Source organism: Bradyrhizobium sp. CER78 (assembly GCF_029846235.1).
GTDB lineage: Bacteria > Pseudomonadota > Alphaproteobacteria > Rhizobiales > Xanthobacteraceae > Bradyrhizobium.
The window spans coordinates 57,510-115,180 of the sequence record NZ_JARVWP010000023.1 but is presented as its reverse complement, the minus strand read 5'-3'; the positions used below and the strand labels follow the sequence as shown (position 1 = coordinate 115,180).

The window sequence follows — 57,671 nt, the reverse complement described above, 5'->3', positions numbered from 1 at the left end:
CGAGAGTGGATCACCTCCGTCGACCACAAACGCATCGGCGTCATGTATATCATTCTGGCACTGGTCATGCTGCTGCGCGGTTTCGCGGACGGAATCATGATGCGCACGCAGCAGGCGGTCGCGGCCGGCGGTGCGCAAGGGTTCCTGCCGCCTGAGCATTTCGACCAGATCTTCTCGGCGCATGGCACGATCATGATCTTCTTCGTGGCCATGCCGCTTGTGATCGGATTGATGAACTTTGCCGTCCCGCTGCAACTCGGCGTCCGCGATGTAGCATTTCCCACCATGAACTCGATCAGCTTCTGGCTCACCGCGTCCGGTGTTCTCCTCACCAACGTGTCGCTCGCTATAGGCGAATTCGCGAAGACCGGCTGGTTCGCCTATCCGCCGCTTAGCGAGCTGCAATTCTCTCCCGGAGTCGGCGTCGACTACTATCTCTGGTCGTTGCAAATCTCCGGCATTGGCACTTTGTTGAGCGGCGTCAATTTCGTCACCACGATCCTGAAGATGCGGGCTCCCGGCATGAGTTACATGCGCATGCCGGTTTTCTGCTGGACGGCGCTCGCCTCGAACCTGCTGATTGTGGCGGCGTTCCCGGTGCTGACAGCACTTTTCGCAATGCTTCTTCTCGATCGCTACCTTGGCTTTCACTTCTTCACCGTGGATGCCGGCGGCAACGCGATGATGTATGTGAATCTGTTCTGGGTCTGGGGCCATCCCGAAGTCTACATCCTGGTCCTGCCTGCATTTGGCATCTTTTCCGAAGTGACCGCCACCTTTTCGGGAAAATCGCTGTTCGGCTATCGCTCGATGATACTCGCGACCATGACGATCTGCGTGCTCTCCTACACGGTCTGGCTCCATCATTTCTTCACGATGGGCGCCAGCGCGAGCGTCAACGCTTTCTTCGGCATCACAAGCATGATTATCGGGGTGCCGACGGGCGTCAAAGTCTTCAATTGGCTGTTCACGATGTACGGTGGTCGCGTCCGGTTCACGGTGCCGGTGTTGTGGACGATCGGCTTCATGGTGTCGTTCGTGTTCGGCGGCCTGACGGGCGTTCTGCTCGCATTGCCGGCGGTCGACTGGCAGGTACACAATAGTGTCTTCCTGGTTGCCCATTTCCATCACGTCATTATCCCTGGCGTCCTGTTCGGGTGTATGGCCGGCTACAATTACTGGTTTCCCAAGGCATTCGGCTTCAAGCTGGATGAGCGCTGGGGCAAGGCGGCCTTCTGGTGCTGGTTCATCGGCTTCCACCTCGCTTTCATGCCGCTCTACGTGACGGGGCTGATGGGCATGCCCCGCCGTCTGCAACACTATGATGTCCTCTCATGGCAGCCTTGGTTGCTGGTCGCCGAGTCAGGCGCACTCGTCATCCTGCTTGGAATCATCTTCCAGATCGTTCAGCTCGTAGTGTCCGTTCGACACCGCGAAGAGCTCCGTGATGCGACGGGCGATCCGTGGAATGGTCGGACCTTAGAATGGGCGACCGCATCGCCGCCGCCCGCCTGGAACTTTGCGGTGCTGCCCCACGTGGACGGGCTCGATGCCTTCTGGACAAAAAAGCAGCGCGTACTCGCGAACCAGGAGCCGGCCGCGAGACCGCGCGCGTACCAGTCGATCGAAGTGCCCAAAAACAGCCCTGTCGGTTTCGTGACCGCGTTCTTCGCAGTGGTCGGCGGCTTCGCCCTGATCTGGCACATCTGGTGGATGGCAGGCTTCGGAGTTCTCGGCGCGGCCGTGACGTTGCTTGCCTTCATGTTCCGCACGAAAGACGAGGTCGAGATTCCCGCAGATAAGGTCGGCCTGTTCGATCGCGCGCACTCGGTGGAGGTTTCGCTATGAATGTCGCAGTTGAGATGGATGCGGTCCGCCATGGCGAACTGCTTGATATCAGCGAGGCGGGTCCCGCACCCAAGCGGATTATCGCTGGCTTCGGGTTCTGGATCTTTCTGCTGAGTGACATCGTGATGTTCTCGGCGCTGTTTGCGAGCTATGCCGTGCTCGCAAAGGCGAGCGCGGGCGGCCTGACCGGTGCTCAGCTGTTCGACCAGCGCAACGTCGCGATGGAGACCGCCCTTCTCCTGCTCTCCAGCTACAGCTGTGGAATGATGTCCTTGGCCATCAACTCGCAGCGATATCTCGCGACCTTCCTTGGCGCCGTTGTGACGTTCCTCCTGGGGGCGGCATTTCTCAAACTCGAGCTTCGCGAGTTCCAGGGCATGATTGCGTTGGGAGCGACGCCGGAACGGAGCGCCTTTCTGTCAGCGTTCTTCACGCTGGTCGGAAGTCACGGGCTGCACGTGACGGTCGGACTGGCATGGCTGGTTCTCATGATGGTTCAGCTGTCGCTGAGAGGTTTTCAGGACGCCGTGGTACGCCGCCTGCACTGCTTCTCCCTGTTCTGGCACGCACTCGACATCATCTGGGTTCTTATTTTCACCGTTGTCTATCTGATGGGAGTCCTTCCATGACCACCGAAACACATTGGGATGTTGCACCGGGAGAGCGGCCTGCAATCCCGGCCTCGGAGCGGAAAGCATCTTCCGGCCTTCTTGTGTACACGCTCGGCTTGCTGCTGGCCGTGATCCTGACAATCACATCCTTTTGGGTAGCAAACACCTCGGCGATTTGGGCGCCCGGCGTGCCCGCGGGACTCGTCGTTCTTGCGATCGCCCAGATGGGCGTGCACCTGGTATTCTTTCTTCATATCACGACCGGACCTGACAGCACCAACAATGTCCTGGCGCTCGCTTTTGGGGTACTCATCGTGTTTCTGGTCCTCGTGGGGTCGCTCGTGATCATGGCCAACTTGAATGAGAATATGATGGCGCATACTGAGCTGATGGATTTGCAAGTGCGGCACTGACCAGGCGAGTGCCATCAGGCCCGGCAAATACCTACCTTGGGACGAGCGGTTCGCCTCATCCAGCAGAATGAACAACGTCCACCGACGCAATTGCGCGCAGGAGTAGAGGCTAATGCCCGCAGTCGTTGAACAGTTCGCCGGTATGCTTGCCGCGGCCGGCGTCAAGCGCATCTACAGTATCGTCGGAGACAGCCTTAGCGGGCTGATGGACGCGATCTGCAAACAGGGGAAGATCGAGTGGCTGTGGCGAATTAGGCCACCCGGCGCGGCGCCGTTTCACTCTCGGCGCTGCTTGGCATTTCTGTTCCAACTCAAACACCCTGATCCAACCGTCGTCGGGCTGGCCCATATGGGCAGCTCCCGCAATAATTTGCACGATGCAATCGACCTCGCTCGACGGAACTGTGCTCTCTCGATCCTGAACATGGGACCCATAGAGGGCGTCTTTGCTTTGCCAAGGCTGGAGAAAACTAGCACGCGTACTCTTCGCCGATGTTCGGTTCGCCCTGACACCGACCGCCTTAGTGCAACCACGGCAAATGCCGCGACGGATTAATTGGCGACATAGACGCTCTGACTACGAGGTCGCGTCTTGCTCTGCAGGAATCGTAAATTGAAACAAGGTTCCGTGTGGCTCGCACGCCGTGGCCCAGAGCCGCCCCCCATGAGCCTCGACGATAGAGCGGCAGATCGCCAAACCCACACCCATTCCCTCCGCCTTGGTCGTGTAGAAGGGTTCAAAGAGGCGTGGGACACTCTCCGGCGCCAGCCCCGGCCCGGTATCCCGCACCCCGACGCGCACGCCTTCCGCCTCGTCGGTTTCCGTGCTGATCTGCAATTCGCGCCTGTTGTGACCGTCACCGCTCATCGCTTGGACGGCGTTGACGATCAAGTTGACGATCACCTGTTGAATCTGCACCCGGTCGCCCCGAATGAAGGGCAAGGGCTCGGCGAGTTCTGCCTGGATCGAGGCGCCGATCTTAACGACCTCACCTCGAGTGAGAATGATCGCGTTGCGGATCGCTTCATTTACGTCGAACCGATCCATCTTCGGCGGCGCTTTTTTGATGTGATCTCTAATCCGGCGGATGATATCTCCGGCCCGATCGGCTTCGGCCACAACACCGTCGAACGCTTCCCTGGCCTCACTCAGATTCGGCGGACTCAATTCCAGAAAGCGCAGCCCCGCTCGGGCGTTGTTGCGGGCGGTCGCGATCGGCTGGATGACCTCATGGGCGATAGATGAACTCAGCTGCTCAATGGTTGCGATACGATTGGCGCGTGCCAGTTCGATCTGCAGCTCGCGCAGCTCCCGCTCGCGGCGAGTGATGTCCAGGGCAATGGTCGCCTGCGCCGCGAAGTCCGTGACCAGTTCGATCTCTTTCTCCGTAAAGGGCTCTATGCGCCGCCGCGCAAGGCCAAGCGTTCCGATTAGCTCGTCGTTTCTGAGCATCGGCACGATCAGGGTTGTCCGAGCGGCACTGTTGGATACATACTCTCGCTCAGCTTCCCCCGCAGAACTGAGTTCATGATGTGTAGCTAAGTCGGGGATGTGGACCGGCGACCTGCTTCCGACGAGGCGACCTAGAAAGCTGCCGTATTCCAGAAGCTTTGGCGGCAGCGGCACGTCGCTGGCTCCGGGGCACCGTTTATATGCAACGAGACGAAAGCCTATTTCTTCGGTCAAACGGCAGAGGCCCCCCTCTGATCGGCAGAGATGCACTGCGTTGTCGAGAATGGTGTCGAATATCGGCTGCAAGTCGTGTGGCGAACTGGCAATGGCGCGCAGCACTGCCGAGATGGCCGCCCGTTGCCGAAGAACCTCGGCCAGTTCCTCTTGCAAATCTAAACTGCCGTGAGCAGCTTCGGGCGCTTCGCCGGTTTTGAGCTGATTCATTGCAGCTCCTTCCCGATCCAGTGCTGGCTCTGGAGGTCCATCAGTACTCGCCCAAACGGACGATCTTCGATCAGGTAGCGAACTGCTTCAGCGGCTTGGGACAGCGGAAAGACTCTGCTGATCGTAGGCTGCAGCGTTCCCTCCTTCAGGAATTCCAAGAGAGCCGCGTTCGCAGTTGCCACCGTTTGTTGGTCGAAAAGCCTGAAAGTGAACCCGCGGATCGTTGCAGCTTTCCAAATGATGTCGGTAACGTTGACCTCGGCCTTACGTCCTCCAGCATAGCCGGCAATGACTGCAGTTCCGCCAAAGGCGAGCGACGCGAGCGCCTCGCCAGTCAATCTTCCGCTAATGCCGTCGACGACGATGTCGACGCCCTTGCCTTCGGTGATACGCAGAATGCCATCCTTGAGGCTCTCCTTGGAAAGATCGATCACGTGATCGTATCCAGCCGCGCGAGCGTGATTAGCTTTGTCGGTGCTGCTGGCGGTGGAAATTGCCAACGAGGCGCCAAGGCGGCGAGCAACTTGCACGGTTTCCATCCCAACCGCACCGCCGATGCCGGGTGCCAGCACCGTCTGTCCCGGCTTGAACTTCGCGAGCTCCGTTAGCGAAAGATAGCCCGTCAAATATCCCGCACCCGCGAGATAGGCCGCGGCGTGGTCGTCGTCGATGCTATCGGGAATGAGCGAAAGACTCGCGGCGGGCGCCGCAACGAATTCGCGCCATGTGCCGTCGGCCATGATGCCGAAACCAGATCCCCTGACAAACACGCGATTGCCGACCGTAAAGGCATCACTCTTGCTCGCGGCGACCGAGCCCGCCCCCGTCTGACCGCCGATGCGTGGCAGGTTTTCGGGCGTTGCTCCATAATAGTGGCCCGAGCGAAACGTATTGTCGAGCGGGTTGATGCCGACAGTCCGCATTGCCACGAGAACTTCGCCATCCCCGAGCGCAGGCTGGGGAAGATCAACGAGGCGGTTCTCGCTGTAGTCGCCATAGGACCGGTATTGAATCGCTTTCATCGTCTTGCTCCATCCACCGCGGCGCGTGTCGGCAAACGATTTAGACCTCCCAAAACGGCGAAGTAGATGGTAGTTTCGGGAAGCACCCTTTCATTGGTGGAAAGGGACGCCATGGATCGACTGCGCAACCCATCCCGCCAATCATCAGCGACCAGAAGCGGCAGTGTTTGAGAGCTCTTTGCCAATGTGAAATAGCCGTGAGTCCTTGATCGAGGTCTATGCCCGTCAAACATCTTCAGCTGGGTTGCGGCATTGGCTTTCGCCCACCCCAGACGATGATGCCGGCTGCAATTAGATTGATGCCCGCGAACATGAGCAAGGGAGGTCCATAACTTCCCAGGCCATCACGCAACAGGCCGCAGATTACCGGCCCGAAGGCCGTGGCGAAGGCGATTGCGGCCGCTATCAGGCCATAGATCGAGCCGAACGAAACAGCTCCGAACTCGCGCCGTGCGATCAATGGGGACAGCGTCGTGATGTTGCCTATCGTGACGCCATACATGGCGCTCGCAAGGAGCAGTGAGAATGCGCTCGTTGCATTCGACATGTAAGCAAGAGCAACGGTCCCGAGCAACAAAACAACGGCGGTTGTCATGCGAAGATCAATCCTGTCGGCAAACCGAGCGAGCGCGACGCGGCCTCCGAACGCTGCCCCGGCAGCGAGCGATACGGCCGTCGATGCGCCGGCGTCCCCCAAGATCGTGGCCACAATGGGAACGTGATGACTGAGGAACGCGATCTGAACCAGCATGGCAAGAGCGAACGCAAGCAGCTGGGACTGAAACTGCCGGGTGCGCATTGCGCCATTGTGCGACCATTTGGCCTGCTGGATGCCGATTGAAGCAGCCTTTAAGCCGCCGTCCGGAAGCAGGCCGAGTTCTTGCGGAGACCGTTTCAGGACCAAGATCACGACGGGCAACAGGACGATGGTCGAAGCCAATCCGGCGAGGCCGAAGGCTTGTTTGACGCCGAGCAGGGCTATGCCGCCCAACAGCAAGGGCGTGCCGATCATGCCGCCCACGCTGGCGCCAAGGAGTGCCATTGAGACCGCTCGCCCCTGATACAATTCGAACCACGGAGCCAGCGTCGTGCTGATCGTGATCGTGGAAAGGCACGAGCGGCCGATCCCCATCACGGCGAACAGGCCGAATAGCTGCCAGCTTTCATGGCAGTAACCGAGGCCCGCGACAGACAAGGCCAAGGCAACCACGCCGGTGGCGAGAACCGGTTTTGCGCCCAGTTCGGCGGTCGCAGTGCCCACGCTCATCAGGCACGCGGCGTTCACGAGATAGGAGAAGGTCACAGCCGTCGAAACGAGACTGATCGAAAAGCCGCGTGTCTCCGACAGGGCGTGGATATAGACGCCCATGCCAAACACGCTGAGCGACCAGCCTATGACTGCAACCAGTCCACACGCGAGTACGATCCACCAACCATAAAACAGGTGACTTTTGCGCAGGGAGAGCAGGTCCATTTCATGCTGCCGTCGATGGAGTATTGCGAAACAGTGCCGTCGGTCATGATGCCGAGGCCAGGCCTTCTGACAAACACGCGATTGCCGACGTTGAAGGCATCACTCTTGCTTGCGACGACTGCGCCTGCCCCCGTCTCGAAAGAACTCGACGAGACCGGTGGCGACGGTGGAGGGATTCCTGCCCGGCAAGTCGTGGCTCGCACACGGTATCGATACCGTGTCGATTTCTGGAATCCACTGCTGCAGCAGATCGGCGCCCTCAAAGAAAACCGGCAATGTATCGCCGCCCCGCATCGACAGCACCGGGCGTGAAATATCTTTCAGGTCTTCGGTTGTGATATTCCAGTGTAGCATGGCTCCGAGTTCGACCTGAAAGTACGTGTCGATGTCGGATACCGCGCGGTCGAACGCACCCGCAGGCAGGACGCCGTCAGTGAATCGCCGGTAGTCTTGTCCGTATGCACCTGCCAGGACAACGTCCGCGGCCGCAGTTTTGTCTCCCGAGTCGTAGATCTCGCGGACAGATGCCGCCCATTCCGCGAACTGACCGCCGGACGGCACCAACGACAGGAGCGGCGGTTCCAGCAATGCCAACTTCCGCACTCTGCCGGGGGCATCGATCGTCATCTGCAATGCGATGCTTGCGCCAAAGGAATGCCCGGCCACGTGCGCCGACGCAATGCCAAGATGATTCAACAACGCGATGCAGTCCCTAGCCCACCCTTGCATCGTCATGCCCACCAGAGCGCGTGAGCTACCGGCGTAGCCGCGGCGCCGGTAATGGACGATCTGAAAATTCTCCGCGATTTCGGCCTGCTCGATCACCGGCACGAACCCATCCGACACAATCGCTCCGTGGATAAATACCACCGGCGCCCCGGACCCGCGGACATCATACTCGATGTCCGCGCCGTTCAGCTGCACTCGTTCCATTCGCGGCGCTCCAGTTATTTTCTTTCCAGAGCTCGTGCGATGAGAAGAGTGTCGGCGGTCTGCTGCAGGCGCACGACCTTGCCGTCTCGGATTGTCCAGAAATGGGCGAAGCGGGATTGCATCTTTCGCCCCTTCTTCGTAACGCCAACATAGCGTCCGAGAGCGATCACGTGATCGCCCGACTCGAAGTACTCGTCTCCTTCCGCGTAGAACTCGTCGAAGTCGGCCAAGAATGGGAAGAATTCATTAAACGTCGTGTCGAGACCGCGATAGACGCCCCCGTTGGGGAATCCTTCGGCAATATCATACTCGAGGTCATCCGCCAGGAGCGCTTTGAAAGCATTCACGTCTCCCCTGGCGCCGTACAATTTCCGGATGAGAGCGATCTGCGACGAATCCGACATGCGAACCTTCCTTAGGTTGATGTTGATGGCCCACTCGAGAGCGACACTGTCGGCAAACGATTTAGACCTCCCAAAACAGCTTAGTAGATGGTAGTTTCGGGAAGCACCCTTTCACTGGTGGAAGGAACGCCATGGATCGACTGGAGGCGATGACCATCCTGCTGGCTGCGGTCGATACCGGGAGTCTCTCGGGAGCCAGCCGCCATCTCCGGATTCCGCTTGCGACGGTCAGTCGTCGGGTTGTGGAGCTGGAAGAGTACTTGCATGTCCGGCTGCTCCACCGGGGTCACCGAAAAGTGGTCTTGACCGATGCAGGGCGCAGCTACCTCGATTCATGTCGTCGGATCATGGAAGAGATCGCAGAAGTCGAACGCACGGCGTCTGGCGAATATCGCGCCCCTCAGGGTGAATTGATCATCACCGCGCCTGCAGTCCTGGGTCGCAGCCACGTTCTGCCCATTGTCGCGGAGTTCCAGCGCGCGTTTCCGGACATCCGGGTGCGACTGCAACTAAGGGATCGATACGTGAACCTAGTGGAGGAACACGTCGATCTCGCCGTGCGCATCGGGGGGTTGCCAGACAGCAGCATGATTGTAACGCGCGTTGGGGTAATTCGCCGAGTGGTGTGTGCAAGCCCCGCCTATTTGAAGGCTCGCGGCGTGCCGAAAGAACCCGCCGATCTGGCATCGCATGACTGCGTGACTTACGACCCCGGGACTCCCTGGGAGTTTCGCCGAAACGGGGCGACGCAGACGATCGATGTGCCGTCTCGTCTCGCTGTGAACTTGGGTGAGGTGGCGGCTGCTGCATCAGTCGCCGGAGCCGGAATCTCCAAGGTGCTGTCGTATCTCATCGAGGACTTGCTGAAGTCGCGTTCGCTGGTGACTCTGCTCGATGCGTATGAGCCATCACCGTTTCCGGTCAGCGTTGTCTACCCGAGCCAGCGGCACGTTCCGCTGAAACTTCGTGCTTTCCTTGATTTTGCAGTCCCGCGATTGAGGAAGCGATTTGCCGACAAGACCTCCTAGCGGCTAAGTTCTTCTCCGACTGGCTTCTGACACCTGACATCGAGCGGTGCGGCAGACGGGCTTTGCCGTAACCGACGCGACCACCAGCCTCGCATGCTACTTTGCCGTCTGCTGCGCGCGCTGCGAGCGGGCGCATCAGCGAATAAGCTTCGGTAGACCCGGGCTAAACGCCTCCACCGCACACAAAAGAGAAGCCGACGCCAGGTTTCCCTTCCGGCCCATCCGGCGGATGGTCGCGCCAAATCTGTGGTCAGTTTCGCACCGCGGTCCAATAGCCTGAGCAACGCGCGCTCCCCGAATAGCCGCTCCACGTTCCGCGACCCGAGTTGCTCGAGAGTCGGCCCGAGCCGGATGCGAATTTGTCGTGAACAGTCACGGAAGCGCGAACGGCACCCGAGCGAGCTACATGGCCCCTGAACCTCACCAGATTCGGATGCGTAACGACACCGTTGCTGATGTTGACCGAGAAATTGTAGGTCGGATCGCACGCCCCGCTTTGCGTCACGAAAAGAAGGTCCCAGGAGCCATCGTAGGCAACGCGGGCTTGCGCACCGGAGATAAATGCGAACAGGCAACTCGCGGTTACCGCATAAGCGAGAACGTGTTTCATCATCTGCTCCAAAGTTGTGGTCGTTGTTTTCGCCGATCCAAAGAGCTGTATGCCCATCCGATCCAACAACAGAAAGGGGCGGCCGGTCCTCGGGCGAAAGGAGGACCGGCCGTAGGGAGCCGCGGCGACGGAAGGGGCGCCGAGGCCAAGCACTTGTGAAACTGTCTGCTTCCGCGAGGCAAACTGGTATCTGACAAGGAGCGTCAGTACGAGTAATTCAATCCGAAGCTCAGCGAATTGTGGCAAATGCGACTAGGCCACGTGTTCCTTGGCTTCTCCCACTGCGCCGTCTGCACGCAGCCCCTCGATGCCCTTCGCGTCGAATCCCAACTCCTGGAGGACCTCATCGGTGTGCTCGCCGAGCCCGGGCGCGCGCCGCGCCGGCACCTTGGTGACGCCATGCACCTGGATTGGGCTGCTGATCGTCGAGGTGAGCTTGTCGCCGGCGCCTTCGAGCGGAACGATGATGTCGTTCGCCCTGACCTGCGGGTCGTTGATGACTTCCTGCGGCTCGCGCACAGCCCCGATCGTGAAGCCGCGGAGCACCTCGTACCAATGCGCCATTGGCTGAGTGCTGAAGACCTTGTCGAGAATGGCGACAAGTTCGAGCCGGTTCGCCGCGAGTTTCGCGGGATCGGAGAATCGCGGATCTGTCAGGAGGTCCGGAAGCCCGATGGCTTTCGCCGCATCCGCCCACTTGTCGGGCGTGAGGGCGAGAACAAACCACGTGCCGTCGGCGGCGCGATACACATTCGCTGCGGCGCTCGCCGGATTGCTGGGATCATGCAGCCCGTAGAACTTCGCGTCGGCGAGCGCCGCCTGGATTGAGACGCTTGCCGACCAGATGCCCTCAGCAAGTAGCGAGGTCGTGACATACGCGCCCTCGCCCGTGCGCTCGCGGCGATAGAGTGCGGTAACGATCGCCGAATAGATGCCGACGCCTGTCGCGGCGTCGCCGCTGCCGGCTACCGGCCAGGTTGGCGGCGCCCCGGCATCGCGCGTCATCGACAGAAGGCCACTGCGCGCCCAATATGCCGTGAGGTCGAAGCCCGGCATGCCGGCGTCCGGCCCCTTTTCGCCGAACCCCGTAAGATCCGCGTAGATCAGCCGCGGATTCCATTGCACGACGTCGGTGTATTCGAGCTTCAATTTCTTCCGCGCGGGATGTGGCGTATTAACGATGAACACGTCCGCCCATTTGACGAGCTTCTCGAGAACCTGCTGAGCGCTTGGCGACTTCAGGTCGAGCACCATCCCGCGCTTGTTGCGGTTGGTGAGATGAAAGGGGTAAGGGTCCTTCGCCGACGGCATCGGAGGAAACCGATGCGCGTGTCTAAAGATGTCGCCGGAAGGTGGTTCGACCTTGACGACGTCGGCGCCGAAGTCCGAGAGAATCACGGCGGCGGTGGGAGCCGCAACGAAGGTCGAGAAGTCTACGACTTTGAGTCCAGAAAAGATGTTGTCGCTTGCCATTGGGTCTCTCCTAAATTGTCGTGTTTGCTTCAGCGGCCCAGGAACTGCGGGCGCGCTTCTCGAGGAAAGCGTCGTCCAGCCTGTACCTGTCCCGAGTTCCGAGTTAGATCGCTAAGCCGATTGCGATGTCCGTTACATCTGGCTGTAGTTCGGACCGCCTCCGCCTTGCGGAGCAGTCCAAGTGATGTTGCCGGCGGGATCCTTAATGTCGCAGGTCTTGCAGTGAACGCAGTTCTGCGCATTGATGACGAACTTGAGGTCTGCACCTTCGCCGACCCACTCGTAGACGCCGGCCGGGCAATACCGGTTTGAGGGGCCCGCGAATACGTCGTGCTCGATTCGCTTCTCCGTCTCTAGGTTTGCAACGTGCAGGTGAACAGGCTGGTCCGCTTCGTGATTTGCGCCCGACAGGAAAACCGAACTGAGGCGATCGAAGGTGAGCTTTCCGTCCGGTTTGGGATAGGCGATGGGCTTGAATTTTGAAGCCGGCTCCAGAGTTTGATTGTCCGGCTTGCCGTGCGATAGTGTTCCGAACAGCGAGAATCCAAGAGTGTTCGTCCACATGTCCAGGCCGCCGAGCCCGACGCCGATGATCGTGCCGAACCTGGACCAAAGGGGCTTCACGTTGCGTACCCTACGCAGGTCGCGCCCAATGTCGGACGTGCGCCAGCTCGCCTCGTAGGCCTCGAGCTCATCGTGGGCACGCCCCGCGGCGAGCGCCTCGGCGACCTTCTCGGCGGCGAGGATGCCCGAGAGCATCGCGTTGTGCGAGCCCTTGATCCGCGGGACGTTGACGAAGCCTGCCGCGCACCCGATGAGAGCTCCTCCGGGAAAGGTGAGCTTCGGTACTGACTGCCAGCCCCCTTCGGTTATGGCACGCGCGCCGTAGCTGATGCGTTTGCCACCGGCGAGCGTCGAGCGAACCAGAGGATGGGTCTTGAAGCGCTGCAGCTCCTCGAACGGGCTGATCCAGGGGTTGTGATAATTGAGGTGGACCACGAATCCCACGGAGACCAGATTGTCTCCCCAATGGTACAGAAAAGAACCTCCGCCGGTGTGATTGTCGAGCGGCCAGCCGAAGGTGTGCTGTATGAGCCCGGCGCGGTGCTGCTCGGCAGGCACCTGCCAGACCTCTTTGAGGCCGATACCGAACTTGGCCGGATCGTGATCCTGCTGCAGCGCGAATTTTGCAATGACCGCCTTGGTCAGGCTGCCGCGCGCGCCTTCGGCAAAGAGCGTGTATTTGCCACGTAGCTCAATGCCGCGCGTGAAGCCTTGCTTGGGTTGCCCGTCCTTACCGACGCCCATGTCGCCCGTGGCCACGCCCAGGACCTCGCCACCCGACCCGTACAGCACCTCCGTGGCCGCAAAGCCGGGATAGAGCTCCACGCCGAGCGATTCGGCTTTCGTGGCAAGCCAGCGACAGACATCGCCGAGCGAGACGACGAAGTTGCCATGATTGCTCATGAGCGGCGGCATCAACCAGTTCGGCAGCCGCACGGCCCGGCGCTTCGTGAGCCAGTAGAAGCGATCCTTCATCACTGCCTGGCGCAACGGATGGGATGATTCATTGCGCCAGTCAGGCAGCAGCCGATCCAGGCCGATCGGATCGATCACGGCGCCCGAGAGAATGTGCGCGCCGACTTCGGATCCCTTCTCCACGATGACGACGGAGCACTGTGGTGCCACTTGCTTCAAGCGGATGGCCGTGGAAAGTCCGGCCGGTCCTGCTCCCACAATGACCACGTCGAATTCCATCGCCTCTCGGGCAGGCAGTTCGTTCGGGCTCATGCGATCAGTCCTGTAGAATTGGGGGCTTCGGGGTGTGGTCGGCGCGCACTAGAACAGCTCGGCCGGCATATCCATTGCCCCAGCGCCTCCCGCCTTGACGCAGGCCAGCCGAAACTGCGTCTCGGGCAGCATCCGCTCGACAAAGAACTGCCCGGTCACCAACTTCGCCTTGAGGTACGGGTCCGTAGCACCTTCGCTGAGTTTTCGCTGAACCGCTTCGGCAATCTGACACCACATGTGTGCGAGCGCGACGAGCCCAAATAGATACATATAATCTCGGGCGCCGCAGCCAACGAGGTCTTGGTCCTTCGCGCCGTTCTTGGCGAGCCACTCCGTGGCCTCTTGCAAATGACCCAGAGCTTCACGCGTGCGCGTGACAAAGGGCGCCAGACCGGGATCTTCCGCATGCTCCTTGAGGAAACTCTCGATTTCCGCGAAATAGCTGCCGACCACCCGGCCACCCTCCAGCCCGAGTTTGCGACCGACGAGGTCGAGAGCCTGAATGCCGTTCGTCCCTTCGTAAATCTGTGAGATGCGTGAGTCGCGCACGAACTGTTCCATGCCGGTCTCTGCGACATATCCGTAGCCGCCGAAGACCTGCTGTGCGGTCACGGTGCTGAGAAACCCCTGGTCCGAAAAGAACGCCTTGATCACCGGAGTTAGCAGCGCCATGCGGTTCTCGGCATCCCGCAGCGCGGCAGGATCGTTCTTGCGCATAGCCACGTCATTCCGCAAATTGGTTGAGATGATGAGCGCCCTTCCCGCTTCGGTGAAAGCACGGATGCTCATCAGCATGAGGCGCACGTCGCCATGAACGATGATCGGATCTGCGGGTTTCTCAGGAAACTTGAGCCCGGAGAGGGAGCGGCCCTGGAGGCGCTCCCGTGCGTAGGCCGCGGCGTTCTGATAAGCCACTTCGGCAAGCCCAACACTTTGTCCCCCAACAAACATGCGCGAGTGATTCATCAACACGAACATCGCCGGCATGCCACGGTTCTCTTCACCGATGAGCCAACCTGTGGCATCGTCATAATTCAGGACGCAGGTGCAATTGCCGTGGATGCCCATCTTGTGTTCGATGGAGCCACAGCTGACCCCATTGCGCTTGCCCGGCTCCCCATTGGCGGCGGGCAGCAACTTCGGCACGACGAACAGCGAGAGCCCCTTGGTGCCGTGGGGTGCGCCCTCGATGCGAGCGAGAACGAAATGGATGATGTTCTCGGCGAGATCGTGCTCACCAGCGGAGATGAACACCTTTGAGCCCGTCACTCGATAGCTGCCATCCGCCTCCTCGCGGGCACGAGCATAGGACAATCCGACATCACTTCCGGCATGGGCCTCGGTGAGGTTCATCGTACCAGTTGCCTTCCCGGAAATGAGATCCGGCACATAAGTCGCCTTGAGCTCATCAGAGGCGTGCGTGAGCAGCGCCGCGATGCCTCCCTGGGTCAGGCCGCCATACATGTAGAAGGCAAGACTCGCGGAGGAGAAGAACTCCCCGACGATTGCACTCAGTGTTTCTGGTAGGCCTTGTCCACCGTACTGCTCGGGAGCGGCTATGCCGACCCAACCGCCCGCGACTTGCTGTTGATAGGCCTCGCGGAATCCCTTGGGCGTCGTAACGGAGGCATCCGGATGCCGCTGGCAGCCCTCAACGTCACCGACCCGATTGAGGGGAGTAATAACGTTCTCGGCAAACTTCGCCGCCTCTTCGAGCATTGCCTGCAGAGTCTCGGGGGTCAGATCCGAGAATCCCGGCAGATCGGCATGGCGGGAGATTTCAAACACGTCGTTGAGCAGGAAGAGTGTGTCGCGGACGGGGGCCTTGTACGAGGGCATGGATGATTCCTTAGCGTGTGCGGTTCGGGTTCAGTTCGTGCGGGCTACGCGTGAGACTTGGCGAGCTCAGCGGCCATTTCCGGAAGCGCCGTATAAAGGTCCGCAACCAGGCCGTAGTCAGCCACTTGAAAGATCGGTGCATCCGGATCCTTGTTGATCGCGACAATGACCTTCGCGTCCTTGATACCCGCCAGATGTTGAATAGCGCCGGAGATTCCCGCGGCAATGTACAGATCCGGCGCAACGATCTTGCCCGTCTGGCCCACCTGCCAGTCGTTCGGGGCATAGCCGGCGTCGACTGCCGCGCGCGAGGCGCCAATTGCGGCACCCAGCTTGTCGGCGATCGGCTCGATAAATTTCGTGAAGTTCTCCCGGCTCTCAAGCGCACGACCGCCGGAGATGATGATCCGCGCGCTCGTCAGCTCCGCTCGCGCGGAGACGTGGAGCTCCTCGCTTTCGAATTGCGATGTGCCCGGGTTGGCAACTGCCGGAACCGGCTCCACAGGAGCAGTTCCGCCGCCGGCCGCGCGCGGAAACGCAGTTGTTCGTACGGTCATGACTTTCTTCTTGTCGGTCGTCTGGACGGTCTCGATGACATTTCCCGCGTAGATCGGTCGCTCGAAAGTGTCTGGTGAGATCACTCGGCTTACATCCGAGATCTGCATGACGTCGAGCAATGCTGCGACGCGCGGCAGGATGTTGCGCCCTGAACTGGACGACGGAGCAAGTATTGCATCGTATGGCGCGGCGAGCGAAACGATCAGCGCGGCGAATGGCTCAGCCAGCATGCGCTCGTAAGCGTCTGCGTCAGCCAGCAGAACCCTTGCGACGCCGGAGAGCTGAGCCGCCTGTTCGGCAACCGCTCGGCAGCCTTTGCCCGCGATAACCACGTCCACCTCACCTCCGAGTGATACGGCACAACTCAATGCCTTGGCCGTCGCCTCCGTGAGTGTCTTGTTGTCGTGATCCCCGATCAGTAGTGTTTTCATTTTAGATAACTCCAGCTTCGTTACGCAGTTTGTCGAGCAATTCGGTCACACTCTTCACCTTGATGCCTGCTTTGCGGTGGGGCGGCTCAGCCAGTTTCAAAACCTGAAGCCGTGGCTTCAGATCTACTCCATACGAGTCGACGCTGTTCTGCTCGATCGGCTTCTTCTTCGCTTTCATGATGCTGGGAAGGGCGGCGAAACGCGGTGTGTTCAGGCGCAGGTCGCACGTGATGATCGCCGGTAATCGCAGCCGCACCGTTTGGTGTCCGCCGTCGACCTCGCGGGTGACGAGCACCTGATCGCCTTCGACCGTGACATTCGAGGCGCAGGTTGCCTGAGGCCATCCCAGCAACCCCGCGAGCATCTGTCCGGTTTGATCGTTGTCATAATCGATCGCCTGCTTGCCGAGGATCACGAGCTGCGGATTCTCTTTCTCGATGACCGCCTTCAGTATCTTGGCCACAGCCAGAGGCTCGAGGTCCCCCTCCCCGATGACGAGCTGCCCGCGATCCGCGCCGATTGCGAAGGCGCTGCGCAGCACTTCGGTCGCTTCTGCAGATCCGATGCTCACGCACACTATCTCCGTCGCCGAACCTTTCTCCTTCAGACGCGTCGCTTCCTCTACAGCGATCTCATCGAACGGATTGATCGACATCTTGACGCCGCTCAGATCGACGCCGGAGCCATCGGCCTTCACGCGCACATGCGCGTTGGCATCGACGACGCGTTTGACGGGTACCAGGATCTTCATGTTGAGGCTCTCTTCATTGGAAAGACCAGACGAGTTATCGTTGCTTCGGATGTAACTCGTGTATATGGCACCGTGCGACATGATCGAAGTTAAGGATAGCGAATCGATGCGAGTTCTAAGGAGCCAGTCGCGCCCAGCGCTCACGATAGCGGCTTGCATCCGTGGCTACCCCTCGCATGGTGAGTACAGTGCGGCCAGTAGCCGGCGTGCCAGCGAGATCCCGCGTCAGGACGCGAGATGTGCCGTCGCATTCTTCGTTGTATTCTCGTGATCGATTTCATCGAATGCGTTCAATGCTGCATTGGCACGTTCATCGGCTCGTGACGAGCGAGATCATGCTTCGTTCAGCCTCATCAGCCATTGCAGCGAGCCGCGATCAGCTCGTTGAACGTTTCTATCTGCGCGTCGAGTAGGGTCGAGATGCCAGTTTGTTGTCGGGCCGCCTAAGGCTGCGGCTTAGCCAAAGTGGAGGAAGGAAATCGCAACGTTTATGGCAAGCCGGTCACAAGCAACTCCACTGAGGCGATCGCTGACGTGATCTCCTCCACCACTAGAGAGCAGACCAATCATTACCCTATTGCCCTCTTGTTGGCGAACGGGTCGCGAGCAATCAGCATGCACTCGGGTCAAGCCGCTGCGTCCGAGTTGATGGTCGCGGCTTGAGAGCGAAGAGTGATCGTATCAAAAAGCCGATCAAGCATCCCTTGTTCGGCTGTACCGGCAAGTTCGTGCTTCCGACGACTCATGATGAGCCCGGAGTGCAGCCAGGCCGCGCCGCAGTTTCGCCGATTAGTACAAGGAGGCGCGTCTCGAGCTCTACGCGAACTCTTTGCGAGCGCGTCCGGTTCTCGCCGTCGTTGCCGTCCTGAATCGCCACAGTTGCGGTCAAGCCCGACACCAGCGGCACACCAGGCGACACATTGTCGATCGCGACCTGCACTTCACCAGATTCGGATGCTGACGACACCGTTGGTGATGTTGACCGAGAACTCGTAGGTCGGATCGCACGCACCCCTTGCGTCACGAAGAGATGGTCCCAGGAGCCATCGTACGCACGACCGGCTCGCGGACCGGGAGCCGGCGTATGCGACGCCTTCGACCGCATCATCGGTGCAAGATCTCTGCGCGGCGTTCCAACGCCGAGAACCGCCCATTGATCTTGGCTGATCCAAACCACGTGACCTTCCTTCTCCTTCCCAATAATTCGGCACGTTTCGTGACACTATACTCGCAACCCCGGCACATGTGCGGCAAGTAGATGCCAACGATGGCGCGTTGAGAGAAAGGTAGCTGTGACATCGAAACGAACGCTCGTGACGCCATTCGACGTTTGGCGCGACACGGTTCGGGCGAAGTGCGGAAGACCAAGTCAATCGCGAGAGACTGGAACGATTCTTGGAACGCTTAGGAGGAGTTTGACATGGAAATTGACGGCACCACCCGCGACCCGTCCCACGCCTACAATCCTCTGATCGGGACCATCCTTCCGCGCGCCTTTGGCTCGATCAGCATTCTCTCCGTCGCGTGCATGGGCGAGAACCTCTGATGTCCGATCGCGCGCCCGCCATCATACTGGTTCACGGCCTTCTTGATTCCGGCTTGATCTGGCGCCCAGTCTTGGATGTCCTCGGCGCCGCGGTCGTCTCCGGCTGGATAGCGACTGACCTCGCTGGAATGGGATCAAAGTGCGCGGCCGAAGGACCTTTCACCCTCCATCGCTATGCCGACGATGTTTGCGCGATGATCGATCGGATGAGTGCGCAGGTCGTTCTAGTAGGTCACAGCATGGGTACACAGATTGTCGAACTGGCCGCCGCGCGCCGGCCCAAGAATGTCGCTGGGCTTTTGCTGCTCTCACCAGTGCCGCTGGGCGGTGTACGTCGCCCTCTGGGTGTAATGAGGGCTCTCGCTGCGACGGGCGGAGACGTCGAAGCTCAGCGCAAAGCTCGGCGGCAATTGATGGGTCAGCCCCCCGACCCGAGCACGCTGGAATTCCTCACTGGATTGGGTCGCGAGGTCAAACGCGAGGTCACCGAAGTGCTGGTAAGGGTGTGGAACGAGGGCGTCGCTGAGGGGCGCAAGCCGAGCGTCTTTGATGGCCCGGTGTTGGTTGCGACAGGCGATAAAGATCCTTTTGTCACCGCAGCGATGTCGATGAATGTCTCGATGCGTTTTCCAAACGCCTCGCGGATCCCGGTAGCTGGCGCCGGACACTGGCCACAGGCGGAGCGACCGCAGTCCGTTGCGAAGATCATCTCGGACTTCATCACGTCGGTCTCTGAGGGGGTAGGTCATAACCTACCTACAGCTGGTCGCAGCGGCGCCACGCTGGCCGGTCTTCCCGCTTCAGATCCGATATCACCGCGCTGACCCGCCGACGGGATGAGGCTCAAGTGCCACAGGTGCCAGCATCGTCGCGATCACCCCGCACGGGAGAGGGCATGCACCCGTCCCGGAAGCTTGCCGCCATCCTGGCCGCCGATATTGCCGGATACAGCCGGATGATGGGCTTGGATGAAGCCGGCACGGCTAAGGCTCTGAGCGAGCACCGCGTGGCGGTTGATCCAATTCTGGCTGGTCGAGGCGGTCGGGTATTCAAGGCTACGGGCGACGGTTTTTTGGTTGAGTTCTCGTCGATCGTTGCTGCAGTTGAGGCGGCGATCGCTGTCCAAAGGCTCATGACCGAGCGGAATACGGGCGTGCCGGAGTATCGGCGCATGCTGTTCCGCATCGGCATTAACCTGGGCGACGTGTTGATCGAGGGCGACGACATCCTGGGCGACGGCGTGAATGTTGCATCTCGGCTTGAAGGAATTGCTGAGCCCGGCGGCATCTGCGTCTCCGAAGATGCATATCGGCACGTTCAGGGCAAAACTGTCGCGGTGTTCGCCGACGCGGGCGAGCAGCAACTCAAGAATATAGCCAGGCCGGTCCGCATCTACCAAGTGAAGCTCGACCGCCCGTCTGCGCCCGCGCTATCTCCCCTGCCGTTGCCGGACAAGCCCTCAATTGCTGTGTTGCCGTTCCAGAACATGAGTGGTGATCCCGAGCAGGAGTATTTTGCTGATGGCGTAGTGGAGGAGATCATAACTGCGCTGTCCCGGTTTCGGGAGCTATTCGTAATCGCACGCAATTCGACATTCACCTACAAAGGCAAAGCGGCTGACGTCAAACGGGTCGGTCATGAGCTTGGCGTTCGCTATGTTCTAGAGGGCAGCGTGCGGAAAGCAGGCAATAAACTCCGCATCACAGCCCAATTGATTGATGCGCCAACCGGCGCACATATCTGGGCCGATCGATTCGATGGCATACTGGAAGATATTTTTGAACTTCAAGATGCAGTCACCGGCCGCGTCGCAGCAAGTATCGCGCCAAGTGTACAACAAGCTGAGATCGCACGCGCGCAGCGGAAACCAGTCGAAAATCTATGCGCTTATGATCTGTATTTGCGCGGATTGGCAAATGTTCACGAGTGGACCCGCGATGGAAATGAGCGCGCACTGTCCCTGTTTAACAAGGCAACAGAGATGGACCCAGGCTTTGCCACAGCTTACGCTGGGGCTGCTTGGTGTTACGTTTGGCGAAAGGCAAACGCATGGGCTCCGCGCCGGGATTTTAGGCCGGCAGAAGCTGCCCGGTTGGCCCATCGCGCAGTGGAGTTAGACAGGGGTGATTCAGTCGCGCTCACTTGGGGCGGGTATGCCCTTGCGTTCGTCTGTGGTGATCTGGAAGCAGGCGCGAGTCATATTGATCGGGCCCTAATACTCAATCCAAATTCAGTGAGCGCGTCGGGTTGCCGTGGCTGGGTCGCCGCGTATCAGGGGGATGTACAGCTGGCTCTCGATCATTTCGCAAAGGCTATGCGAATGAGTCCTCTTGATCCGTTGCTGTTCGCGCTCTACGGAGGCATTGCTTTGGCGCATTTTCTTGCCGAGAAATATGATGACGCTGCGGATTGGGCAGAACGAGCTTGGCGGCTGCAACCTCGTTATCACGCAGCCCTAAGGATCGCTGCCGCAAGCAACGCTTTAAGAGGCGACGGCGAAGCAGCCGCTCGCGCCGTAACGGAGCTGCGAGCGCTCGACCCTGAACTTCAGGTTTCAAACGTCCACATTCTTCTTCCTGTACGTCGGCACGAACACCTCTCGCGCTTCAAAGCCGGCTTGCGCATGGCAGGGCTTGCCGAATGACAGCACTTCGCAGGCTTGCCGGCATCCGGCTCAGGCCACGCTTGCTCGGGTGAGCGCGCGCCCCGGAAGGCGCTGAATCAATGGCACGTCGCTCTGGTGGCCGTCTTCGGCCTGTTTGCCTGGAGGACCCGAGATCGCGTCTAGCCGTTCACACGGCACCGATTATGCAAAGCCGTCGAACTACAGCGGCGCTCCTGGATACGGCTACGACGGAGTCACCAGTGGTCACTTGTGGCACTCCGAGACCAGTAGATGCCTCACAGGCAACTACCGGATCTACTCACTGGCGCACTACCCGCTGCACCACGCTTGTGCCTACGCCCAGCGTTCGGCCGATCTTGAGGACGCCCATGCCCTCGGCCTGCAGTTCGCGGATGCGGGCTTCGATCGCTGGCTTTACCAGCCGGCGGCCGAGCTTCGTCCCCCTCGCCTTCGCTCTGGCAAGCCCGGCGTTCACACGCTCCCGAATAATGCCGCGTTCAAACTGGGCGAATAACCCACGCGACGAAATTGTTTCTCCGCCGCTTCCAGGATTCTCGCGCGCGCCTCGTCGGAATCTTTTCCCGTTTGGACCGGACGGTTCATCGATTTGAGCGAGCTTTATTCGGCGGCCAACGCCGGCCGTAGTTCCGGCTGCTCCGTCGAATTCTGGTGGACCTGATCTGCCGTGGGCTTGATCCGGAACCACGCAGCATAAAGTGCGGGAAGGAACAGCAGAATCAGGACCGTTCCGACTGCAGTACCGCCGATCAGCGTGTAGGCCATCGATCCCCAGAACACGGAATGCGTGAGGGGAATGAAGGCCAGCACGGCAGCAAGCGCGGTCAGGATCACGGGCCGCGTGCGCTGCACCGTGGCCTCGATCACGGCGTGATAATCGTCAAGGCCTGCAGCGAGGTTTTCCTTGATCTGTTCGGTCAGGATCAACGTATTGCGCATCAGGATGCCGGCCAGTCCTATCAGACCCAGAATGGCGTTGAAGCCGAAGGGCTGGTTGAAGGTCAGCAACATGGGCACGACGCCCACAAGGCCGAGCGGTGCCGTTAGCATGACCAGAGCCATCGTTGAGAACGACCGCACCTGTAGCATGACGACGATCAGCGTGGCGGCGATCATGGCAGGGAAGACCAGAAGAAGCGCGGAATTCGCTTTGCCGGCCTCTTCGATCGATCCCCCCATTTCGATACGATAGCCGGCAGGAAGAGATGCGATCAGCGGCTCAAGGGCTGTCTTGATTTCCTTGGAGACCTCTGGAGGCTGCGTCGCCTCATTGATGTCCGAGCGGATCGTAATGACTGGCGTACGATCGCGACGCTTCAAAATCGGCTCCTCAAGTCGGACTTCGGAATGGCCGACCTGGTCGAGCGGAATCGAGCGGCCGTCCCGGCTCATCAACGAGAAATCGGCCAGACGCGTCGGATCCAGCCGCTCTCCGCCGGCGCTGCGTGCCACGATGGGAACGTTGCGGATGTCCTCGCGGACTTGCGTAACGGCGATGCCGGTGAGGAGAAACTGGAGCTGCCGGCTCACTTCCGCTGGTGAGAGCCCGATCAGGTTCAGCCGATCCTGATCTGGGATGAAGCGGAGCACTGGCGTGCGATTACCCCAGTCGCGATTCGCCTGCCGCACATCGGGAACGCCGTGCATGATATCGAGAGCCTTTTCAGAGATCGCATACAATTGCGCGCGGTCGGCTCCCATGACCCGAAACTCCACCGGGAACGGTGTGTAGGGTCCGAACACAATCTGGGTGACGCGGACATAGGCCTCAGGTGCGAGCCCTTGTGACACCGCCTCTCGGAGCCGGTGCTTCAAGGCTTCGCGCGCCTCCGCGTCGGGCGTCAGCACGACGATCTTGGCGAAGGCAGGATCAGGCAGTTCCGGCGCCATCGCAATGAAGAAGCGAGGAGCGCCCTGACCGACATAGCTGGTGACGATCTTCGCCTCAGGCTGATCGTGCAGCCAACCTTCGAGTTTCTCGACAGCGGCGGTCGTCGTCTCAATGCTGGTGCCTTCCGGCAGGCGAACCTCCACCAGCACTTCGGGGCGGTCGGATGTCGGGAAGAATTGCTGTTTGAGGGCGCCCATTCCCGCGCCGGAGAGCGCGAACGCGATGGCGACGATGCCTACGGTCAAGAACTTGTGGCGCACGGCGAAGGTGATAAGCCGCCGTAAGCGCCGATAGTTTGGCGTGTCGTAGATCGCATGGTGACCGCCCTCAATCGGTTTGATCGCGGGCAGCATCTTGACGCCAAGATAGGGCGTAAAGACCACCGCAACGATCCACGAGACGATGAGAGCGAACCCGAGGACCCAGAAAATGTTGCCGGCATATTCGCCGGCCGACGAGCGCGCGAAGCCTACGGGCAGAAAGCCGGCGACCGTCACGAGTGTTCCTGACAGCATCGGCGCCGCGGTGTGGCTCCAGGCATAGGCCGCCGCCTTGATGCGGTCCATGCCCTCTTCCATTTTCACCACCATGACCTCGATGGCGATGATCGCGTCGTCGACGAGAAGGCCAAGCGCCAGGATGAGAGCGCCGAGCGTAATGCGGTCGAAGAATCGGCCTGTTTCCAGCATGATGAGGAACACGGCGGCAAGCGTCAGAGGGACGGCAGCCGCCACGACCATGCCGACGCGCCAACCGAGGCTGAGCAGGCTCACCAGCAGTACCACGCTAAGCGCCATCGCAAACTTCATCATGAATTCATCAACCGCCGAGGTGATGTTGACGGCCTGATCAGTCACCTTTTCGAGCGTCATCCCGAGCGGCAGCGTCCGTGCGATCGCTGCGGATCTCTCTTCCAGCTTCTTGCCTAGCGCCAGACCATTCCAGCCCTCCTGCATGACCGCCGCGAGCATGATTGTTGGCTCACCCTGGTGTCGGATGATATAGGTGGGCGGATCCTCGTAGCCGCGGCGGACCTCGGCGATGTCGGAGAGCTTGAGCGTTCGCGCGCCAGCGACGATTGGCGTGTCGGCGATCGCCTGGACACCGTCATAGGCGCCGTCGAGCCGGATGAAGACTTGCGGGCCCTTGGTGTCGATCGAGCCTGCCGGCGTGACGGTGTTCTGCCGCTGTAAGGCGGCCACAATATCCTGTGCCGACACGCCGAGGGTCGCCAATTTGGCAAAGGAAAACTCAACGAATATCTGCTCAGGACGTTCGCCGAGGATGTTGATCTTCTTGACGCCGGGCACATGCAGGAGTTCCTGGCGGATCACCTCGGCCTTCCTAGAGAGCTCGCGCATCGGCATGCCCTTGGCCTTGAGGGCATAGAGAGCGAAGCTCACGTCCGAATATTCGTCGTTGACGAAGGGGCCGAGCACGCCAGATGGCAGGTTGCGGGCTTCATCCCCGAGCTTCTTGCGGGCCTGATAAAACTCCTCCTGGACGACGGATGGCGGTGTGCTGTCCTTCAGCGTGACGGTCAGATACGCATAACCCGGCCGCGTCGTCGTCTCGACCCGGTCGTACCAGGTCAACTCCTGAAGCCGCTTCTCCAGGGGTTCAGCAACGAGGTCCTGCATCTCGCGCGCAGTCGCGCCCGGCCATACCGTGGTGACCGTCAGGGTCTTGATGGTGAATTTGGGGTCCTCCGCGCGCCCAAGCACAAAGAATGCATAAGCGCCCGCGGCGGCCAGCAGGAGGATGAAGAACAGGGTGACAGCCCGTTCGCGGACGGCGATCGCGGAAAGATTGAAGCGCATCAGTTGCTCCTGTCCTGAGAGGCGGTCCTGACGCGAGCGCCGTCCTGCAGGAGATGAGCGCCGAGCGAAACAACGGAATCACCAGAGCTCAGTCCGGAGATCACAGCGGCTTCGCTCGTCACACGTGCAAGCTTGATGGGCCGAAAGTGCACGGTCGAGGTAGCGTTGTCGAAGACCCAAACGCCGGTCTTCCGGCCGTCATCGAGGACGGCTCCCAGCGGCACCTGGACTTCCGGCTGAGTCTCCTGGCTTGCAAGCCGAATCGTGACGGTCGCGCCAAGCGGTGCCGCCGCAGCCTCGCCGTCGAGCACGTAGCGGGCCTCATAGGTCCTGGTCTGGGCATCGGCGGAATCCGACAACTGCCGAAGATGCGCCGCATAGTGCTGTCCATCGCTCCCATACAGGCTCGCCTCGGCGACCGAGCCGATCGCCGGCCGGATTGTTTCAGGAAGCGCGACCACCGCTTCGCGGGGACCAGCCTGGGCAAGCCTGACAACGGTCTGGCCGGCAGAGACAACTTGCCCTGGCTCACCAAGCGTTTGCATGACCGTTCCGTCCGCATCCGCCACCAGAACAGAATATGTCGCCTGGTTCTCGGCCACCTTGGCCTCGGCTTCCGCCGCAGCGAGTTGTGCGTTGGCTGTATCCGACGCGGCCTTCGCCTGCTCGTAGCGCTGTTTGGGAGTCCATCCGTCGTTGACCAGGTTGGCGTATCGTCGCTCGTCAGCTTCCGTCTGAACGACTGTTGCGCGCGCCGCGGCAACCGCGTTGCGCTTCGCCGCAAGCGCAAGGCGGAGGTCGGTTTCATCGATCCGCATCAGCGGCTGCCCGGCTTTGACCTGCTCACCAACATTCACGAGCCGCTCGACGATCTTACCGGCGACGCGAAAGCCAAGGTTGCTTTCCACCCTCGCGCCGATCGTACCCGTGAAGCCGCGTTCGGATCCGCTCACCCGCGCGGCGCTTACCAGGCTGACCACGGGCGGATCCTGCCTCGGGTCACGCGCTGCGGAGGCTTCATGAGCAGGAATGGCGAGAGTAGCGAAGACGGCTGCTCCGGACGCCGCGACAAGGACACCTGCCAAGACCACAAGTCTGCTCTTTTTCATCGCCGTCTCCATGCCATTTAGCTTTCGTTCGAACTCTATAATAGAATTAGAGTTCATTCGCAATCTAAACTAGTGCCTTAACGGGAATGTGATCGCCGAAAACCACTCATTACGGCCCTTCGGGACGGTAAATCCGACCAAGCAACTTGATAGATTGCATTCGAACGCTATATGAAGTATAGAGTTCGAACGAAATCCAAATGGAGGTCCAAGATGCGAGTGAGTCGCGTTCAGGCTGCGGAGAACCGCCAGACCGTGATCAACGTGGCCAGCCGCCTCTTCAGGGAGCGCGGCTTTGATGGCATCGGGCTCAAGGATCTGATGGAGGGGGCCGGGCTAACCCAAGGTGCCTTCTACAAGCAGTTCGAGTCCAAGGAGGATTTGGCGGCACAGGCGTCCAGACGCGCATTGGAGAGCGCCTCCCAACGCTGGTCGGCCGCGATCGCGGAGAATCCTGATGATCCGCTTGGCGCGGTGATCGCGTCCTATCTGAGTGCGGGCCATCGCGAAGAAAAATTGGACGGCTGCCCCGTCGTGGCGCTCGGCTCTGACGCCGCCAGGCAGGGGCCCGGCGTGAAAGCTGCGTTCGAAGAGGGCATCAAGGCGTATCTCGAAGTCCTCGGCCCCTTGCTTCCCAAGACCGACGGCGAGGATTCCAACAGGAAGGCCATGGTCGTTCTGTCGACAATGGTCGGCGCCATGACGCTATCGCGCGCCGTCAACGACCCGGATCTCGCGCAGGCCTTTCAGAATGCGGCCGTCGAACACGTTCGCGAAGCCGCTGCCGCTTGAAGATCGCCCCCTCGGAGCACAGAGAACTCAGCGTGACCGAACTCAAACCAAGTTTGCTGAAAATATCCGACAAGCTAAGCGTACGTTTTCAAAAGACCGGCAGCGGACTTGCGTTGCTCCTCTTGTATACAATCCGCACTCAGCTCGAATATTTCCGGAGCCTTGCGCCCCTCCTGGCGTTTGACGGGGTAAAGTCCGCTAGGGCTATACGGCAGGCAGAAAACCCGACACGGCTGTTGTTCATCGATGTGTTTGCGTCGCGTAAGGACGCTGACGCCTATTTTCAGTGGCGCAGGTCGACAGGAGACCTGGATTTGCTCGCCACGCTTGTCAGCGAGCCGCCAGTGATCGAGGTCTGGCCGCTCATGACCGGCTCTCCCGGTTGAGCACACTCGAGTTGTGATGGTTGGCGCGAGATAGCCGCGCAGCGTCGTAAGCAGCCGAATTTCCAGTTGTTCGAAATCAAAGATCGGCCTCGATGCCGATGAGGACTTGCCGTGACCAAAAAAACAACTCCCACCTCTGAACATAACCGGATGCCGGTTGCAGTCCTCATCTTGACGCTAAGCACCTTCGCACTTGGTACATCAGAGTTCGTCATCATGGGGCTGTTGCCGGAGGTGGCGCACGATCTTTACGTTTCGATCCCCGCGGCTGGTTGGATCGTCACCGCCTACGCTCTTGGAATTGCTATTGGCGGTCCAGCCATGGCACTGGTCTCGGCGTGTCTTCCCCGAAAGCGCGCTTTAATCACGTTGATGAGCGTGTTTGTACTAGGCAACGCGCTGTGCGCGCTTTCATCGGCGTACGGGTTTCTAATTGTGGCTCGCGTCGTCACCGCGATGGGTCAAGGTTCGTTCTTTGGCATCGGAGCCGTGCTGGCGGCAAGCCTCGTTCCTGAACACCGAAAAGCATCGGCGATAGCGACGATGTTCGCAGGGCTGACCCTCGCCAACGTCGCAGGGGTGCCGCTTGGTACCGCTCTCGGGAATTGGGCGGGCTGGCGCATGCCATTTTGGGCCATCTCGGCTTTCGGCATTGCAGCGTTGGTAGGGCTCGCGACCTTGCTTCCCGTGAGGCACGATGAAGAGCGTGCTGATTTCGTAACTGAGTTTCGCGCCCTCACGGATCTGCGTATCTGGGCCGCGTTAGGCACCACCGTCTTGTTTACTGGATGCGCCTTTCCCCCATTCACATATATCGTCCCGATGATGGAGAATCTTTCAGGCGTTACTCCGAACGCCGTGACGCTCAGCCTCCTCTCGGTCGGCATAGGATTAACCATCGGCAATTTCATTGGAGGCCGATTGGCCGATTGGAATGTTGGGCGCGCGCTTGCGCGTATCGCAATCGCGATCGCCATCGTCTCCGTTACCCTGCGCTGGACGAGTTCTTCCTTGATCCCATCGGAAATCAATTGGTTCTTCTGGGGCGTTACGACCTTCGCGGCAATTCCTGCGTCGCAAGTAAACGTCATGCGCTTCGGAAAACAGGCACCAAATCTGGTTTCCACGTTGAATATTTCCGCGTTCAACATTGGCATAGCCCTTGGCGCTTGGATCGGCGGCGAAGTCCTCGCGACCGGTTATGAACTCGCAGGAATCCCTGTGGCGGCCGCCGCCGTCGCTCTGCTCGCCTGGTTTGCGACCGTCACGACGGAAAGGCTAAACCGCCGTTCCGTCCGAAAAATACAGGCGCTTGAGATTTGACCGCGTCCGCCATGCTGGAAGCTCCAGGAGCCCAAGCACGGTGGGTATCGTGGGCGAAACGACGAACAAATGTTCCCCTGACTCCCCACGTCGTTCGATTCAGCCGCGCCATGCATGTGCCGCGCCGGCGGTGGACCCAGGCAAGCTTGCCGATCGACCAGACGTCGCGCAAAAATAGCGGACCGCGGCCCCCGACCGTCGAGATGTTCAGGCTGTCGCTGATACGTGCGCAAGCTGCGTAGCTCTAGGGTGGTCAATAATCAGTCAAGGTGAATCCTGAGCGGAGGTCGCCGGCGCGCGCAGACGCCGCGTAGAGGAGAGGAGCGTAGTAGCGGAAGAACCGTCCTCCTAACCCACGGCGAAAAAACTACAGCGTTCGCGAAGAATTGGCGCAAGACCGCGGAATTCTTCGGTGGTTTAGCGGCAAATTCAAACAATCGGATACAGCGGAGAGCTGTGGCGTAGCGTGGCGGAGAGAGTGTCAGTCAATCCTCATTGAAAGAGAAGGCATTTTCGACCTTCGTAGACCAAAACCCACCAATTGAGCTACGGCGAAATTGTCGTTTCCATGCTTCGCTGGGAACCGAAGATCTTCAAAGTGTCAATGAGGTCTTTGTTATGCCTGGGCCGTTGGCGTGCATTCGGAACAACTAACGATCTGAAGCCGGCGACCTCGCGCCAAAATCGTAAGTTTGGCAAACAAAATCGCGTAAATGGCGGAGAGAGAGAGAAACATGTCTCCAACTATTCGCCTTTGAGGGCGCCCCTGTTCGCCGCTACTCTCCGCCGTCGAGAATCCCTCAGAGCTGGCTCGCGTGATACTGGCGACAGAATCAGCGTAATGATCGAACACAGGCGGCAAGCAGGTGCAACTTCCAAAATGGGCGAACGCACGCTCAGACGCCTACTCATCGTCGGCATTAGCGCCGTCGTAACCCGAGCGAACCTCCATATGGCGCGCAGGCAAGGAAGTGAAGGTAGCTCGAGCACAAGGGTACGGTTGCCTCGGCGCCGTGCAATGCGCTCACTCTGCGGCGAGCGCGTGGTGTCGCCGTGGCAATCCAAGTCGCCCACACACATCGACCAGCGCTTCAGCGAGTTCGTCGATCAATGCGTCGTCGTGATACGGCGTCGGCGTGATGCGCAGCCGTTCGGTGCCACGCGGAACGGTCGGATAGTTGATCGGCTGGACATAGATGCCGTGCTCGGCGAGCAGGAGATCGCTCGCTTCCTTGCACTTCTCCGGATCACCTACCATCACTGGCACAATGTGCGTGTCATTCGGCATGACCGGCAGGCCGGCGGCATTGAGTACAACCTTGACCCGCGCGGCGCGGTCCTGATGGCGGTGGCGCTCCCATTGCGAGGTCTTGAGGTGTCGGATCGCCGCGGTGGCGGCGGCGCACACGGCCGGCGGCAGCGCGGTGGTGAAAATGAATCCCGGCGCGTAGGAACGCACCGCATCGATGATATTGGCATTCGCCGCGATGTAGCCGCCGAGGCAGCCGAATGCCTTCGCCAGCGTCCCCTCGACCACGTCGATGCGGTGCAAGGCCCCTTCCCGCGCGGCGATGCCGGCCCCGCGTGGCCCGTACATGCCGGCCGAATGGACCTCGTCGACATAGGTCATGGCACCGTAGCGCTCCGCGAGATCGCAGATGCGGTTGACCGGTGCGACGTCGCCGTCCATCGAGTAGAGCGCCTCGAACACGATCAGCTTCGGGCGGTCGGGCGCCGCCGCCGCCAGCAAATCTTCGAGATGACTCACGTCGTTGTGGCACCAGATCTTCTTTTCCACGTCGGCGCGCCGTACGCCCTCGATCATCGAATTGTGGTTCCAGGCGTCCGACAGGATCAGGCAGTTTGGGAGCCGCCTGGCAATCGTCGCGATGCCGGTCTCGTTGGACACGTAGCCTGAGGTGAACACCAACGCCGCTTCCTTGCCGTGCAAGTCGGCGAGTTCCCGCTCCAGCTCGACCAGTGGATGATTGGTGCCGGAAATGTTGCGGGTACCGCCCGCTCCAGCGCCCATCCGGGTTGCGGTTTCGACCATCGCGCCGATCACCTTTGGATGCTGGCCCATACCGAGGTAATCGTTCGAGCACCAGATCACGACCGGGCGTGGGCCGTCCGGAGAATGCCATATCGCGTGCGGGAAACGACCGGCAATGCGCTCGATATCGGCAAACACGCGGTAGCGCCGCTCCTCATGAAGGCGGGCAAGCGCTGCCGAAAAGAAATGATCGTAGATCATAGATCGAAATCTCCGTCCGCTTTCGGCTCAACGATTGGGACTTCCCCGATCCAAGAGAGCCTCCATGCCCATCCCATCCATCACCCGCGATCCATCAGCCGTTCAGAAGGGGCGGCCGGTCCGCCGGGAGGGAAAGGACCGGCCGCGGGGAGCCAAAGCGAAAGAGGCGAAGCATCAGGCTCCAAGGCGCTTGGAAGCGCCGTCTGCCTCCGATAAGTCAAATGGTATGCGACAAGGAGCGTTGGCGCGAGTGAAGCAGTCCAAATCACGGCAAATTCTTGCGAAAGCGCACTGCCGGTCAATCTCGTGTACGCCGCCAATAGGTTTCTGCCGATCAAGGTTCGCGCCTTCCTGGATTTTGCAGCGCCCAGACTGAAGCGATTCTTCGCGGAGGGCCAACCGCCGGCCTTCTAGGTGGGATCGCGCCTCACCTCGTCAGCGAGGGCGATTAAGCCTTGCCTCGCCTGACTTGGTCGAGCCACCGCGCAAAGCGCGGGTGCCTTGCAAACCTGTTTTCAAATGCCGCCAGTTCGTGCTGGAAGTATGGGAGTGAAAGAAGTGCCTCAATGTCTGGCTCCCTGGTCTTCCAGATCGCGTGAGGAAAGAAACCATACACTTTGAGCTCATAAAGTTCGAAGATTGAATAGATGATCTCGTGCGCGGCCCGGCGTTCTTCAGATGTCTTTTCAACGTTGCTGGAAACCTCTTGTTCGACGAGCGCGCTGATCGGGAGGCTCCGCCGTAGATCGGAGATTCGATCGGAATATCTGAGGAAGATGTCGGCTCCCAAACGCCGATTGTTGGTGTGCACGGCAGCGTAGATGGCAATACTGCCAACGATGACGGTACCAAGCGTCATAAATCTGAGAATATGTTCAAGCACTCCTTACCTCATCGCTACCTTAGGCTCCCCTGCTCGGCCGCTTTCCGAATTCGCAGCGCCATCCCGCAAGGCGTTCGGCTGGATGCTCTTTCATCCAGTCGGCAAGCTGCGGTGCTCCCATCATGCAGGACTGCATCGAGACGTCGGCGACGTCAGAGGTCGTGACGGTCTGCTCGTGGCAATTTGCCGGGGCGGAGAGACTGCAGAGCACAGCGACGATCGCAATCATGACGAAAGCCCATCCCTGCCGTCTGCATTGGCGCTGGCGACCGCATGACGGACGAGCGCTTTGTCGCTCTGTTCGTTAGCAGGAGCAATCGGTGGGAACACGCTGTCGTATATCGCGCGGGCTTCTCGAATGAGGCGGAGCCGCTCGCGCTCAGACCTCGGAACCAATTGAACGACTTCACCCATGTTCGCTCCTATTATATTATTGCCGTCATTTCACACCCTAGATGGGCCCTTGACGCCGGCGCTGAAACCTCGCAGGCGGTAACGTGGGTGTAAAATACTCGTGACAGAAGGCAAATTTGGAACGCCAACCGTCATCAGTCGGGATCGCCCGAGAGCCGCCTTCGGCAAAAGGCAATCTCACGAACAATGACTTCAATTCGGCTTGCCCAGGACAAATGCGAAGGGCACAACGAAGAGCTCGTCGCCTTGATCGTCGTTGACATGCAGGATCCAGTCCCGCCAATCCTCAAGGCTGCGCTCGTTGGTGACGGATTGCACGACGCGAGTCGCATGATCGCGCGCCTCAGCGAGGTCGTCCACCACGGCACCGCGGTGATCGACGAAAACCTTATTCGCGTTGGAGCAGTGGAAATACACCTGGGTCATATTCAACCTCCTTAAGGTTAGAGCGGATAACCGCTCAACCGCCGCACTTCGTCGCCAACAGATCGTTGAAAGCGTTGATTTCGGCGTCAAGCACAGCGAGGTTTCGCTCGCCGTCGGCGCACCTTGTCGCTGTCTGCCGAAGCGTCACTGATTCGTAGAACGAGGCGGCGTAGGCACGGCAGGTCATCTCCTGGTCGGTTGCTTTGGCTGGTTGGCTGCGCAACAGCTCCCAGCGCGCGCGGGAGGCGGCGATGTCCTTGTTTGAGGCGCACTCGGCCGCAAGCGAGGGAACCGTGGATGCGTTAATGACGGCAGAAGCGACGAGAACAGCGATTCTCCTCATGAGCAAACTCCGCAAAACGAGCTGTTGTGAGGAGAATTAAAGCTCTGCGGCTCTATCTTCTATTGTACGCGGGTCGTTCCAAGCACAGCTTTGGTTGCGCCGCATAAACCTTGGCTCAGAAGAGACGACCGACAGTTTTCGGGCGCTCCACCGGGACCGCCACCTCTAAGCGGAGTGACGGTACCATCGACGACGGACGCGGTACCCGCACGCTTCCTACGGCGCCGGAGACGAAGGGCCTGGGATGCAGTCAGGCCGCGCCGGAGTTTCGCCGATCAGTCCGAGGAAGCTCGTCTTGAGCTCAGATCGCACTCTTTGCAGGACCGCTCCGCTCTCGCCGTCCCTGATCGTGACCGTTGCGGTCAAGCCTGACACAAGCGGCACACCGGGCGGCACGTTGTCTATCGCGATCCGAACCGGAACTCTCTGCGCCAAGCGCACCCAGGTGTAAACGGGATCGACGTTTGGTAACCCCTGTGTCGAAGCGGCTGCGTTGGATACGCTGACGCCACGGGTCACTGTTGCGATGTGACCTATGATCGGCGCCGGGTAGCCCATAAGTTTTGCCTCGACGCGGTCACCCACACACAGGCGGGCCAGCTTGGTTTCCTCGAAATAGCCGTCAACCCAGTAACTGTCCGTGTCGATGATCGAAACGTTAGTGCTGCCTTGATGCGCGTAGTCTCCCTCTCTGAGCAGGAGGTTTGTGACAATTCCATTCACCGGACTGCGTACTTCGGTGCGCCGGAGGTTGATCTCCGCCTGCCGCACCTGCTGCTGGGCCGACTCGACCGCGGCTTTTGCCTGAAGTGCATTTCCCTCGTAGATCTGCTTCTCTTCGGTGCTGCTCGCCAGATCCGACAAGCGTCGCCGACGTTCAGACTGCAAATCCTTCACGTTGAGGTCCGCGATCCTTTGCTGCAAGACCGCCTTGTTTGTGCGCAGCGCGACGTCGAAATCGACAGGATCGATGACGTACAGCACGTCGCCCTTGTGAACGAATTGATTATCGACGATCCGCAACTCGGTGATACTGCCGGAAATTTCCGGCGCGACATTGGCAACTTGCACCCGCACTCGTCCGTCGCGTGTCCATGGCCCAGCGTTGTACTGGTCCCAGGTCACGAGAGCGATTAACACCGCAACGACTGCGATCGCGGCTGTAGCCATTTTGCGCAGCAGAAGCCGCGCGGTCCGCAAGGCGTCACGTCGCCGCGCGGCGGATTTCCCTGAAGACGAGACACTCGGTTTATCGTTTCGACGACCTTCCGGTACCCGTCGCGCGATTTCTTCCAACTCGCCCGCTTGGCGAGCTGAATCCGGCGAAGAGCAAGTGACGGCTGCCCGTACCTCGTCTTGCTCAACAGCATCATCACGAACCGTCGCGTCCATGGCGCCCTCCTCTAGAGCAACAACATCGATAAGCTCAGAATCGTCACATACAGACTGAGCTCTGCAATCGAGGCGTGACTGAACATCTTCGCAAATCCGACGACATGCAGAAGTGGTCGCAGGACGATGACGACGACGAGAGCCGTCATCAAATACGTTGCAAACGGCGCCACCAGAACGCCTCCGACGATCAGTTCTGGAAAGGTGTGTGTCATCAGGTTGCCTCCCTGGTGGACTCGACGCCCCCGCCCCGGTCAACGAGGTTGCTCGTCAGGATTAGGCACGCGGCAACGTCCGCCTCGATCGAGTCTTTCTGTGCGGCCGTTTCATGTAACCGGTGTGCAATGGTGCGCAGGGTCGCCGTATCTCGCTTGGAAATTGCTGCGCGCGCGTCGTCTGCCAATGATGCAAGCGGCCCATCGGCAAGCGACATCAGCTTCGCCTCGCAAAGCCGGACCATCGCCGACTGGTCGAAGCACGAGAGCATTTCTGCCAGAGCGCGACTGTCCTGCGCTCCTCCGACCGAAAGAAACTGTCCAATTCGGGCGGCGTCCCGGAACGCTGCTTCTTCGGAAGGCTCTCCGGTCTGCTGAGCCGGCTTCCGCAGCTCAGCGCGAGCCTCCGCAAGCAGCCGCATCCTCCGCTCGTCATCGGAGACGGGAGGAATCAGCGTCTGTGCCGCAAGCAGCAGCGCCGCGGCCGCGACAAGAAACAGAGAGGTGAAGAGGAAGCTCTGCGGATTGTAGGTCTGCGGATTACTCGGTGCCAGGATAACCGGTATGAAAAGCAGATTTACCCGACCGAGTGATGACCACAGAGGGTTTTGTGACTTCATGAGAATGGCTGCACCGATCGTGAAGGGAGCCATGGCGATCGCCAACACGGGAAAGGCGTCGGCGCCGTTGAGGACCATGAACTCGAGTATGCCGGTCAGGGCAACTGCGATCGGTGAACCAACAACCGTGATGGCGGTGAAGCCGCGCGCGCTCGGTGTTGTGGCCCCTAATCCGGTAATCAACGCGACAAACGACAGCGAGGCGCTCGCCGCAGGCCATCCAGCCCAAACATAGAAAATTGAAGCAATTGCAAGCCACAGAGCGGCGCGGACACCACTTGCAGCTGCAGTTCTATAGGATCGATACAAGGGCGCACGCCAAACCCGCAGTGGCCATCGCGCCGACTTCAGGGCTAACAGATCCTGGTAAACCTCTTCATCCCGACGTCGCCATTCTCCGGCTGTCCATGCCGAAGCTTCGGTCTCGACGTCACGTACACGCTTTTGTCCTGCTACAAGTACCGGCTGCGGCGCCGGCAGCGCAGAATCGACCGCTCGTTCGAGCGCAGCTCTTGCCTGATCCGTGTCATCGACATCAACAGGACTGCTGTTCAAGATCCTGGCTGCCTGCAATTCAGCAACCAATCCGACCGCCACACTGCGAGCGGCGACGCTCCTGACGAAACCACTGCTCGTCTCGACAGCCACGCTGGCGATCTCAGGTCGGAGCGCCACGATTTCCCGGAGCAGCGTCAGGAATGTAGCCGAGTTGCCTGGTTCGGCGCCGTAGGCTGCGCCCGCATATTCGCGAATGCGGCGGCGAATCGCTGCGAGTTGCACCATGAGCCGTGGATGACGGTCGGGGGTGTACACCAGCGTGTTTATGACCGCCATCGACAGAACGCCGACCGCGATCGCGGCGCCGCGCGCCACGCCTGATTCAAACACGTGCTGTGGGTTGTCGATCTGTTGTGTCGCAATGAGTGCAACAGTGTAACCGGACAGTACTGCCGCATAGGCCCGATAGCCGTCCAGAAGGTTCGCTGCAAAGACGCAAATGCCAATCCACACCGCGAACGCAACGAGGATCAGATCCCTCTCCTGGGCGAAGATCCCGGTGATTGCGATTGATGCTGCGACACCCACAATCGTGCCGAGCAATCGAAAACCGGCCTTGTCCAGCGCCTGACCGCGGGTCGGTTCGGCGAGAATTCCAACAGTGACCGCCGCCGAGGCCGGGGCTTCAAGCTGCAGCCAAAAGCTCACGAACAGGGCCAAGATCATGGCCAGCCAAACGCGGATGGCGAAGCTCCAGGAGCTGAGGGGGATATTCGCCAAAGTGAGCGGCTGCTCCGATGTTGTCGCGACCACGGTGATACCTCGGCGGATACTTCGTCACTCGCGCTCAGATCTCGTGTCCCGCCACATCGACTGAGGCGACGAAGCAATAGCCACGTCCAGGGATGTTGACGATGAACCGATGCCCGTCCTGGCCATCACGCAGCGCGCGACGCAGCGCAGACATATGGACCGTGAGGTTGGCAGGCTCGACAAAGACATTGGGCCAAACCCGAGCCATCAAGTCCTGCTTGCTGACCAGCAAGCCGCGACGTTCAAGCAAAGCAATCAGGATCTCCAGAGCACGACTCCCGAGCGGTACGGGCCTGTCGCCTTCCAGAAGAAGAAACTGCGTTGGAAGCAGGTGGAACGGTCCGAACGAGACTTTGGCCGCAGTGGTGCCGGCTGATCCGGCTCGTTTCCCGGGGAATGGCTCGACCGCATCAGGAGTATGAACGGCACGTCTCACGTCAGGTCGCGATTCGGGATCAAATCGCGTCAAGCCTTCGAAATTCGCAGCCGAACCAAATGCGCGCATTATGACCTCGCGTGCTTTCGCGGGGGCGAATCCCCGCAACGATGCTCGTGAGGCGAATTTGGTGAGTTGGAATGCGGTGGGCTATTGCACGCGGGTGGCGCGTAACGACGGATTTGGCTGTGTTAGTTGAACCAAAATTTACACTGCACCTCGCGGATTGGCGCGAGAAAGGGGCGCGCCTGCCGTGCAGGTGACGGGTTGCACCAGGTTGACAGGGCTAGGAACGTTGTGGTGTGCCAGGCACGAGCTTGAGCTTGTCAGCCATCCGGCCGAGTTCAGGAAGCGAGCCGGCCTGCATCTTCTGCATTGCCCTGCTGCGATGCACTTTCACGGTGGCCTCGGCTATGCCGATCTCATGGGCAATCTGCTTGCTCAGGCGGCCGCGAGCAACCTGGATCACGATCTCGCGTTCCCTCGGACTTAGTGACCCGAAACGCTCCTTGAGAACGGCTAGGTCCTTGTCACTTTCCCGCCGCGCACGGTCGCGAGAGAGACCGAGCTGAATGGCGTCGAGCAGATCCTGATCGCGAAACGGCTTGGTCAGGAACTCGATGGCACCTCTCTTCATCGCCTGCACGGACATTGGGATGTCGCCATGCCCGGTGATGAAAATGATCGGGATCTCCCTATTCGCTGCGGTGAGCTCGCACTGGAGGTCGAGGCCGCTTTGGCCGGGTAATCTGATATCGAGCACCAGGCAAGTAGGGCAGTCCAGAGGATCCGATTTGAGGAAGTCGGAAATTGAGGCAAATAGCTGAACATTGATACCGAGCGATCGCAACAGCCGCCCGACCGACGCGCGGAGATCCGGATCGTCGTCGATAACCAACACGGTGGAGTTTGGGTCAGACATCGCTGCTGCTCGGAAGAGATCGCGAAACTCAGCCTTTGCCTCGTTTACGGCCGGTTCCGCATATCTAGTCCTAATCCCTGAACCTGAACAGTCCCATTTTTCGCGGAGAATGCGCGGGAGGGTACACCAAAGTTTACCCTATACTGACGCCGCTCGCCCTCGTGCGACGCGCCGGTCGACTTAGGCTTGCCGATCTACAGTCGATGGCCGCTGAGCCAGCCGACCTATCAACTCACGCAAGCCACTCCGGTTCCGGGCTGGCGGCGGATCGCGCCAACGCCTTGGCTGCATCATCGCGCGAAGCTTTGTCGGCCCGCCGCTCGTAGTCGTCGGCAAGGGCCTTGAGCTGACGCGCGATCGTCTCGTCGGTCATGCTCCTGGCGGTGCGGAGCAACGTCTGCGCTGTCTTCAAATATTCCTTGCCTCGTTGCGAGATTTGGAGGGTCATGACGCCCTCGCGCGGTTTTCGGACGACTGGTCGAAGGCGAGTCGGAGCCAGCCCACCCAATTGCGGTCACTTTGGCGGCGCGCTTTGAAGCGATCGACGCACGCCCTGGAGCAAAGCGGGGTTCGCCACGAGTAATGCCGGACGAGCCCAAACTTGCCATCACAGAGTGCACATCGCTTTGCCTTGTGAGGTCCTCGATTTTCCAGGCGGTAAGACATTGCTCTCTCCTCTTGGCCTGTGGGAATTTCGGACACATGCACACTAAGAGGACAGTCACCAAGAGCTCAATTGAGCGCAGGTCGATGTCGGGCATCCAAGGGGAGCAGGACGACGATACGAAGGCTTATGGCGTTCGGACTCCGTCCTTGAGGTCGCCCGGTGTCGGCGCCCGTTCCGTCAGCTGACATTCTCGATCGCAAGCCCTATCGGTCGAGCTTCGCTATTGTCGTCAAGATAAGCCAAAGCTTACGGGGCATCTGCGTTGCACCAGTGGCATTCTCCCCCCACATCGGGCAATTCCATGCAGAGCGTCGGCATAGTTGGCTGCCCACACGACCGGTCCAACGAATGACCATAGGCGGGCATGATGAAAAAGATACTGGTTTCGATCGTCGATGATGACCGGTTCTGTCGCGAGTCCACGTGTCGGCTCTTGAGATCGCTGGGCTATAAGGCCAATTCTTTTTCGTCTGCAGCCGAGTTTCTCGCGTCCCCGCGCCTCGCCGAAACAGCCTGCCTGATCGCCGATATCCAAATGCCGGCTATGACCGGGCTCGAACTCCATCGACAACTTGTCGACACCGGCAACGCCATACCGACAATCCTCGTAACTGCGTTTCCCAATGACGTTGATCGGACTAGCGCCCTGAACGACGGCGTCTTGTGTTACCTGCGCAAGCCAGTGGAGGACGAGCAATTCACACAATGCCTTCGCGAGGCTTTCAGGTCTGCTGACTCGGCGGAAGAGGAGCCGTAAGCTCTCTTTCAATATCGGGCAAGGTGAACTGAAACACTGCACCGCGAGGATCATTCGCTCTCGCCCACAGCTTGCCCCCATGAGCATGGATGATGGAGCGGCAAATCGACAACCCCATGCCTGTTCCGCCAGACTTCGTGGTGTAGAAAGCGTCGAAGATCCGGTCGAGAAACGCAGGATCAATGCCCGGCCCGGAATCGCGCACGGCCACGAGGACGCCGGCATGGTCCTGCTCGGTGCTGATCAACAATTCTCTCGCCCCCTCCTCAATCGAGCCCATCGCTTCAGCCGCGTTGAGAACCAGGTTCAACAAGACCTGTTGCAACTGGACACGATCCCCCAAAACCGGAAGCAGCCCCTCAGCAAGCCGGATCTGGACCGAAACCCCATTCTTGAGCGTCACGCTTTGCGCCAATGCAATCACTTCATTGATTGCCGTGTTGAGTTCAAAGCGCTCTTTTCGCGGCGGCGCCTTCTTGATTTGCTCCCGGATACGATCGATGATGTCTCCGGATCGATCCGCGTCCGCAACCAGACAGGAGAGCGCTTCCCTCACCTCATCCAGGTCCGGCGGCTGCATATTCAGAAAATTCTCGGCTGCCCGGGCGTTGTTGCGCGCGCTGGCGATCGGTTGCGCGATTTCGTGAGACAGAGAGGCTGCCAATTCTCCCATCATGCTCACGCGGTTCATGTGGGCGAAATCCGATTGCATCTGCTGTAACTGCGCCAGCGCTTGTCTGCGATCATCGATGTCCATATGGGTGCCGTACCACGCAACAACTCTTCCTGTGTCGTCGCGCGAAGGCTCCGCACGAATCAGGAACCAGCGATACGATCCGTCATGGCGGCGTATGCGGGCTTCAATTTCACCCGGCTTTTCAGATGCGAGCAGTTGCAGCCACAACTCATTCACGCGCGGAAGGTCTTCGGGATGGATCGACCCAGTCCGTTGCCAACTTAGCGCTCGATCAATCGAGTTCCCCGTGTAGTCGAGCATCCGCTTGTTGAAGTACTCGACGGAACCGTCGGCTCTGGCGCGCCAGGCCGCAACCGGAATTGAGTCAAGAGTTTGTTGCACGTGCCTGACGTTCGCCAATTCGGCCTCGCTTCGTCGCAGGGCACTTTCGGCTGTCTTCAGGTCCTGGATATCCGTATTGGTGCCATACCAAGCGACAACCGCTCCTGCCTCATCGCGCACAGGCTCGGCACGAATGAGGAACCAGCGATACGATCCATCGGAGCCGCGCATTCGGGCTTCGGCTTCGCCCGGTTTTTCAGATGCCAACGTTTGTAGCCAGGCGTCCCGCAGGCGCGGAGCGTCGTCGGGATGGATCAAAGCAAACCACTGCCAACCCAACGCTTGATCAAGCGAGATCCCTGTGTAGTCCAGCCAACGTTTGTTGATGTACTCGGTGGAGCCGTCAGCCCTGGCGCGCCAAGCCATCGCCGGGATGGAATCGAGTGTTGTCCGTAGCTGGACCGCCTGTTCAGCGCGCTTGCGCTCGGTCAAATCGAGCACGAATCCGACGCCCTCATCCCCGCCTTCGTTGAACGTCGCGGCGCCAACAAGCACGGGAACGCGGCTGCCATCTTTCCGAACATACTCCTTCTCGAACGGTTGAGCGATCCCTGTCGAGTTCAGTTGTGCCCGTGTGAGTTGGTCGCGCTCGCGCCATTCCGGAGCATTCAGCTCGGTCCAGCGCAGGCGACCCAAAGCGAGATCCTCGCGGTCATATCCTATGATACGTAGAAACGCGTCATTGGCTTCAAGAATCTCCCCTTCGCTGTTCCTGATGATGATTCCGATGATGTTGGCGTCGACCAAACGCCGAATCTTCCCTTCGCGATCTGCGAGGTCGTGATAGAGCCGCGAATTTTCGAGCGAGATCGCCGCTTGCGACGCAAGCACTTTCAACAAGGCGACGCGGTCCGGCGTAAATACATTCGGCATCAGGTGGTTCTCAAGGTAGAGAATTGCCGTGAGCTTTCCCTGGTTGATCAACGGCAAGCAGAGAACCGAACGCACACGCCCCTGACGAATATAGGGATCGGCAGAAAATGGATTGCGGGATGACGCGTCATCGAGAATCACAGTTTGTTGGGTGCGCGCGCCATACCGAACCAACGATTCTGGCAACGCGGCTGAGCTGCAGGAACCATCCCGTCGATGCACGATCACATTTTCTCCACTAGCGATCGCTTCTGCCTGCATCTGCAGCTCATCACCTCGCGGGACAATCAGAAGACCTCGTTCGGCGCCGGCGTGCTCGAGGGCCGCGCGCATGAGTTTGTCGACGAGCCTTTCCAGCACCATCTCGCCAGAGAGTGCTTGCGAGACTTCGATCATTGTTGCGAGATCGAGATGCTCGACCGGCGCCTCAATCGTACCCGCTGGAGCCGGCGCGCGCTCGTCCCGCCTCAACCGCGGATGGAGTTGATCGAGCTGCCGCACCTTTCCTATGGCTCCCCATTGAAAATAGCCCCGCCGTGCATTCCCCAGGTAGAGATGCGCGATGTCTTCGAATCCTCGCGCCGCGTAAAACCGGGCTGCCAGTTCGTAGGCGAGCGCTTCGTTGTGGACAAAGCTGTTTGCTCGGGCCGAGTGGATCGCCCGCTGGTAAAGACGCTCGGCATCCAGCTCGCGACCTTCCAATCGGGCGATCTCAGCGCCGACAAGGGCGGCGCGGTTCTCGAAATTCTCGGGGCAATTCTTCGCCCAGATTCCAATCTGCTCGTGATGCGCGGCCAGAGCCTCCAGATGCTGTCGGCTCTCGTCGGCTAAGTCGGAGTCACAGGATGAAGCGCGCGCGAGCGCGCTGTAAAAGTGATACTCCGCGACTTCCATCGTGGGAAGCGACGTCCAGAGCAACGGTTGCGCCCTAAGGGAGGCGTCGACAGCCGCAGCAAAGTCGCCGGCCAGGAAGCTCCCCTGCAGCTTGCGAATCCAATACCAGCACTCGGCAAATGCCAGATTTGGATCACCGGACAGATGGCGGACGATCCGGCCTTCATCGAAATGCTCGTCGTCGAAAGAGCCGAATCGACGAGTCGACCCGCGCAACATTCGGACTAGTGCAAGCTGCGTCGCGATGGCTTCGGTGACGAGTTCGAAATGCATTTGCCGCGCCAACGCTAGTCCCTGCTCAGTCTCGCGCTGCACTTCGTCGAGCGGATCGCCGACCATGAGCATGTTTGAGTTGAGATGAGCGCGGCTGTACGCCGCATAAGTGAGATCACCCGTCTTGTTCGCAACGTCGAACGCCCGATGCAACAGATCGCGGCCACTCCGAGCATGCCTCGTCCACGGCATGACCTGGTTTCCGAAATTCATGAAGATCCTAGCCAGGAAGTGTTTCAAATTGCGCCGCTCGACCAGTTCGTAGCCGACTCGGCCAAATCGATATCCGGCCCTGTAGTCCCCGAAAAGCGGACCGGCAACCATGCCGACCCGGACATACCCGTTGGACGAGCCATCGCTGTTGCCGCGATCGAGGCTGAGGCTGACCGCCCCGCAGCCGACCAACGCAAGCAGGTTCGCATCCGTGAACACCGCTGCTGGCCCGAGCTTGCTCAGAACATCGAGAATGGCGAGGGATGCGGGATCGGCCATCAGCGGCAGGTCAACCAGCTCCTCGATCGCGCGGCCACCGAGCTTGGACCAGATCAGCTGATATTCGCGACGCACCTCCTCGTCCGCAGGATGTGCCGACCATGCCACGCCCACATGTTGGAGACATTCCAGGCCGACAGCGACCGCTTCGCTCATTCGCCCACGGGCCGTATACACGTCTATTCGCAGGCACGCGGCGGCTGCCCGTTCGACGGTATTGGCGGCGCGAGCTGACAGCAGCGTCAGCCGATTCTCCGCGGCGGCCAATTCGCCGGTCAAGAATTCGCATTCGGCCCGGTGAAGCTCCAGTTCGAACATGAGCTCACGATGCCGCTCCCACGAATCCTCCGGCAACGTTGCAGCACCGGCCTCGAAATAGGTAAGCGACGCGTCATAGGCCGTCGACGTCTTAGCGCGCTTACCCGCGATCAGATTCAGCCGGGCCAGTTGCTCGCATTCATCGAACGAGGAGATCAATGGCGCGCCGCGGTTGAGCTGGCTGACAATCTCGAAGATCGCTTCGTCCCGCTTTTCCGGAGGTGTCTGCGCCAGGAGCAGACGGCCGATCGTCAAATGCGCTTCCGCACGTGACGCCTCCGGGATCAGCGCATAGGCGGCTTCCTGCACCCGGTCGTGAACGAACTTGTAGGAGCGTACGACGCGGTCGATGAGTTGTTGACTAACGGCCTCCGAGAGGGCCGCGTGCACCAGATCCTCCGATATGTTAAGAACAGCCGAGAGGATCGCGACATCTACGACATTGCCCAGGCAAGCGAGCTGTCGCAACGCGTCCTGGGTGTCGGGTGATAACCGCGTCAACTTTTCAGCCAGAAGCTCCACGACATTGTCCGTGTTTCTCTTGGCGTGGATGCCTCCCATGTCCCAGGACCATCGCCCCCGCGCCTGATCAAAGGCCAGCAGCCCCTCGTCGGCGAGCACGTGAAGAAACTGGATGACGAAGAACGGATTGCCGTTCGTCTTCGCGTGCACCAGCCCAGCAAGCAGGTCAGTCTGCTCGGGGTTGGAGCGGAGCGCGTCCGCAACAAGATTTCCGAGGTCACTGGTCGCCAGGGGCACCAGCTTGATATCCCGTACCCTTCCGGTTGCGCGGATTGCTTGCAGCTTACGCATGAGCGGATGCGTTGCGGTGACCTCGTTATCGCGGTAGGCGCCGATGAGGAGGAGATTACGGAGATCGGATCGGCTCAACAGGTCCTCAAGAAGGTCCAGCGTCGCTGCATCGAGCCACTGCAAGTCATCGAGGAACAGCGCCAGAGGATGCTCCGGCCGCGCAAAAACGCCGATCAGCTGCCGAAGCACCGTCTGGAAGCGTCGCTGGGCGTCCTGCGGCGGAAGCTCAACGACCGGCGGTAGCTCACCCATGAGGTGCTTTAGTTCAGGAACGAGATCCGCCATCAGTCCCGCGTTAGATCCCAGGGTTCCCCACAAGGCGTCGCGCCATGACGCGAGATCGGCGTCGCTCTTACCGAGTAGCGGCCGGATCAGGCTCTGAAGGGCCTGTGCCAGCGTCGCGTATGGGATATCGCGTTTGAGCTGATCGAACTTGCCGGATGCGAACAGGCCGCGCGGCGGTACCAGCACCGACTGCAGCTCGTTGACGACCGACGATTTGCCGATGCCGGAGTAGCCATAAACCAGGACCAGTTCCGGGGCGCCACCGTTGACGATGCGATCGAAGGAGGCGAGCAAAGTCTCAACCTCGCGCCGCCGCCCGTAGAGTTTCTCGGGGATCCGGAGCCGATCGGACGTGTCGTTTTCGCCCAGCGGAAAGTCGTCGATGCGGCCCCGCGCCTCCCATTCGATCAGGCAGCTGCAAAGGTCGCTTTCGAGGCCGGCCGCCGTTTGATAGCGATCTTCGGCCCTCTTCGCGAGTAACTTCATGATGATTGCCGAGACGGCGCCAGGGATTTCTTGCAGCCGCTCGGCAGGCGGCACCGGCCGCCTCGCGAGATGGCAGTGCACCCATTCCATCGGCTCCGTGGCGACAAACGGCAAGACACCGGTGAGCATCTGGTAGAAGGTGATGCCGAGCGCGTAGAGGTCGCTTCGCGAATCGATTGACCGATTCATCCGCCCGGTCTGCTCGGGCGCCATGTAGGCGAGTGTGCCGGCAATCATCTCGGGAGGGTGAGGCGATTGGCGTTCACGCTCGAAGCGCGACGCAATACCGAACCCCGTCAGCTTCACCTCGCCGGTCGCCCCGTTGAGGAGGATGTTGGCTGGCTTGATGTCCTTGTGGATGAGCCCGCGCCGGTGAAGCTTGCCCACGACCGAGGCAATAGTGCTGCCGAGGCGCAAGAAGCGCCCGATATCCATGGGCACGCCGAGCAACATCTCGAGCGGCTCACCGCCCGCATCATCGAGCACCAGCACGGTCCGATTGGCTTCGCGCACGAGCTCCAATGGCCGCACTGCCCACGTGCTATCGAGTTCGTCCTTCAGTTCGTATTCGTGACTGAAGCGATCGAAGGTTGAACGAGACGGGTGCTCGGTCGCAGGAACAATGAGCAGCACGGCGCACCGCTTACCCTCATCATCGAGTCGCCAGCCGCGGTGAAACACGCGCTCGCCGTCTCTCCACAAGACCTGAGAGCCACCGTCCACGTTCGCGACGTTCTGCGAATGCGGCACCATCTCCGAGCCTCCGGCATTCGGACTCCCAATTGAGTTCGGGCCAGCCACACTTTGCGTGCGCGATGTGCGCGGCCTCGCTCCGGCTGTAGAAATCGTACCCGATCGCCTGAGAAATACCAGCCGTCCGATGGATCTTGCCCGATCCGGAATACGCGAAACCTTCCTTCCGGTTAGCGACAATTTGGCGCGATTTGCCGGCCTTTACTCGCAACGATGGCGCACGTGGGTCAACTAGAGGCCAGCGAGACGCGGCAACTCTGACCCGAAGGAAAATCCATGACGGTACTTGAAGCAACCAAATCGAAGAATTCATCGAGCGTCGCCCGCTCCGGCAGGCTGTTCGTTCTCGAACTGAGCGGGGACCGCATTCACTCGATGAATCCGGATGGCTCCGACCGCAAGACCATCGTCACCGATTGCCGCTTTCCCGACGGCATCGCGGTCGATTTGGAGGCAGGTCATATCTATTGGACCAACATGGGCGTTCCCAACCTCAATGACGGCTCGATCGAGCGAGCCGATCTCGACGGTGGGAATCGCAAAATCATCATTCCACCAGGCGTTACGTATACGCCGAAACAGATGCACCTCGATGAAGAGGGAAAGAAGCTCTATTGGTGCGACCGCGAAGGCATGCGCGTGATGCGCGCGAACCTCGACGGCTCGCAGGTCGAAACGCTGGTCGAGACCGGCCGCGGCGACAAGGACCGGAAAGATCAAACCCGGTGGTGCGTCGGAATCACCGTCGATCCCGAACGGCGGCACATCTACTGGACGCAAAAGGGTCCTGACAACGGCAACCTCGGCCGCATCTTCCGCGCCAACATCGACCTCCCGAAGGGGGAGAGCCCGGCGAACCGCTCCGACATCGAGGTGCTGTTCGATCGCCTGCCGGAGCCGATCGACCTCGAGCTCGATCGGGCGAACCGTCTCCTCTACTGGACCGACCGCGGCGATCCTCCGCGCGGCAACACGGTCAATCGCGCGCCGATCGATAAGAAGGCGCAGCCGGAGATCCTGATTACGCATTTGATGGAGGGCATCGGCCTCTCCCTCGATGTACCCGGCAACCGGCTGTTTGTGACCGACTTCGCCGGCTCGGTCTATTCCGCCGATCTCGACGGCAAGAACGAGCGCAACTTCCTCTACGCCCAGGGCAACCTCACCGGCATTGCCTACGTCGAAGTCTGACAATCGAGCAGGAGAGTCAAACCATGACTAACACGAAACCCATTCACCGCGTCGCAATCGTCGGCGCAGGTGTGATCGGCGCAAGCTGGTCAGCGCTTTACCTAGCCAAAGGATTGGAGGTGATCGCGAGCGACCCGGCACCGAATGCGGAAGCGAATTTGAGAAAGTTTGTTGACGCCGCATGGCCGGCACTCGAGCGTCTGGGACTGTCCCCGAATGCATCGAGGACGAATCTGACGTTCACCGCGAACCTCGCCGAAGCGATGGCGGCCGCAGATTTCGTTCAGGAAAACGGACCAGAGCGGGTCGACTTCAAGCAGAAGCTCTACGGTCAGCTTGATGCGCTTTTGCCGCCTGACGTCATCATCGCGTCGAGTTCATCAGGCATCCCCATGAGCCAGATCCAACCGGGCGCGCAGGCACACCCGGAGCGCTGCGTGATCGGCCATCCCTTCAATCCACCGCATTTGATCCCGCTGGTCGAGATCGTTGGCGGCGACAAAACATCGGAGGAGACGATCCGGCGCGCCGACGAATTCTATTCGTCAATCGGGCGCAAGACGGTTCGCATCAACAAGGAAATGCCGGGCCACGTTGCCAACCGCCTGCAAGCGGCTTTGGCGCGGGAAGTCTACTATCTCGTCGCCGAGGGCGTCGTCAGCGCTGCTGACGTCGACACGGCTCTCTCCTGGGGACCGGGCCTGCGCTGGGGAGTCATGGGCAACATGATGCTCAATCACCTCGGTGGCGGCTCCGGCGGCATCGAGCACGCCTTTGCAGGTTTGCTCGGCCCGATGATGGGCTGGTGGAAAACACTTGGCTCGCCGGATATGACCCCAGAGGTCCAGCGAAAGCTAATCGACAGCGTCCATGCCGAGGTCGGATCGCGCGCGATCGAAGAGCTTGCGGCGGAGCGGGACGAGATTCTGATCGGCCTTCTTCAACTGCGCAGCAAACGGCCGGAGACCTCCGCTCCACGCGAAGTCGCCGCTGAATAGCGATCCGCCACGAGCAACCGATACTCCTCCACACGAGAAAGACTTGCACATGAACATCGCGACGACCTTCCAGGCTGCAGAAGAGCTCAAGCCGGATCTACTCACCGAGACGATTGAATCGAAGTTCAGCAATCCCGAGAGCGGTTCGAAAATGGACCTGCACGGCGCTCTCAACGATGTCCTGAAGGATGTCGCACTGTCGACCGGGGATAGCGGCGGTAAGATTAGCTTCTACGGCAGCGACCCAATCGTACCGAGCCAGTTCAAGTTTGGCAGCATGGCTGCGATCGGTCTCGCCTCCAAGGCCGTTGCCGTAGCTTCACTTTGGCGAGACCGCACGGGTGAGGGCCAGGATATCTCCGTCGATGTCCGCAAGGCACTGCAGCGGTTCTGCGGCTTCTTCGATCAGAAGTGGGAAACCCTCAATGGACGCCCCCCTTTGCTCTTCGTCGAGGGCACGAACCCGTTCTTCGAGCTGCCGTTGTTTCGTGAAACCCGCGACGGACGCCACGTCGTCGCTTTGAACATCTATCCCAAAGGCGAAGCCAGGGCTCTGAACTTCCTTCGGTGTAGCGCGAGCCCCGAGTCCGTGAACAACGCCATCCTCCAGTGGCGTGCCGATGAACTGGAGGACGCGGCAGCCGAGGCCGGGCTCGTCCTCGCCAAGGTGCGCACGTTCGAGGAGTTCCGCAACGAGCCCCAGTACACCGAGGTGCTCTCCAGAATGCCATTGATCTCAGTGGAGAAGATTGGGGAGAGCGACCCAATCCCCTTCAAGAAGGACGCAAAGACCCCGTTGGACGGCATACGCGCCTTCGGCATGGGCCACGTGATTGCCGGGGCCGGTATCGGCAGAGACCTCGCTTGGTATGGAGCCGATGTTCTCAACCTCTGGCGTCCGGATGATCCCGAGCACGACGCGTTTGTCCTGGACGTCCAGGTCGGGATGCGCCAGGCCATTCTGGATTCCTCCAACGAGGATCGTGCGAAATTCGACGAGTTGCTGAAAGTTGCCGACATCTTCTTTGCCAATCGGCGTCCCGGCTATCTGGAGCGCCACGGTCTTGATGCCGAAACGCTCTCCGCGAAGAAGCCTGGCTTGATTCATGCTCAGGTCCTGCTCCACGGCAACAAAGGTTCGTGGAAGAGTCGACCGGGGTTCGATGAGATTGGGGGCGCCGTATCGGGACTGTTCTGCATCGAGGGTACGCCTGCGCATCCGAAGTCGCCGCCCATCATACCGCTGTGCGACAATGTCGTGGGTTGGCTTGGAACGGTTGGCGTTCTCGCGGCTTTGCGTAGGCGCGCCGTCGAGGGCGGCAGCTATCGGGTCACCGTGTCTCTGACACGGACGATGCTGTGGCTGTATTCGCTCGGACTGTTCGACAAGAACTATGCCCGCTCGACCGCTGGTTCATCCGACGAGCACGCAAGGATTGCACCTGATCTGTTCACTGCGGAAACCCCGCTGGGCACGTATCAGGGCATGACCGACCAGGGTGTCCTTTCGAAGACTCCTGGCTCGTTCAGGACGGTGCTTGTGCCGCGCGGCTCGAGCAAACCCGAATGGCTGGAGCGTTGAGACCATAGCGGTCCCACGAAGCAGGAACTGCATCGGAGCCTCCCATGAAGGATGTGTTGAGCGTGGTCACGTTCATCATGGGAGCCCTTTGCTTCGCGCTGTTCCTGATCACGCTGAGGCCAGATTCGCTCAGCGCAGTCCCCTCACCGGGAAAGCCCGCGCATTGCAAACTAGCGGTTTCTCGTGAGCCGGTATGCCGTAGCGAACCCGAATGGCGAGAGCGCTGAGAGCATCGTTCCCGACAGAAGCTCGCTGAAGCCGTCAATGACCACCAACGAGGTGAACCTATGAGTTTGATGTTGGCCGAGACTGGGCCTGATAAAGCGCCCCCCGGCGTCGAGGCTGCCCACCGGGAGCGAAAGCGTGTCGTCATCGTCGGCGCCGGCTTTGCCGGAATCGCTGCAGCACGTGCGCTGCGGCGCGCCGATGTCGATGTCGTCCTGATCGACCGCCGCAACCACCATATCTTTCAGCCGCTGCTCTACCAAGTGGCGACGGCGGTCCTTTCGCCTGCGGAGATCGCCGCCCCGATCCGTCAGCTCGAGGTAAAGCAGCGAAACCTGAGCGTGCTGCTGGCCGAGGTCGCGGGGCTCGACGTCGCTTCCCGCACGATCGAGGCGTCCTCCCCCGGCGTGGGCATTCGCAAGATCGCCTACGACTATCTGGTGGTCGCGACCGGCGCACGTCCGAGTTACTTCGGGCACGACGAGTTCGCGCAGCATGCGCCGGGCCTCAAGAATCTCAGCGACGCCGAGACGATCCGGGCCAAAATCCTGGGCGCGTTCGAATTGGCCGCAACGACCGAGGACGACAGCGAGCGCGCGCGACAAATGACGTTCGTGCTGGTCGGCGCCGGCCCAACAGGCGTGGAACTCGCGGCGTCTCTGGCGCAGATGGTGAGGGTCACGCTGCGCGGAAATTTCCGCCGCATCGATCCGGCACAGGCCAGCATTATTCTACTCGACGCCGGTAGCCGGGTTCTGCCGACCTTTGCCGAGTCGCTCTCTCGCAGGGTGACCCGACGGCTCATGAATCTCGGTGTGAAAGTCCTGACCGGAGTGAAGGTCAAGACCGTCGACGCGGAGGGCGTGGTCGCCAGCGAAAGCGGGATCCCCAGCGCGACGGTCAGGATCCCCAGCGCCACGGTGCTGTGGACCGCTGGAGTTGCGGCATCGCCTATTCCAAAGATGCTGGGCGCCAAGACGGACCGCGCCGGGCGCGCGCTCGTTGATCCCTTCCTGAAGGTCGTGGACGCGCCCGGCGTCTTTGTCGTGGGCGATGCGGCGTCGGTCATGCAAAACGAACACCCGGTACCAGGCGTCGCGCAGGCGGCGATCCAGGAAGGACGTTATGTCGGGCGGTTAATCGCAAAGGAGCTGAAGGGGCAGAAGGTCAAACGCCCATTCCGCTATTTCGACAAGGGCAACATGGCAGTCGTCGGCAAGAATTACGCCGTACTGGAGCGTGGTTGGCTACGCACCAGCGGCTTCCTGACGTGGCTGGTGTGGGCGTTCATTCACATCCTCTCGTTGCCGCAGTTACAGAACCGCCTGCGCGTACAGCGCCAGTGGCTCTGGTCGTATTTCACCGGTCAGCGCAGCTCGCGATTGATACCTGAACCTTAGGGGCTCACTCGTTATCGATCGGATGATTGAGCGCGCAGCGCCAAGAACTGAATCGAGTTGGACACGGATTCAAAGGCGTGCGCGTCGAACAAGCAGACCTGCGTCGGGGAGAGCAGCAGTGGAGGCACGCAGAGTTGAGCTTTTGATTTGCCTCGAGATGTCTAGTGGCGAGTTTCTAGCCGGAAGACCTCAAATTCGATGAGCGACGTCCTGCAAGAGGACGGCTCGCGCAGCTCGCGGCGGCATCATCGGATGTCTATCGGTCTCGTAAGCCACCAATGGTTGTAACCCGACGTAAAACCTCCTTGGCCAGCCGTCGCAGAGGCGTGCGATCGGCTGACGCATTTCCATCTCGATGGGCGTTCAAGGCCTACCGGATCCAGATGCTTGCGATCGCTAAGATGGATTTGCAGGAATTTGGCAGCCTTCACTCACGTTCTAGAACTCGTCAGTTTAACTGTCAGAAAGGCGCACGATCGTTGCGACGGCGAAATGAAGGGCTTCACACAGACAACTCTCTGGCTTGAGGAATCGACCACCATGAATACCACAGCGATTCCGTTATCGCGTCTCACGTTGGCCTCACGGTCGAGTTTGGTGAAGCGGCTACCCCACTTCGTCACATTGATGAAGCCGCGCGTGATGGCGCTCGCGCTGTTCACCGCATTCGTCGGATTAATGGTTGCGCCAACCCGCCTCGATCCACTCCCTGGCTTCATTGCAATTCTAGCAATCGCCACCGGCGCCGGAGCCGCCGGTGCGTTGAACATGTGGTACGACGCCGATATCGACGCAGTCATGGCTCGTACCGCGATGCGGCCCATTCCCCGCGGCAAGGTCTCGAAGATCGAGGCGCTTGTCTTTGGACTGGTGCTTGCCGTTGTTGCGGTTACAGCTCTCGCCTTGGCAACGAACCTCGCAGCGGCCGCGCTGCTGGCCGGCACAATTCTCTTCTACGTTGCCGTGTACACGGCGTGGCTGAAACGGAGAACATCCCAGAACATCGTTATCGGCGGTGCGGCCGGCGCGCTGCCGCCCGTGATCGGATGGGCTGCGGCGACCGGACAAACTGCACTCGAGCCGCTTGCGCTTTTCCTCATTATCTTCCTATGGACACCAGCCCATTTCTGGGCTCTCGCGCTTAATCGCAGCGATGACTATGCCCGCGCCGGCGTCCCCATGCTGCCGGTTGTTGCGGGACGGGCCGCAACAGCGCGGCAGATCCTAGTCTACAGCGTCCTCCTAGTTCTCGCCTCCGAACTGCCTTGGGTGCTCGGATTTGCAGGCGTGATCTATGGCGTGATCGCAGCGGCCTGCAGCGCGCTCTTCCTTCTACTCGCACACCAGGTGAACAAGAGCACTGGAGCCGATCGGCGCGCGGCTCACAGGCTGTTCCTTTTTTCGATTTTCTATTTGTTCGCGCTGTTTGCGGCGCTCCTGGCCGACCACCGCGCTGGTGCGTTCTCGCGGTTCCCTGCCCCGCATGCTCGCCACAGCGGCGGATGGGCACACGGCAAGGCCCTGCCACGCACCGCTCGCGTCGCAAACGGCCTCCCCACTCTCATTACTCGCGAGGTCTGACATGCGAATCTGTTTGCTTGCTCTGTCCCTGACCGGCGCCTTGCTACTCGGTGGCTGCACCGAAGGCGTGCTCGATCCGAAGGGACCCATTGCCTTTGCTGAACTGCAGATTCTAATCAACGCGACCGGCATCATGCTGGCGATCGTGATTCCGGTGGTCATTGCGACACTTGGCGTTGCCTTCTGGTTCCGCGCATCGAATGACCACGCGCGCTATCGGCCGGATTTCGTCTATTCTGGCCGCCTAGAGATGCTCGTCTGGTCGATCCCGCTGATGACCATTTTGCTCACCGGCACTGTGGCATGGATTGGCGCATACGATCTCGATCCGCCCAAGCCGATTGCCTCTTCTACGAGGCCTATCAAGGTTCAAGCCATCTCGCTCGACTGGAAATGGCTGTTCATCTATCCGGAACTGGGTGTCGCCAGCGTCAATCACCTGACGATACCCGTCGGCACGCCGGTGAGCTTCGAGCTGACATCATCGGGCGTCATGAACAGCTTCTTCGTGCCACAGCTCGCTGGCCAGATCTACACCATGGCCGGAATGGTGACGCGGCTGAACTTGCGAGCCGACTACGCGGGAACTTATCGCGGCTTGTCGGCCAATTTCAGCGGCGACGGCTTCGCGGATATGCACTTCAACGTCGACGCGATGCCGTCCGAACGCTTTGCGCAGTGGGTCTCTTCGACCAGCAGCGCTGGACTGGTGCTGGATTCGAAGAGCTATGCCGATCTCGCCAAGCCTAGCGCTGCGGTGACCCCGTTCACCTATCACTCGGTCGCGCCCGGTCTGTTTGACACCATCCGGACGACCTCAATGCAGTCTGACGCCGCCTTGTGCCGCAGCTATCCCACATCGATGAGGGCAGAACAATGACTCTACTTGGTAAACTGGACTGGAGTGCTGTCCCGTTCGATCAGCCGATTATCATGGGGACGGTCGGCGTCATGATCGTCGTCATCGGCTCGATCCTTTCGTGGGTCACGCTCAAGGGTTACGTTCCCTATCTCTGGCGCGAGTGGATCACCTCCGTCGACCACAAACGCATCGGCGTCATGTATATCGTCCTCGCGCTGGTCATGCTGCTGCGCGGATTCGCGGATGGCATCATGATGCGCACGCAGCAGGCCGTCGCAGTCGGCGGAGCGCAAGGATACCTGCCGCCCGAGCATTTTGACCAAATCTTCTCGGCGCATGGCACGATCATGATATTCTTTGTGGCCATGCCGTTTGTGATCGGACTGATGAACTTTGTTGTCCCGTTGCAACTCGGCGTCCGCGATGTCGCGTTCCCTACGCTGAACTCGATCAGCTTCTGGCTCACCGCGTCCGGTGTTCTCCTCACCAACATGTCGCTCGCTATAGGCGAATTCGCGAAGACCGGCTGGTTCGCCTATCCGCCGCTTAGTGAGCTGCAATTCTCACCCGGAGTCGGCGTCGACTACTATCTCTGGTCGTTGCAAATCTCGGGCATTGGGACCTTGTTGAGCGGCGTCAACTTCGTCACCACGATTCTGAAGATGCGGGCTCCTGGCATGAGTTACTTGCGCATGCCGGTTTTCTGCTGGACGGCGCTCGCCTCGAACCTGCTGATTGTGGCGGCGTTCCCCGTCCTCACCGCGCTGTTCGCAATGCTTCTTCTCGATCGCTACCTTGGCTTTCACTTCTTCACCGTGGATGCCGGCGGCAACGTGATGATGTATGTGAACCTGTTCTGGATTTGGGGCCATCCCGAAGTCTACATCCTGGTCCTGCCCGCATTTGGCGTCTATTCCGAGGTCGCCGCCACGTTTTCGGGTAAGTCGCTATTCGGCTATCGCTCGATGGTGCTCGCCACGATGGCGATCTGCGTACTCTCATACACGGTCTGGCTGCATCATTTCTTCACGATGGGCGCCAGCGCGAGTGTCAACGCCTTCTTCGGCATCACCAGCATGATCATCGGTGTGCCGACGGGCGTCAAAGTCTTCAATTGGTTGTTCACGATGTACGGCGGTCGAATCCGGTTCACGGTGCCGGTGTTGTGGACGATCGGCTTCATGGTGACGTTCGTGTTCGGCGGCTTGACGGGCGTTCTGCTCGCATTGCCGGCGGTCGATTGGCAGGTCCACAACAGTGTTTTCCTGGTTGCCCATTTCCATCACGTCATCATCCCGGGCGTCCTGTTCGGGGCGATAGCCGGCTACAATTACTGGTTTCCCAAGGCATTCGGCTTCAAGCTGGATGAGCGGTGGGGTAAGGCGGCGTTCTGGTGCTGGTTCGTCGGCTTCCACCTCGCTTTCATGCCGCTCTACGTGACAGGGCTGATGGGTATGCCCCGCCGCCTGCAGCACTCCGATGTTCTCGCCTGGCAACCATGGTTGTTGGTCGCCGAGGTAGGCGCAATCGTGATTTTTGCTGGAATCATCTGTCAGATCGTCCAGATCGTGGTGTCAATTCGCCACCGTGCGCAACTGCGCGACACGACGGGCGATCCCTGGAACGGCCGCACTCTGGAATGGTCCACGGCATCACCGCCTCCGGCCTGGAATTTTGCGGTCCTGCCGCGTGTTGATGGGCTTGATGCTTTCTGGACCCACAAGCAGCGCGTGCTTGCGAAGCAGGAGTTGCCCGTGCAGCAGCACGCGTACCGGCCGATCGAAGTGCCCAAGAACAGTCCTGTCGGTTTCGTGACCGCGTTCTTCACAGTCGTCACCGGCTTCGCCTTGATCTGGCATATCTGGTGGATGGCAGGCTTCGGAGTTCTCGGCGCGGCCGTGACATTGCTCGCCTTCATGTTCCGCACGAAGGACGAAGTCGAGATCCCCGCAGATGAGGTCGCTCTGTTCGATCGCGCGCACCCGGTGGAGGTTTCGTTATGAACGTCGCAGTTGAGATGGATGCAGTCCGCCACGGCGAACTGCTTGATATCAGCGAGGCGGGTCCCGCACCCAAGCGGATCATCGCCGGCTTTGGGTTCTGGATCTTCCTGCTGAGTGACATCGTGATGTTCTCCGCGCTGTTTGCGGCCTATGCCGTGCTTGCAAAGGCGAGCGCGGGTGGCCTGACCGGTGGTCAGCTGTTCGACCAGCGCAACGTCGCAATGGAGACTGCCCTTCTCCTGCTCTCCAGCTACAGCTGTGGAATGATGTCCTTGGCCATCAACTCGCAGCGTTATCTCGCGACCTTCCTTGGCGCCGTGGTGACGTTCCTTCTGGGAGCGGCATTTCTTGCTCTCGAGCTCAACGAGTTCCAGGGCATGATTGCGTTGGGAGCGACGCCCCAACGCAGCGCGTTTCTTTCCGCATTCTTTGCGCTGGTCGGCAGTCACGGGCTGCACGTGACGGTCGGACTGGCATGGCTGGTTCTCATGATGGTTCAGCTGTCACTGAGAGGTTTTCAGGACGCCGTGGTGCGCCGCCTGCACTGCTTCTCCCTCTTCTGGCACGCGCTCGACATCATCTGGGTTCTTATTTTCACCGTTGTCTATCTGATGGGAGTCCTTCCATGACCGCCGAAACACATTGGGACGTTGCACCGGGAGAGCGACCGACGATCCCCGCGTCGGAGCAAGAAACGTCTTCTGGTTTCCTTGTGTACACGATCGGACTGCTGCTTGCCGTGATCCTGACGGTCACGTCCTTTTGGGTGGCAAACACCTCGGTAATCTGGGCGCCCGGGGTGCCAGCCGGGCTCGCCGTCCTCGCCATCGCTCAGATGGGAGTGCACCTGGTGTTCTTCCTTCACATCACGACTGGACCCGATAGCACCAATAACGTGCTGGCGCTCGCCTTTGGCGTGCTCATTGTCTTCCTGGTTCTCGCGGGCTCGCTCGTGATCATGGCCAATCTGAACGAGAATATGATGGGCCATTCCGAGTTGATGAATCTGCAGATGCCGCGCTGACCAGGGGATATCACCCAGCGCCTGGCTACGGCTTGAGCGAGAGAAAGACCTGTAGGAGCACGAAATGTACCCCGATGAATCCTTGCTTCTTCGCGAGTTGAATCACAGGATAGATAACGATCTCACATCTGCTATCTGCGCGGTTTCGGCAAAAGCGATTAAATCTGATAACGTTGCGGTCAAGGTCGCCCTCCTCGACGTCGTGGAGCTCCTGCATGAATACGCCGACGTTCACGGCGCATTACACACGCCGCATCGAGGGCGTCTTGCCAATGCCGCGCGATACCTTCAGCAGCTCTGCGTCTCGATCACGAAATGCCGGCTGGCGCCCTTGACGATTCGCTTGATGTTTTCAGCGGACGATCTGCTGCTTGAGAAAGAACGCGCCTGGAAGCTTGGACTCATTGTGTCCGAGCTACTGACCAATGTGGCGCGGCACGCGCAGTTTGACAGCAGGCGTCCTGCAGTGCGAGTGGAACTAAGTCTTGCTGACAATGTCGCAAAGTGCAGGGTTTCTGATAATGGCTCGGCACCTGACGCCGTTCGGCGCGGTCGCGGGCTAACCATCATCAGCGAGTTAGCCAACCGTCTGGGCGGCCGCATTCATACGTCTTGCGGCGAGGAAGGATCGTCCTTTCTTCTCACCTTCCCAATGACCAGGGCCGAGCAACGCGCCGCTGGTGCGGCACAAATTGGTCCGCTGAGGCGGCGCAGAATCCGCCGCCCTCAGTCCGGCCGGCGCCACGATGGTCAGAACGATCGACCAGGCGATGAAGCGATCCAATTGATCTCAGCAGCAGCGATCGCTGCACCCTTTTGATCGAAGATCGGCACCGCGATCGTCCGCAGCGCGTTCCGGCTTCGATCAGCTTCTTGAGGGCATCTGCTCGCCTTTGCGGACCATGCTGCAGAGTTCTACGCCGCCTGCGGCAACGATCGCCGGCGGGCGATCGAGCTCGCGCGCACGAATGTCGCCAATCGTCCCACACGACGTGCCGTCAAGCAGGCGGATGCAATCGCGGTGATTGCCGATGAGGCCGGAGCCGTAAGCCGTCTACACGACGCGTCCAGCGCAGGAGCTGCCGTATGACAATCTCTAGGAGTAAGCGATGATCTAGGTTAGCGTCATGTATCCCAACAAACCGGATGCTCGGTTCGACGACGATTACTACTGCATAAAACACCTGCCGCTCATCAAGAGCAGGATGGGTGGGGCCTTGAAATACTACACCATCGACAAGGGGCTCGCGGATCGGGATGGAAGACGTGCGGGCGCGTATGTCGCCATGTGCCACCTGCTGTGTGA

48 protein-coding genes and 1 pseudogene (2 of these 49 cut by a window edge) are annotated in these 57,671 nt (G+C 60.1%); 24 read left to right on the top strand and 25 right to left on the bottom strand.

Translation table 11 applies throughout. From position 1 onward, the window contains the following. From cyoB (QDT69_RS33485) to QDT69_RS33470, 4 genes are all read left to right on the top strand, one after another. Positions 1-1,848 carry the 3' portion of a cytochrome o ubiquinol oxidase subunit I gene (cyoB, locus tag QDT69_RS33485; RefSeq protein ID WP_279710738.1) on the top strand. Its footprint begins 141 nt before the window's first position, so the window shows 1,848 of its 1,989 coding nt (coding positions 142-1,989); the start codon falls outside the window, past its left edge; the stop codon is at positions 1,846-1,848. Further along, positions 1,845-2,477, top strand: coding sequence for a cytochrome (ubi)quinol oxidase subunit III (locus tag QDT69_RS33480; protein WP_279710737.1), 633 nt, complete (start codon positions 1,845-1,847; stop codon positions 2,475-2,477). Before cyoB (QDT69_RS33485) ends, QDT69_RS33480 begins: the two co-directional genes overlap by 4 nt. Next, positions 2,474-2,872 (top strand): cytochrome o ubiquinol oxidase subunit IV, encoded by a 399-nt coding sequence (gene cyoD, locus QDT69_RS33475; protein ID WP_279710736.1) that lies wholly within the window; start codon positions 2,474-2,476, stop codon positions 2,870-2,872. Before QDT69_RS33480 ends, cyoD (QDT69_RS33475) begins: the two co-directional genes overlap by 4 nt. 112 nt (positions 2,873-2,984) lie before the next feature. Beyond that, positions 2,985-3,428, top strand: a complete 444-nt coding sequence (locus QDT69_RS33470; RefSeq protein ID WP_279710745.1) for a hypothetical protein — start codon at positions 2,985-2,987, stop codon at positions 3,426-3,428. A 21-nt stretch (positions 3,429-3,449) separates the two neighbouring features. Here QDT69_RS33470 and QDT69_RS33465 read toward each other — a convergent pair whose 3' ends face one another. The 5 genes from QDT69_RS33465 to QDT69_RS33445 all read right to left on the bottom strand — a co-directional run bounded on the left by QDT69_RS33465 (position 3,450) and on the right by QDT69_RS33445 (position 8,602). Further along, positions 3,450-4,769: an ATP-binding protein gene (locus QDT69_RS33465; protein WP_279710735.1), complete on the bottom strand. Its 1,320-nt coding sequence runs from the start codon at positions 4,767-4,769 to the stop codon at positions 3,450-3,452. Continuing rightward, a complete protein-coding gene (locus QDT69_RS33460) occupies positions 4,766-5,791 on the bottom strand; it encodes a zinc-binding alcohol dehydrogenase family protein (protein ID WP_279710734.1) in 1,026 nt (341 codons plus the stop codon). The genes QDT69_RS33465 and QDT69_RS33460 overlap by 4 nt, the downstream gene beginning before the upstream one ends. 235 nt (positions 5,792-6,026) lie before the next feature. After that, positions 6,027-7,265, bottom strand: a complete 1,239-nt coding sequence (locus QDT69_RS33455) for an MFS transporter (RefSeq protein WP_279710733.1) — start codon at positions 7,263-7,265, stop codon at positions 6,027-6,029. Between the two features lie 99 nt (positions 7,266-7,364). Further along, positions 7,365-8,198 carry an alpha/beta hydrolase gene (locus tag QDT69_RS33450; RefSeq protein ID WP_279710732.1) on the bottom strand — a complete coding sequence of 278 codons (834 nt, stop codon included), beginning with the start codon at positions 8,196-8,198 and terminating at the stop codon, positions 7,365-7,367. Positions 8,199-8,212: 14 nt separating this feature from the next. Next, positions 8,213-8,602: a nuclear transport factor 2 family protein gene (locus QDT69_RS33445; RefSeq protein ID WP_279710731.1), complete on the bottom strand. Its 390-nt coding sequence runs from the start codon at positions 8,600-8,602 to the stop codon at positions 8,213-8,215. 131 nt (positions 8,603-8,733) lie between these two features. On the opposite strand from QDT69_RS33445, the gene QDT69_RS33440 reads away from it, so the two are divergent. Next, the gene (locus tag QDT69_RS33440; RefSeq protein WP_279710730.1) at positions 8,734-9,630 is read left to right on the top strand and encodes a LysR family transcriptional regulator; all 897 of its coding nucleotides are present in this window, start codon (positions 8,734-8,736) and stop codon (positions 9,628-9,630) included. Between the two features lie 862 nt (positions 9,631-10,492). Here the strand turns inward: QDT69_RS33440 and QDT69_RS33435 are convergent. From QDT69_RS33435 to QDT69_RS33415, 5 genes are all read right to left on the bottom strand, one after another. Next, the gene (locus QDT69_RS33435) at positions 10,493-11,713 is read right to left on the bottom strand and encodes a CoA transferase (RefSeq protein WP_279710729.1); all 1,221 of its coding nucleotides are present in this window, start codon (positions 11,711-11,713) and stop codon (positions 10,493-10,495) included. Between the two features lie 132 nt (positions 11,714-11,845). Then, on the bottom strand, positions 11,846-13,504 hold the full coding sequence (locus QDT69_RS33430; RefSeq protein WP_279710728.1) for an electron transfer flavoprotein-ubiquinone oxidoreductase: 1,659 nt from the start codon (positions 13,502-13,504) through the stop codon (positions 11,846-11,848). A gap of 48 nt (positions 13,505-13,552) precedes the next feature. Further along, complete coding sequence (locus QDT69_RS33425) at positions 13,553-15,343, bottom strand: acyl-CoA dehydrogenase C-terminal domain-containing protein (protein WP_279710727.1); 1,791 nt, start codon at positions 15,341-15,343, stop codon at positions 13,553-13,555. A 44-nt stretch (positions 15,344-15,387) separates the two neighbouring features. Further along, a complete protein-coding gene (locus QDT69_RS33420) occupies positions 15,388-16,332 on the bottom strand; it encodes an FAD-binding protein (RefSeq protein ID WP_279710726.1) in 945 nt (314 codons plus the stop codon). Between the two features lies 1 nt (position 16,333). Further along, positions 16,334-17,083 carry an electron transfer flavoprotein subunit beta/FixA family protein gene (locus tag QDT69_RS33415; RefSeq protein WP_279710725.1) on the bottom strand — a complete coding sequence of 250 codons (750 nt, stop codon included), beginning with the start codon at positions 17,081-17,083 and terminating at the stop codon, positions 16,334-16,336. Between the two features lie 1,420 nt (positions 17,084-18,503). Here QDT69_RS33415 and QDT69_RS33410 point away from each other — a divergent pair. From QDT69_RS33410 to QDT69_RS33400, 3 genes are all read left to right on the top strand, one after another. Continuing rightward, on the top strand, positions 18,504-18,629 hold the full coding sequence (locus QDT69_RS33410; RefSeq protein WP_279710724.1) for a hypothetical protein: 126 nt from the start codon (positions 18,504-18,506) through the stop codon (positions 18,627-18,629). Beyond that, positions 18,629-19,453, top strand: coding sequence for an alpha/beta hydrolase (locus QDT69_RS33405; protein WP_279710723.1), 825 nt, complete (start codon positions 18,629-18,631; stop codon positions 19,451-19,453). Before QDT69_RS33410 ends, QDT69_RS33405 begins: the two co-directional genes overlap by 1 nt. Positions 19,454-19,524: 71 nt before the next feature. Beyond that, positions 19,525-21,273 (top strand): adenylate/guanylate cyclase domain-containing protein, encoded by a 1,749-nt coding sequence (locus QDT69_RS33400; RefSeq protein WP_279710722.1) that lies wholly within the window; start codon positions 19,525-19,527, stop codon positions 21,271-21,273. Between the two features lie 600 nt (positions 21,274-21,873). Here QDT69_RS33400 and QDT69_RS33395 read toward each other — a convergent pair. Both QDT69_RS33395 and QDT69_RS33390 read right to left on the bottom strand, forming a co-directional pair. Continuing rightward, positions 21,874-24,984, bottom strand: coding sequence for an efflux RND transporter permease subunit (locus QDT69_RS33395; RefSeq protein WP_279710721.1), 3,111 nt, complete (start codon positions 24,982-24,984; stop codon positions 21,874-21,876). Then, entirely contained in the window at positions 24,984-26,093 is a 1,110-nt protein-coding gene (locus tag QDT69_RS33390) for an efflux RND transporter periplasmic adaptor subunit (RefSeq protein ID WP_279710720.1), read from the bottom strand. The genes QDT69_RS33395 and QDT69_RS33390 overlap by 1 nt, the downstream gene beginning before the upstream one ends. Positions 26,094-26,306: 213 nt before the next feature. Here QDT69_RS33390 and QDT69_RS33385 point away from each other — a divergent pair, with 213 nt between their 5' ends. From QDT69_RS33385 to QDT69_RS33375, 3 genes are all read left to right on the top strand, one after another. Continuing rightward, positions 26,307-26,885 carry a TetR/AcrR family transcriptional regulator gene (locus QDT69_RS33385; protein WP_279710719.1) on the top strand — a complete coding sequence of 193 codons (579 nt, stop codon included), beginning with the start codon at positions 26,307-26,309 and terminating at the stop codon, positions 26,883-26,885. A gap of 32 nt (positions 26,886-26,917) precedes the next feature. Further along, positions 26,918-27,271, top strand: a complete 354-nt coding sequence (locus QDT69_RS33380) for a hypothetical protein (protein ID WP_279710718.1) — start codon at positions 26,918-26,920, stop codon at positions 27,269-27,271. Between the two features lie 111 nt (positions 27,272-27,382). Beyond that, positions 27,383-28,594 (top strand): MFS transporter, encoded by a 1,212-nt coding sequence (locus QDT69_RS33375; protein WP_279710717.1) that lies wholly within the window; start codon positions 27,383-27,385, stop codon positions 28,592-28,594. A gap of 1,024 nt (positions 28,595-29,618) precedes the next feature. Here the strand turns inward: QDT69_RS33375 and hemA are convergent. Beyond that, complete coding sequence (gene hemA, locus QDT69_RS33370; RefSeq protein ID WP_279710716.1) at positions 29,619-30,848, bottom strand: 5-aminolevulinate synthase; 1,230 nt, start codon at positions 30,846-30,848, stop codon at positions 29,619-29,621. A 294-nt stretch (positions 30,849-31,142) separates the two neighbouring features. On the opposite strand from hemA, the pseudogene QDT69_RS33365 reads away from it, so the two are divergent. Next, positions 31,143-31,262, top strand: a pseudogene (locus tag QDT69_RS33365) (LysR family transcriptional regulator); the annotation flags it as partial. 34 nt (positions 31,263-31,296) lie between these two features. On the opposite strand, the gene QDT69_RS33360 reads toward QDT69_RS33365, so the two are convergent. The 11 genes from QDT69_RS33360 to QDT69_RS33315 all read right to left on the bottom strand — a co-directional run bounded on the left by QDT69_RS33360 (position 31,297) and on the right by QDT69_RS33315 (position 38,258). Next, positions 31,297-31,731 (bottom strand): hypothetical protein, encoded by a 435-nt coding sequence (locus tag QDT69_RS33360; protein ID WP_279710715.1) that lies wholly within the window; start codon positions 31,729-31,731, stop codon positions 31,297-31,299. A gap of 19 nt (positions 31,732-31,750) precedes the next feature. Continuing rightward, positions 31,751-31,960, bottom strand: a complete 210-nt coding sequence (locus QDT69_RS37225; RefSeq protein ID WP_347952180.1) for a hypothetical protein — start codon at positions 31,958-31,960, stop codon at positions 31,751-31,753. Continuing rightward, on the bottom strand, positions 31,957-32,145 hold the full coding sequence (locus QDT69_RS33355) for a hypothetical protein (RefSeq protein WP_279710714.1): 189 nt from the start codon (positions 32,143-32,145) through the stop codon (positions 31,957-31,959). The genes QDT69_RS37225 and QDT69_RS33355 overlap by 4 nt, the downstream gene beginning before the upstream one ends. Before the next feature lie 192 nt (positions 32,146-32,337). Beyond that, positions 32,338-32,571, bottom strand: coding sequence for a hypothetical protein (locus QDT69_RS33350; protein WP_279710713.1), 234 nt, complete (start codon positions 32,569-32,571; stop codon positions 32,338-32,340). Between the two features lie 34 nt (positions 32,572-32,605). After that, complete coding sequence (locus QDT69_RS33345) at positions 32,606-32,914, bottom strand: hypothetical protein (protein ID WP_279710712.1); 309 nt, start codon at positions 32,912-32,914, stop codon at positions 32,606-32,608. A gap of 216 nt (positions 32,915-33,130) precedes the next feature. Beyond that, a complete protein-coding gene (locus QDT69_RS33340) occupies positions 33,131-34,084 on the bottom strand; it encodes an HlyD family secretion protein (protein WP_279710744.1) in 954 nt (317 codons plus the stop codon). A 233-nt stretch (positions 34,085-34,317) separates the two neighbouring features. Further along, a complete protein-coding gene (locus QDT69_RS33335; RefSeq protein WP_279710711.1) occupies positions 34,318-34,521 on the bottom strand; it encodes a DUF1656 domain-containing protein in 204 nt (67 codons plus the stop codon). After that, entirely contained in the window at positions 34,521-36,452 is a 1,932-nt protein-coding gene (locus tag QDT69_RS33330; RefSeq protein WP_279710710.1) for an FUSC family protein, read from the bottom strand. The genes QDT69_RS33335 and QDT69_RS33330 overlap by 1 nt, the downstream gene beginning before the upstream one ends. Before the next feature lie 34 nt (positions 36,453-36,486). After that, a complete protein-coding gene (locus tag QDT69_RS33325) occupies positions 36,487-36,957 on the bottom strand; it encodes a transcriptional regulator (RefSeq protein ID WP_279710709.1) in 471 nt (156 codons plus the stop codon). Positions 36,958-37,174: 217 nt separating this feature from the next. Next, the gene (locus QDT69_RS33320) at positions 37,175-37,810 is read right to left on the bottom strand and encodes a response regulator (protein WP_279710708.1); all 636 of its coding nucleotides are present in this window, start codon (positions 37,808-37,810) and stop codon (positions 37,175-37,177) included. Between the two features lie 232 nt (positions 37,811-38,042). Continuing rightward, complete coding sequence (locus tag QDT69_RS33315) at positions 38,043-38,258, bottom strand: hypothetical protein (protein WP_279710707.1); 216 nt, start codon at positions 38,256-38,258, stop codon at positions 38,043-38,045. 586 nt (positions 38,259-38,844) lie between these two features. On the opposite strand from QDT69_RS33315, the gene QDT69_RS33310 reads away from it, so the two are divergent. Beyond that, positions 38,845-39,234, top strand: a complete 390-nt coding sequence (locus tag QDT69_RS33310; protein ID WP_279710706.1) for a response regulator — start codon at positions 38,845-38,847, stop codon at positions 39,232-39,234. Here the strand turns inward: QDT69_RS33310 and QDT69_RS33305 are convergent. Continuing rightward, a complete protein-coding gene (locus QDT69_RS33305; RefSeq protein WP_279710705.1) occupies positions 39,200-45,499 on the bottom strand; it encodes a PAS domain S-box protein in 6,300 nt (2,099 codons plus the stop codon). The two genes, QDT69_RS33310 and QDT69_RS33305, sit on opposite strands and share 35 nt — an antisense overlap. Positions 45,500-45,775: 276 nt before the next feature. Between QDT69_RS33305 and QDT69_RS33300 the strand changes: the two genes are divergently transcribed. From QDT69_RS33300 to QDT69_RS33250, 11 genes are all read left to right on the top strand, one after another. Further along, entirely contained in the window at positions 45,776-46,690 is a 915-nt protein-coding gene (locus tag QDT69_RS33300) for a 3-hydroxyacyl-CoA dehydrogenase (RefSeq protein WP_279710704.1), read from the top strand. A 23-nt stretch (positions 46,691-46,713) separates the two neighbouring features. Next, entirely contained in the window at positions 46,714-47,688 is a 975-nt protein-coding gene (locus QDT69_RS33295; RefSeq protein WP_279710703.1) for a 3-hydroxyacyl-CoA dehydrogenase NAD-binding domain-containing protein, read from the top strand. Positions 47,689-47,737: 49 nt separating this feature from the next. After that, positions 47,738-49,270, top strand: coding sequence for a CoA transferase (locus QDT69_RS33290; protein ID WP_279710702.1), 1,533 nt, complete (start codon positions 47,738-47,740; stop codon positions 49,268-49,270). 287 nt (positions 49,271-49,557) lie between these two features. Continuing rightward, entirely contained in the window at positions 49,558-50,895 is a 1,338-nt protein-coding gene (locus tag QDT69_RS33285) for an NAD(P)/FAD-dependent oxidoreductase (RefSeq protein WP_279710701.1), read from the top strand. 492 nt (positions 50,896-51,387) lie between these two features. Further along, on the top strand, positions 51,388-52,476 hold the full coding sequence (locus tag QDT69_RS33280; RefSeq protein ID WP_279710700.1) for a heme o synthase: 1,089 nt from the start codon (positions 51,388-51,390) through the stop codon (positions 52,474-52,476). 1 nt (position 52,477) lies between these two features. Further along, on the top strand, positions 52,478-53,356 hold the full coding sequence (gene cyoA / locus QDT69_RS33275) for a ubiquinol oxidase subunit II (protein WP_279710699.1): 879 nt from the start codon (positions 52,478-52,480) through the stop codon (positions 53,354-53,356). Beyond that, positions 53,353-55,341 carry a cytochrome o ubiquinol oxidase subunit I gene (gene cyoB, locus QDT69_RS33270; RefSeq protein WP_279710698.1) on the top strand — a complete coding sequence of 663 codons (1,989 nt, stop codon included), beginning with the start codon at positions 53,353-53,355 and terminating at the stop codon, positions 55,339-55,341. The genes cyoA and cyoB (QDT69_RS33270) overlap by 4 nt, the downstream gene beginning before the upstream one ends. Beyond that, positions 55,338-55,970 carry a cytochrome (ubi)quinol oxidase subunit III gene (locus tag QDT69_RS33265; protein ID WP_279710697.1) on the top strand — a complete coding sequence of 211 codons (633 nt, stop codon included), beginning with the start codon at positions 55,338-55,340 and terminating at the stop codon, positions 55,968-55,970. The genes cyoB (QDT69_RS33270) and QDT69_RS33265 overlap by 4 nt, the downstream gene beginning before the upstream one ends. Beyond that, the gene (gene cyoD, locus QDT69_RS33260; protein WP_279710696.1) at positions 55,967-56,365 is read left to right on the top strand and encodes a cytochrome o ubiquinol oxidase subunit IV; all 399 of its coding nucleotides are present in this window, start codon (positions 55,967-55,969) and stop codon (positions 56,363-56,365) included. The genes QDT69_RS33265 and cyoD (QDT69_RS33260) overlap by 4 nt, the downstream gene beginning before the upstream one ends. Before the next feature lie 64 nt (positions 56,366-56,429). After that, positions 56,430-57,185: a sensor histidine kinase gene (locus QDT69_RS33255; RefSeq protein WP_279710695.1), complete on the top strand. Its 756-nt coding sequence runs from the start codon at positions 56,430-56,432 to the stop codon at positions 57,183-57,185. A gap of 307 nt (positions 57,186-57,492) precedes the next feature. Further along, positions 57,493-57,671 carry the 5' portion of an EthD family reductase gene (locus tag QDT69_RS33250; RefSeq protein ID WP_279710693.1) on the top strand. The gene runs 91 nt beyond the window's last position, so 179 of the gene's 270 nt are visible here — the first part of the coding sequence; its start codon is at positions 57,493-57,495; its stop codon lies off the right edge, out of view.

Coding starts and splice junctions, on each gene's coding strand:
- QDT69_RS33255 (WP_279710695.1), top strand. CDS start 56,430: ATGTACCCCGATGAATCCTTGCTTCTTCGCGAGTTGAATCACAGGATA.
- QDT69_RS33470 (WP_279710745.1), top strand. CDS start 2,985: ATGCCCGCAGTCGTTGAACAGTTCGCCGGTATGCTTGCCGCGGCCGGC.
- QDT69_RS33280 (WP_279710700.1), top strand. CDS start 51,388: ATGAAGGGCTTCACACAGACAACTCTCTGGCTTGAGGAATCGACCACC.
- QDT69_RS33340 (WP_279710744.1), bottom strand. CDS start 34,084: ATGGCTACAGCCGCGATCGCAGTCGTTGCGGTGTTAATCGCTCTCGTG.
- QDT69_RS37225 (WP_347952180.1), bottom strand. CDS start 31,960: ATGATTGCGATCGTCGCTGTGCTCTGCAGTCTCTCCGCCCCGGCAAAT.
- QDT69_RS33425 (WP_279710727.1), bottom strand. CDS start 15,343: ATGCCCTCGTACAAGGCCCCCGTCCGCGACACACTCTTCCTGCTCAAC.
- QDT69_RS33295 (WP_279710703.1), top strand. CDS start 46,714: ATGACTAACACGAAACCCATTCACCGCGTCGCAATCGTCGGCGCAGGT.
- cyoA (WP_279710699.1), top strand. CDS start 52,478: ATGCGAATCTGTTTGCTTGCTCTGTCCCTGACCGGCGCCTTGCTACTC.
- QDT69_RS33450 (WP_279710732.1), bottom strand. CDS start 8,198: ATGGAACGAGTGCAGCTGAACGGCGCGGACATCGAGTATGATGTCCGC.
- QDT69_RS33285 (WP_279710701.1), top strand. CDS start 49,558: ATGAGTTTGATGTTGGCCGAGACTGGGCCTGATAAAGCGCCCCCCGGC.
- QDT69_RS33315 (WP_279710707.1), bottom strand. CDS start 38,258: ATGACCCTCCAAATCTCGCAACGAGGCAAGGAATATTTGAAGACAGCG.
- QDT69_RS33305 (WP_279710705.1), bottom strand. CDS start 45,499: ATGGTGCCGCATTCGCAGAACGTCGCGAACGTGGACGGTGGCTCTCAG.
- cyoD (WP_279710696.1), top strand. CDS start 55,967: ATGACCGCCGAAACACATTGGGACGTTGCACCGGGAGAGCGACCGACG.
- QDT69_RS33460 (WP_279710734.1), bottom strand. CDS start 5,791: ATGAAAGCGATTCAATACCGGTCCTATGGCGACTACAGCGAGAACCGC.
- QDT69_RS33440 (WP_279710730.1), top strand. CDS start 8,734: ATGGATCGACTGGAGGCGATGACCATCCTGCTGGCTGCGGTCGATACC.
- QDT69_RS33265 (WP_279710697.1), top strand. CDS start 55,338: ATGAACGTCGCAGTTGAGATGGATGCAGTCCGCCACGGCGAACTGCTT.
- QDT69_RS33395 (WP_279710721.1), bottom strand. CDS start 24,984: ATGCGCTTCAATCTTTCCGCGATCGCCGTCCGCGAACGGGCTGTCACC.
- QDT69_RS33455 (WP_279710733.1), bottom strand. CDS start 7,265: ATGGACCTGCTCTCCCTGCGCAAAAGTCACCTGTTTTATGGTTGGTGG.
- QDT69_RS33465 (WP_279710735.1), bottom strand. CDS start 4,769: ATGAATCAGCTCAAAACCGGCGAAGCGCCCGAAGCTGCTCACGGCAGT.
- QDT69_RS33415 (WP_279710725.1), bottom strand. CDS start 17,083: ATGAAGATCCTGGTACCCGTCAAACGCGTCGTCGATGCCAACGCGCAT.
- hemA (WP_279710716.1), bottom strand. CDS start 30,848: ATGATCTACGATCATTTCTTTTCGGCAGCGCTTGCCCGCCTTCATGAG.
- QDT69_RS33335 (WP_279710711.1), bottom strand. CDS start 34,521: ATGACACACACCTTTCCAGAACTGATCGTCGGAGGCGTTCTGGTGGCG.
- QDT69_RS33310 (WP_279710706.1), top strand. CDS start 38,845: ATGAAAAAGATACTGGTTTCGATCGTCGATGATGACCGGTTCTGTCGC.
- cyoB (WP_279710698.1), top strand. CDS start 53,353: ATGACTCTACTTGGTAAACTGGACTGGAGTGCTGTCCCGTTCGATCAG.
- QDT69_RS33405 (WP_279710723.1), top strand. CDS start 18,629: ATGTCCGATCGCGCGCCCGCCATCATACTGGTTCACGGCCTTCTTGAT.
- QDT69_RS33345 (WP_279710712.1), bottom strand. CDS start 32,914: ATGAGGAGAATCGCTGTTCTCGTCGCTTCTGCCGTCATTAACGCATCC.
- QDT69_RS33410 (WP_279710724.1), top strand. CDS start 18,504: ATGGAAATTGACGGCACCACCCGCGACCCGTCCCACGCCTACAATCCT.
- QDT69_RS33320 (WP_279710708.1), bottom strand. CDS start 37,810: ATGTCTGACCCAAACTCCACCGTGTTGGTTATCGACGACGATCCGGAT.
- QDT69_RS33300 (WP_279710704.1), top strand. CDS start 45,776: ATGACGGTACTTGAAGCAACCAAATCGAAGAATTCATCGAGCGTCGCC.
- QDT69_RS33290 (WP_279710702.1), top strand. CDS start 47,738: ATGAACATCGCGACGACCTTCCAGGCTGCAGAAGAGCTCAAGCCGGAT.
- QDT69_RS33420 (WP_279710726.1), bottom strand. CDS start 16,332: ATGAAAACACTACTGATCGGGGATCACGACAACAAGACACTCACGGAG.
- QDT69_RS33350 (WP_279710713.1), bottom strand. CDS start 32,571: ATGACCCAGGTGTATTTCCACTGCTCCAACGCGAATAAGGTTTTCGTC.
- QDT69_RS33435 (WP_279710729.1), bottom strand. CDS start 11,713: ATGGCAAGCGACAACATCTTTTCTGGACTCAAAGTCGTAGACTTCTCG.
- QDT69_RS33385 (WP_279710719.1), top strand. CDS start 26,307: ATGCGAGTGAGTCGCGTTCAGGCTGCGGAGAACCGCCAGACCGTGATC.
- QDT69_RS33325 (WP_279710709.1), bottom strand. CDS start 36,957: ATGCGCGCATTTGGTTCGGCTGCGAATTTCGAAGGCTTGACGCGATTT.
- QDT69_RS33430 (WP_279710728.1), bottom strand. CDS start 13,504: ATGAGCCCGAACGAACTGCCTGCCCGAGAGGCGATGGAATTCGACGTG.
- QDT69_RS33445 (WP_279710731.1), bottom strand. CDS start 8,602: ATGTCGGATTCGTCGCAGATCGCTCTCATCCGGAAATTGTACGGCGCC.
- QDT69_RS33355 (WP_279710714.1), bottom strand. CDS start 32,145: ATGGGTGAAGTCGTTCAATTGGTTCCGAGGTCTGAGCGCGAGCGGCTC.
- QDT69_RS33480 (WP_279710737.1), top strand. CDS start 1,845: ATGAATGTCGCAGTTGAGATGGATGCGGTCCGCCATGGCGAACTGCTT.
- QDT69_RS33390 (WP_279710720.1), bottom strand. CDS start 26,093: ATGAAAAAGAGCAGACTTGTGGTCTTGGCAGGTGTCCTTGTCGCGGCG.
- cyoD (WP_279710736.1), top strand. CDS start 2,474: ATGACCACCGAAACACATTGGGATGTTGCACCGGGAGAGCGGCCTGCA.
- QDT69_RS33400 (WP_279710722.1), top strand. CDS start 19,525: ATGCACCCGTCCCGGAAGCTTGCCGCCATCCTGGCCGCCGATATTGCC.